Origin of the sequence: Hydrogenophaga sp. (assembly GCF_022844385.1) — a bacterium.
Lineage (GTDB): Bacteria > Pseudomonadota > Gammaproteobacteria > Burkholderiales > Burkholderiaceae_C > Hydrogenophaga.
In genome coordinates, this window is the sequence record NZ_JALHLX010000009.1 from 1 (window position 1) to 56,928 (window position 56,928).

Genomic DNA, 56,928 nt, shown 5'->3' on the forward strand with positions numbered 1-56,928 from the left:
CTTTGCATGCCAAGGCGATGTGCAGAAGCCCGGAAACGACGAAGCCCTTGCAGATCAAGGGCTTGGACGTTGTTGGTGCGGCTGGCGGGGATCGAACCCACGACCCTTGGCTTCGGAGGGCACTCCGATCGGTAGCGTTGCAAGGGTTTGGTGGATTTAGCACCCCAGCAGAAGTTGCTAATAGTCGTTGAATTTAATAGAAATTCAGCCACTTCAAGGATGCACCAGTTTGGTCAAGTGATTCATTTAACGACGATCACCTGACCAATGCTATGGATCTCAAGCGGGAGTTTGGGGGATGGCGAACAATCCGTCAAACGATGCCGTCCTGACCATCGGCCCGCTTTCGCGGAACAGATCGCAATGGGCAGCCTCCCTTGCATCACCCGATTGATCTTGGCCCCACGATCGGTGGCCCGGCTCGCTGTCGAAGATCAGTGACGCTGGTGAACGGGGTGCTTCACCAGCCGAAGGGCATTACCGGATATACCGCTGTTTGACATTTAGCCTTTATGCCGCTAAGCTACATTTACTGGAAAAAGCGGTAACCAATGACCCATCGAACACAACCTCTGGTCATGGCCTCCCAGTTGGGAGTCGTACTACAAGGCGCGCGCAAAAGCCTCAAGCTCACGCAGGCCCAGTTAGGCGAGCGACTCGGGCTGAGCCAGCGGCGCGTGTCTGAGCTCGAACGCGCTCCGGGGACGTTGAGCGTTGACCAGCTCATGGCCCTGTGTGCCCTGTTGGGCCTGCAGTTGACCGTGCAGCCTCGCGAGCGTGCTCCACAGACGCCTGACGCCAAGCCAGGCGAGTGGTAAGCCGTGGCCCGTCGCTCAAGTTCCCAGCCGCTGGCAGTCTGGACCAATGGGGAGTTGGTGGGTCACTGGACACCAACCACTCGACGCCCGATGGAACTGCGCTACGAGGACAGTTGGCTGACCTCGCGCTCCGCTCGACCGCTGTCCTTGTCCCTGCCGCATCCTCTAATAGGTAACGAGCCCCTGAAGGGTGACCGCGTCGAACACTTCTTTGAAAATTTGCTCCCTGACAGCGGGGTTATTCGTAAGCGCCTCGCGCAGCGCTATTCCTCAGGCTCAGAAGATACGTTTGACTTGTTGGCTGCCATCGGGCGCGATTGCGTGGGGGCTGTGCAGCTACTCACCGTGGATGAGCCGCCGACCGGCTTCGACCGCATTGAAGGAGAGGTCCTGAACGATGAGGCCGTGGCAGCCCTGCTGCGTTCCACCGTTTCGAATGGCCAATTCGCTCACCGTGAGAAGGACCAGGATTTCCGAATCTCAATTGCGGGCGCCCAGGAGAAGACTGCCTTGCTGCGCCATGGCGAAAAGTGGATGCGCCCGGTGGGCGCCACACCCACCACCCACATCATCAAGCTCCCCCTGGGCCTGGTAGGCAACATGCAGGCAGACATGCGAACGTCTGTCCACAACGAGTGGCTGTGCCTGAAGTTCATGGAAGCGCTGGGTTTCGACGTCGCAAAAGCCGACATCGTGACCTTTGCAGACCACACGCCGGTATTGGTGGTCGAACGCTTCGATCGCAAGATGCACTCCTCGGGCACATGGATTCTTCGCCTTCCCCAGGAAGACTTCTGTCAGGCGCTGGGCGTGGGTCCTGCTCAAAAATACGAAGCCGACGGTGGACCAGGCGTTGAACGTCTCGCCCAAGTTCTCAGTGGCTCCCAAAACGCACGTACCGACCTGCGCACGCTGCTGGCCAGCCAGGTGGCGTTCTGGCTGCTGGCTGCCACGGACGGCCATGCGAAGAACTTCAGTATTCGTTTGCAAGCGGGCGGCACCTACTCGCTGACCCCTTTGTACGATGTCCTTTCCGCTTGGCCCATCATCGGCAAGGGGAAGAACCAGCTTGCATGGCGAAACGCAAAACTCGCCATGGCGGTCAGCAGCAAGAATCGGCACTATGCGCTGGCCACCATCATGCGGCGCCATTTCAACGCCACTGCCATGAAGTGCGGCTGGGGCGAGAACGCCGAAGACATCATCAGCGAACTACTCAACAGGGTGGAGCTGGCCATCGCCGTCGTCACGCGGCAGATTCCCGTTGATTTCCCTATGGACGTTGCCGAGTCCATCTTCGAAGGTGTTCGCAGGCAAGCCCAACGGCTCAAGGCCCAGCCCATCACCTAGCCGGGCTCGGTTTAGTGGCCTCTTCCCAGTTGAGCCCTGGAACTGGTCACCCGCAATACGGCAGTTTAAATGGGTGCCCACGCTTGAACCTGAGAACGTGGTCGGATCGGCATGGTGCTAGCTGGCTTTGATCCTTGACGTTCCTTTTCCGGCGATATCGAGGTGAAGACCCATCGTTAGGACACCCTCGTGTGGGCAAAACGAGGTCGATGATCGTTCACATGACTTCGACGCCTACCAAGCCTACACCAGCCACCCCAGGACCGTCAGGCGCAACCTACGTTCCAGACGACGACCGCATCGCAGAGATTGCTCGGGAATGGTTGCTGCAAGCATGCGGCTGTCCACCGAAGTGTGGCGGGTCACTTCTCTACTTGAAAGCCGTCGAATCGATGCTCGCAACCAATGACGAGCCCTGGCTGGAGAGTCGAGAAAAGTGGCAAGACCTGACGAAACAGACGGCTTCGAATCTACGCACAGCAGGGATCGTGAATGGGGACATCGCGACCGATGAGGACCGCAAGCATGTCCTCTGGGCTGAACTGCTGGATTGTATTCACCAGCGAGCAAAACCAGGGTGGGACGCTGCTGCTCGCAAAGTGGTGGACGCCACCTTTTTGCGGTGCTTGTTGACCTGCGTGATGGAGAAGCGCTTGATCAACCCTGAGTTGCTCAGCGGTTTTCGCCAACTCTACAAAGTCAAAACTTACACAAAGACGAAGGCTCAATACTGGCATCCCCTGCTGGAGGGGATGTCGAAGAACGTCGACCTGCGCGAATGGTTGGAAGAGAAGCCACGAACTCCTGTGGTCGAGAACTTCTGCCGCAAGCTCATCCCACTTTCCACGCATCACATTGCACCGCCCCAGGATCGCGCAAACGCCTGCGCCTCGCAAGAGCAACGCGCTGATGTCAAAGATACAACTGTGGATGCAACGCATCCCGGCGCGAAATCAACGGATGAATCGCGCAATGGGACGTCGCAGGACAGTTTTCGCCTTGACGAGACCTCCGAAAAACAGGAGCGAAGCCCATTCAGGCAAGGGGACGCCATCCTCCCGAAACTGGCTCAACTGAGCTGGTTCGACGGCAAGGAATCGCGAAGAGCTCAAGAGAATTGGGACTGCGTAACCACCCAGCAAGCCACGCAGCTTGCAGCCTCTCTGGCCACAAGCCTGAGAGAGGCAGGTTCTGAAGACGAAATGGGTCCAATACTTCTGGCAATGACGCTGTTCAGCACCTCAATGCCGCTTAACGTGCTGCTCAACGTCCCGACTACGCGCTCCCGTGACCTCTACTTCGATCCACGGGGAGGCTACGTTGCCTTCTCGCGAGAATACTATCTGGCTATTCTCAGCCCGAGCACCTTCGCCGATGAATTCCGAGCCAGAGAGTGGCTCGAAACCGATACCGAAATCCGAATCCCGCTCAGCATCTGCGTTCACCAAGGCTGGTCCCGCCTCGCCAACTCAAGGCCAGATGCGAAGTACGTGATCGACCTGCTGTGCCCACCCGCACAGACGGGTGACGCAAAGGTGCTTCATCGAAGGGTCGGAGAACTGCTCAAGCAACTTAGTGTGGATGAGCTTGTCATTTTTCCTGGCAAGCTGGCTCGATCGATGGGGCCACTCGCCACGGAGATTCTTGGCGACACACAGTTCGTATCACTGATCACACGAAATCCAGGGCTGACCAGCACGGGTGCGCAGCACTACGTCCATTTTCCAGACCGCTTCGTACACAAGCTCTGTGATCGCCTGTACGCCAAGATCGGTTGGGGCGGCGCACAGCCGTTGCCCCTTCGACTTGCCGATGCCTTCGACCAGCTACCGTCAGTTGATCAAGTGAGGTACGGACTTCAAGCAATTGAGAACAAAGCCCATCAATGCGCGGTCGTCATCAAAAGCAGCACGGTGGAAGATGAGTTGATCGCTGCCTTCAACCAACTGTGTGAGCTGAGCGCTTTTCTGGTGAATTTTTGTTTGGCTGGTCGCGGATCAAAGATCGAAAGGTTGCGCAACGGTGATGTGATGGTCAGCGGGGAATATGTCCATCTCGCCGACAAGCATGTTGACGGCGGAGGCGGTTCGCGTCTGATCGGAAAAATTCCGTTCTTGGTGCACGTGATCATGCGACACCTGGGCGCGCAGCTGCTGGTCTGCAAGAAGCTCGCAGGACTTTTCACGAAAAACTCCGGTGACTCTTTTAAAGAACTCGCAAAGGGTGAGCTCCGATTCGACGCGACATTTTTTCAGAAGATTCAAAAACGTCAGTCTTCGCTTGAACGTACATACCTGTATGCGGACGCAATCGAGCGCGTTTCGCAAGCATTCTTGGGTGCCTCAAAGAACATCGGCCGTCATCTTGTCGTCACCCATTGGTCGCTACAAGGGCATGACGACCTGGTCCTGCGTGCGATCACGGGACACGGAAGCATCGGAAACGAAATCCCTGCCCGCTGCGGCATGTATTCCCCACTCACTCTCCTTCAAAAAACGGGCGAGAACCTTCGAAACCTGCATGCCCAGTGGCTACCGAAAGAGATCCCATGCCCATTCCCCACCGTTCAGTTCCAGCTGCAGCGGCTCCCCTTGGGATTGATCGCGAAAAACTACAGGGGCCACAGGACTTGGATTGAACGTCCGACGGTAGCGCCCGCCTTCAATCAATTGCATCTCGCCAGCAAGCTTGCAATAGAGGAAGTTCGGCAAAGGCTCCTAAACGGGATCGTGCCTTCCAACTCTGCAAGCGGGCTACTGCTGCATCTGATGGTTTTCGACGGATTTCATGAGCCAAACGACCACGCTCACATATTTCAAGTTGGCCCTGAAGGTGCCGGTCTTGAAAAAAACAACACGGCACTGGCATTCAAGCGTGCTGGGTCCATTCACCGAATCCGGGTCGCGTTGACCACCGTCACCGCCAGCTATCTCAAACGCTTCAGGTTCGAAGCAATACCTGCACTTGAGGACATCACCAAATTGCAGATGGACATCGCAGTTTGGCTGAACGCAGAAGTCGCGTGTTTTGCAGCTCAACCAAAGCGAGCTCAAAGTTCCACCGCACAAGAATATCTACAGCTGACTGCATGCGCATCGCTCACCTTTGATTTGGAGGTCCCGAGTGCACTTCAAATTGCGTATGAGCCACTGAATCAAACTGCAACTCTTGATGACTTCTCAAGCGGGTGTTTGTACGGAGTTGAAGGTCAGCCCTATGGTGAACCCTACAAGGCCTTCTTCCGCAGTGGATCAGGTCGCGAGGATCTGCGAATCATCTGCGCAGCCGTCAATCACTGCGCGGACTCATCAAAAAAACTGGGGGAAGAGAAGGCTCGCGCCAGCCTGCTTCGCCTCATGCTGAAAGAAAGCGGTTTTCAGGGATCCGACACAGTCGCAGGCATGTTGATTGATGCCATTCTGAAGAACCTCGAGCACATCCATGATGGTCGTTCCTCGAAGATCCAGATCAGCTCCACGGCAACGTATCTAAGTGCACTGCTGCCCACGCTGGAAGCTTGGTCTGACTTCCACCCACACTCGAGCTCGAATGAGGAGTGGACCGAGTTTTTAAAGGAGCTGGTAAGCGGCGTCCATGCAGAAGCTCGTGCTCAGTCTGACGTTCTGGTGTCAATGAGAGCCGAAAGGTACCGCAGTGCTGGCCTCTGGCTAACGTCCAGGCTGAAAGAGTGCGGGTATGAAGTACCGCTAAATCGACTGGCGGGGTGGCTTGGTGAGACCCAAAACTTCAAGTCCACAACTTGCATTGCATTGATCGAAAGCCATCAGCTTGAGAATGCTCGCGTGCAAGTGGTGAACAGTCACCCCATGGATCGCTTGCGCCAGAAGCAGGCAAATGCCATGTTTCATGTGCTCGAAGACGGCCCGTTTCGATGGATGGAGGCTGCAGCAGTAGGAGGTTCCGATCTGCTTTTAGAAGACTCCAAGATTGTCATCAGGACTCATGGCTTTAGCCATCTGAAGTCGGATGCATCTTTTCGCTTGGTCCCAATGACGAAGCAGACACTCGAAGCTTTGCAAGACCTTTTGGCTACCAATCGGGAGCTACACCTCCAGGCAGAAGTCGGTGATCTTCTCTTCGCATCCAAAAAGGACGGTGTGGTGTCCCTGGCAGGCATTGACTGGCTGCACGACGAGATCACCCGGGCGATGTTTCGCGTGACAGGAAACCCAAGGACTCGGATCCATTCAGCACGCGCCATGGCCGCCTGTGAGCTTGCATTCCAAGATTGGATCGAGAGCATCCGCCAAATAGCAAGCGGTTCAATGGATGCTGCTGACCTCCGTGAGCGGTTCGCATACGACCACAGCACCGCTTGGCAGTTGCATCGGGCTGCGACGATCTGCGGTCATTCCGCACCAGAGGTAACGATCGATCACTACTTTGGCTCAGCCCTGCAGGTGAGGAGCATGTACTTAGAAAGTCAAGTTACACAGCAAAAAGTACCAAACTGGGCATTTAAATCGATCAACCGGACGCGATGGGCATGGAGATCGCAAACACGCAGGGACTCCACCTTGCCAAGAACGCCGTGGCCGTTCATCAGGAGGGAGCTTTGTGCACTGCACCTTGGGTCATTGGGAAAGCGAACTGCACCAACCACAGCGACTTCCGTCGTCACGGGTCCACCGCCCCTAGCAGGGAAGGACGAGCGTCTATATCCGGAGCCTACTCCCACAGTTCTAACGAAACTTAATGGGCTGACGTCGAGTATTCCAGTCAGTCAGGCAGTTCGCTATGTCGCGTTGCGGCTTATGGAAGAGGAGCTTCCTACTTGTATGGCCTACACAGGACTGCCACACGCTGCTTGCCTACAGCTCGAGGAGCTTTTAGGAGGCGAGAAGACCACCCCTTTAAAGTGTTCGGATGTTGCATTCTTCCCTTTAACTTCGCTGACGGCGGTGACCCGCTCGCAGCTGCGGAAGAAATTGAAGATCGGCAGTTCGGATGAAATTGCTCATCTTATTTGCAAGCCGGATGGTCTTGCGCTGTGCAGAGATTTGCTAGACCTGCTTGAACGCAGGCAAGTTGGGTCCGACTGGGAGGCAAAGCTGTTCGCATCTGGACGCGCTCTCGTCGCCGCCGGTCTGGGCCTTCGTGTCGTACGGGATGGCCGAGAGCAAGACGCCTTTATGAATATGCGTCTGCATGGCAAACCAGGCGTTTTCAACGGGAATTACGCAGACGACGTTGGTCCCATTCCTCGGTTCTTTGTGGTTATGCAAAGTCAGCCCGAGAACAAACGGTCGATGGGTGTCCTTTCCCCTCTGACAAGTCTTCTTTGTTTAGCCAGAGTGTGGCTATCCACCAAAGGGGTTGGCTTGTCCCTCGACCTCGATCCAGGTGTTTTAAGCAGCTAAACCGAACAAAGCACAGTCACAACTATGAATGAAGATCCACTCAAATCAAACCCGCCGCAAGACATCAACGTCTTTCGTGTTTTGAACAACAAGGCTGCAGTGAATCCTTTACTTCAAGAAGGCAAATACTGCAGCGCGACTGAAGTCCTTTCTGCTCTGCGTGATCTGATTAACACTGCAAGTCAAGCATCGAGCACAGGATGCGAGCCATTCTTTCCGAAAGAGGTTGTCGATCAGCTATCTGTCGTAATGGTACCAATCAAAAAACAAGGTACCTATTCAAGTCAACCTTCTTTGATCGATCCAGACGATGAGGAAGGGGACGAGGATCCCTTAGAGAAGCTCGTGAATAAGCACAGCGTAGTCTCGTCCGTCGTGAACGCCTGGCAAGGCAAAAAGATCAAAACTATTCAAGATTTCTTCGAGCACCTGAAGGCAGCTAAAGCTCCACGACTCGCTGCATCTTGGGTAAAGCTCCTCGGGCCAAACAAAGTAGAGATCATCCGTGATGGCAAACCAACACTGGTCATACCTGCTTCCAGCGAGCTTCCGAAGTTCCTGCCTAGCGACAACATGCTGGGCATTGTTGCAAAGCCATCAGGAGGCTTCGATGACGAACGGCATCAGGGAACCATGATGGTCATTGGGGTTCCCTCAGGTCAGGAAGTCATCATTCCCCTCGGAACCCAGTTGTTGGTGAGCTGTACCGATGACAAATTCCGGCAGGAAATACTTCTTGCTCAGGCAACTCATTGCCACCTCAAGTTGGACTTGACGGTTCCCAAGGTGCCGCTGACGACAAAGCTTCGCTCGCTTGAATGTGGCTTGCTTGGTTTGAAACTGGTCAAGACGGAGCAGGCAGCTCGGTCTCTGCCGGATTTTCAACAGTTGACTCTAGATTTCGGGAAGCCGACAGACTTCACCTGATCAGTGTCAGATGGAAGACACCCTTCCGCGGTACCGTAGCGCTTCAACTGGGACCAAAGATCACCATGATGTGATTCGCACCCAAACTTCAACAGCGGCACGGCGTAACATATGCCATATGAGTACCTTTGCAGAATCCTTTAAACGCGAAATCGCCCGTGTCGCTCGAAAAGAGCTGCGCGAAGAGATCACCGCCCTTCGCAAGAGCGCTGCTGCTCAACGCACGGAAGTTTCCGCATTGAAGAAGCAGATCAGTGGCCTGCAGTCACAGGTCAAGAAGTTGTCGAAAGTACAGGGGGCGCAGCCCAAGAAGACACTGCCTCTGGAGGCTCTCGCAGTCAGGGCAGAACAAAAAGGAAAACCTGGGCGCAAGGCGGTCTTCACGGCCGAGCGCCTCAAAACCAACCGCGCTCGCCTGGGGTTCACTCAAGACCAAATGGCCAGATTGCTGGAGGTCTCTGCACTGTCGATCTGGAAGTGGGAATCCGGCGGTGCAGCGCCGCGGGCTTCACGGGTCCCTCAGATTCTCCAGCGGCTTGCCTTGGGCAAACGTGAAGCATTGACTCTCATCACCGAGGTCGAATGACGATGGGCTTTGTCTAACCCGAGATCTTTGAGTTTCATATGCAGTCAAGCTCAATGCCCTTGTGCCGCTGCAAGTTCAACGATGCGCTGTCGCGTCACGCCCTGCTCCAAGGCGATACGTGGTGCCAGTCCTCCTAGTGCCACGTGCGGGGTTTCCAGAAACGACAGCATCAGCCATCCGTCCGTAGTGGCCAAGGCCTCGGACACCGCCTGAAGCACTGGGAACACGTGTGGCTCAAACTGCCATTTCGGGATCTTGATGCTGCTGCGCAAATGCTTCACGCCAATGCAACGGCCGCTCTTGATCCAGGCATTGATCGTCACGCGGCTTATGCCGCTCAGCAGAACCGCTTCGCCGGTTGTGATCATGTCCGCGGCATTGATTCGGTGGAGCCTGTATTCGGAACCACGGCTCAACAGTGCACTGGTCTGCGCCTCACTGGCGTAGGGGTCTGCCTCGTTTGAGCGCCGTGGTTTGACAGAGTCAAAGGCGACAGGGAAACGGGAAGTCAAAGGGTTCATTGCGTTCAAGTGTTGAGCACCGGTTTACGCTTTCCAAAAGAAACCTAGTTGGCTGCCCAGCATCGACCGCAATACCCAGGCCGGCCGCTCAATGCCCACGCATGGAGTGTCCGACATGCAGCTTCTGGTCAAACGAGTACACGTGCTCCCTCGGCGAATTGTCACAACGTCCGACGATGCGGTCTTTGAACTCATCACCTCCGTCGTGCAGCAACACCAGCCCAGCGCACAACGGACATGAGGCGGTGTAGCGGACGAAGGCGAACTCACCTTTCTTGTCGACTTGTTTTGGGCGCAATTCCAAGGTCACGTGATCTGCCTTGAACGGCACGAGGAACTCCGGGGCCATGACGATCCCCAGATCGGCCAGTTGGCCCAGAAACGTAAACAAGCGCACAACCGTCCAAGCCGAGAAGCACCAAAGCGCCAAGATTGAGATGTGCGCCGTGGTGAGTGCCGCGTTCCAACGCAGGCCCAAGACGAACATCCACCAACCGCTGATCACGATCAAGACCAGGACCAGAAAAACCGAAACGCCCGCTGAGATCACCAGTGGAAGTGTGTTGCGCATGACGCCGTCACGCAAACCGGCCTTGAGCAGTGACCCCGGAGCCGCCACTGCCGCGGGCGTGTAGCGAACCCCGCCTTCAGGCGTGGAAGTCTGATGGAGCTCGTTCTCCTGTGCCCCAATGGGTTCTGCAACCAACTGGTATTTGACGGGAGATCCCTGCAGTTTCCTGAGCCTTGGCATGAAGGCAAACCCACGCTGAATTGCTGTGGCCTTCAGGCCTGGCTCCCACTCGCTCTGCAGTTTCTCCAGTTGTTTCCACAGGGGGCTCATCCATGCACTGGCGCCTTTCGCCGACGTGGGAGCCACCAAATCCTTCAGCGGCCCAGTCTCGTATTCGATGTAGGGCAGACGATCCCCCTTCTCGACAGCGAGTTCGGCCATGAGATGAAAGATCTGAGCCGCCTGGTTTCTGGATGACTGGCCGGTCTGTTCCAGGAATGTAAGCGCCACCTTACCTGCCTGAACAAGGTCCGGCTCTGCCGATTCGGACGGTACGAGGATGTTTGCGGACTGCACATCGGGCTTCATGCCTGTCAGCTTACCCGCACCAACACCGATTCAAGGAGTGCGACATGGGCAAGCAGGAAAAGGGCCGTTTCAGATCCAAACGCAATGCGCGAAGGCGGCACAACGTGCGGCAAAGACCGAGTGCGCGCAAAACGATCGGCATTCACCGCAGGGCGATCGGCCTGATTCAGCAGGAGCTCTTGACGGGGAAAGCGACCATCGGGCGATTCCACGGCGGGGTGGAATGGCGAGCGCTGCAGCCATTGTTTGCCGAAGGGCTGTCGGTCACTGTTCGGGCCGAGGAGCCCTTGAAGATGGCTGGGCGCCGGTATATCCCCGATTTGGTGGTGCGTTGCCGAACCACGGGTAGGCTCGTTTTGGCCGTTGAAGTCTGGCACACGCATGCGGTCTCTACCTCCAAGCGGCAGGCCTACCAGATTGCCTGCATCCCCTGGATTGAGGTGCGCGCCTGGAATGTCATTTGCCGGCGCCTTGGGCAGGCTTTGCCGATTCTGGATTGGGGCGGAATTGTGGCAGTCGAGAGTCCATGCCAGCTCGGCCTTTTCGACTCGGTTCCGACCCCTCTCAAGGTCCCAGAGAGGCCAACTGCGGTTTTCAGTGTGCGCAGTAGGCATTGGCAACTTCCAACGCGAAGCAATCCAATACCCTCCCTGAGTTTCTTGGAAACAGACACGCGTTCAGGGCAAAGCTCACCAATTTTGGGGACAGAGCGCGGCTCAATGAAGGCGGGGCCAGCTCAGTAGGGGAAAAGAGATTCAGATCTGCCGCGACTCACGCCATGTATCCGGGTGGCAGATTCATTCATACGCTCAAAAGCATTCATACGCTGTACAGCGTATGAATGGTCGGCCACATGGGCTACAGCAGTTTCAAGTCAGACGAGGGGCTGCCCCCTCTTGCCTTCTTGTGCTTCAGGGACAAACTCACTTCATCACATCGCCGGTACCAACGCGACGTCAAAGATCACCGTCGGCCCAGTCCCCTGTCACCTGTCATTTCTCACCCGCTTCGACAGCAATTCGCCGCTTCTCCCCGACGGTCCGGACACACACGACCAGGCGCTCATCGCACACCACATGTCGCCCGTTGCTCAGTGCAATCAAGGTCAGTGGCGCACCCTTCTCCAACATCAGCGCCTTGTCCACCGGGTAAAGACCACGGTCCGTCTCCAGCAGCCACGGGAAACTCCAGTCGCTCGACGAGTGGGCCGACACCAGAACGCCGATCGCCTCCCGTTTGGTGATCTCTGCCGGAATGAAGATCTTGAATGCGTCGTAGGCAAGGAACAGGACCCCTGCGGTGATCACGAAGAACCCCAAGCCGAACCGTCTCGATTTGGGGCGAGGGGTTTCAGCGTGGTCTGGCGCCGCGTCTTCTTCCTCCTCTTCAAACTCGTCCTCCTCGGCGCATGCCATCGCCTGTTCCTCGGCCTTCCAGGCCAGCATCCAATCGTGAAAGGCTTTGATCAGATCAATCTTTCTAGTCGACTCACCTTGCGCCGAGCGCAGCAGGATGTGAGAACCATCAGGGCTCGTCAGCATAGGGGGAGTAGTCAAAGGGACTGTTTGCTCCCAATGCTGTGTTTGCCAGTTGGGGAACGCTTCCCAGATGACCTTCTCAGGACGGACGCCGGATTTCAAGGCCAGCATGGCCGGCGTGACGTGCTCCAGCTTGTGCCCAACAAAGATGTTCAAGTGCCCGGTCAGCTCGATGCAGATGTTTCCTCGCCACAGTTCGTGGACGATCGTCTTGCGCTGCTCCGTCGCGCCTTCCGGGTTGGGTGGTGTCGCTTCAGTCATGTGATTTCCTTGCGATTTTTTCGTGATGCAGTTTTGATGGACTCGTGATATGCGAGGTCGCATATCCAAAATCTCACGAAAGAGCTCTGTGTCAAGGGCGCGGCGTGAGGATTTTTTGAGGTTCTTCAGGCCGGGCCCGGCCCTGCACTTCAGGGGCGCAGGTACTTCACCGACAGCGCCCGCTCCTGAACGGTGACGGGCCACAGGTTGTGCAACGGGGTGACGGCCAGCGCCACGATGCCGGTCAGGCGCGCCACCTGCTCGGGGTCCACCTCAAAGGCGGCGCGGTCCAGGTTCAGCACGGCGCTGATGGTGTCGGCCATGCCGGTGCTGCGGCGGGCGAGCTGGCGCAGAGCGTCGTGCAGGAGGTCGGCACGCAGGGTGTTCGGATCCGTCGGCAGCGCCACGGGACGTCCGCCCTCCCCGCCTTCATCGGTGCCTTCATCAGCGCCTTGGTGAATCCCCTGGTCGATGGCATGTTTAGCGCCGCCCTGAGCGCCCTGCTTCCCACCGCCCGGCTCCGCGACGGGGAGCAACACGGTGAAGCGCGAGATGGGCGCCACGAACGCAGCGGTGAATGCCATGTCTGCCTCACTCGGAGACAGCATCGGCGAGAGGTAAGCACGAATGCCAGCGTCCAGGGCGCCCTTCCACGGCGTGAGCAACTCCAGTTGGCTCGCATGCAGACGGGGCTGGAGGTAGGCACGACGAACCGTTGCGTCGCTGAGCGCGGTCTTGATGAATTCGATGAGCATCGGCGGCATGTGCAGGGGCAACTGCGCGTGCACCGAAGCGCACAGATCGGCGTTGGCCCAATTCGGGTCGAACAGGCGGCCCAAGCTCAGGCGCTGCGAGGTCACCTCCCTGGGGGAATTCTTCATGAAGGCGGCGAACTCGGCCTGGTTGAAGGAGGTGGTGACGATGCGGTTGCGGGTGGGTTTGTTCATTTGAAATCCTGCGTTGTGTGGGACTGCGATTCGGATCGGGAGAAGACGGGAGTTGCAAAGAGGCCTTGGTGTGCGGACGCAGCCTGCAGCACCAAGCGCCAAGCTGCTCAGGTGGCCGAGGCAACGCACAAAGGCCTCACGGTCTGCCTGTGGGGTCCTGTGGTTTGCCCGCAGATGGTTTCTGTTCGGTGTGTGCGTCCTTGCGGTCGATCAGGACGGTCGAGCGCAAGGTCACGTTGAAGTGGTGGCCCTTGTGGTCCATGACCACCTGGATGCGCTCCTTGCTGAACCAGTCCACCAGGGCGGCACGCTCCGCAGGTTTGAGGTTTTGCGTGGCGGCCTCGGGGAGCGCGACAAAGGCGAAGGTCGACACGTGGTGGACGCGGCCGGGAATCAGGCGGCGGGTCTTGGATGTGGGGTGCTTCCGCCAGATCAAACGAGGCTTGCCATTGACACGGCTCAGCGGTGGCTTGCTTGAGAAAATGAGGGGGCGAATCCGCATGGTGTGGTCCTTGAGGTGAATGCCCGCAGGCATCGCGAATGAGGGTGAATACGTCGACTTCTGAAAAGGTCTGGGCAAAGCTCCGCCTTTCCTGCTGACCCGAGCGAACGTTCAGGCTGCGGCAGGTGGGGGATCTGCGTGGTTGGGCTTGCTAGTCCTGCGGAGAACGTTCGGCGGATGTGGCCGAACGCAAGGAGGACAGCGGGCTCAGTGATTGCGCCTTGGTTGCGTGCTTTCGGCGCGCAGCTGACCGGGGGAAAAGGACCTCAACGGGTGGCTTATTGCTGTGCGCCTCACCCTTTGCCGTGTCAGCTGCGTGCTGATGCGACGCAGTACTGGCGTACAGTGCACTTGCTTGGTCCCCCCCCGCAGGCGCGTCACTCTCGTTGGGTTGAACCCCTGGCGTACGTTCGTGCTCCACCAATTCCACGGTCTGAGCTTCTTCGAGCAAGCGGATGACGCTACCCTGCACCGGCGCCACCGAGATGTGCTGCTTGAGCAAGCGCTCCATGGCCGAGCCGTCGCGCCGCGTCAGGTTGGGCACGTAGCGGCTGTAAACACGGAACAGCATCTCGGTGCTGGTGTGGCCGAGCTGGCGCGCGATCCACTCCGGCGCTTCGCCCGAGGCCAGCCACAAGGTAGCCGCGGTGTGGCGCATCTGGTAGGCCCGGCGGTGCGGGATATCGAGATGACGCAAGAGCGGTGACCACACCCGGTTCAGAAAATTCTGGTTGTCGATGGGCGTGCCGTTGCGGTTGCAGAAGACGAACTCGGAGGTCTTGCCCGTCACCTTGAACTGAGCCTGCAGCGCGTCAAACACCAGGTCGTTCATCTGGATGTCGCGCACACTGCCGTCCGTCTTGAGCTCGTCCTCTTCCTTGAGCACGATGGCCTCACGCACCAGGATCAGACGGCGCTCGAAGTCGATGTACTTCCATTTCAGGCCGTGGGCTTCACCCGTCCTCATGCCTGTGAAGAAGCGCACGGTGAAGTACTGGCGATAGTCTGCCCGCACCGTAGTTAGGATCTGCTGCACCTCGTCCAGGGTGAACGGCATGACATCACTGCGCTTCATCTTCAGCGGCTTGATGTTGCGAAACGCGGAAGTAAACTCAAGGCGGTCGGCTGCTTCGTTGAGGATCTGGCGCAACGGCTTCATCACGGAGTTGATGCGACGGTTGGACAATGTGCTCTGGGATTTTCGGGTGGTTACTTTGGCGAGTGTTGCCCGAAATGCCAGTACGTCTGCCTTGGTGATCTGGCCGACCTCCTTCTCCCCGAAGTACGGGATGAGGTACTGGTCGATCGACCCACGCTGCGTCACCTTGTAGCTGCGGCGCCAGGAGACTTCTGACTCCGAGAACCACATGTCGGCAAACTCCTTGAAGGTGGGCGTGCCGGTGCGGGACATGGGGTTACGTTGCAGTTCAGGTGTGTCTTCCTCTGCTGCGGCATCGGACACTGGCTGACTGGACGGAAGCGGCTTGCCAAATGTCTTCTGGTAGTCGAAGGTGCCGAGTGCGATTTCCGCCTCTACACGATCAAGCGCCTTCTGCAAGCGCTTCCGGTTGGCCGCATTGTCTGCAAGCGATGTGTACTCGCGCAGTCGCTGCCCCGCATGGCGAAAGTCAATGAAGAGCGTGCCTTTGCTCTCATGTCGGCGAATGCTACCCATGAAGCACACCCCCATTGGCCAAAGGAATCGCCTCGGAGCCCATGGCCGAGTGGTGCGCCATATCCGTCTCGATGTGCTCCCAGATGTAGAGAGTTTTACGGCCGCCAAATGGACGGATGTAGTGACGGCCCTCAAGTAGTACGCTGTCCTTAAGTCGATCGCGGATGGTTCTGCTGTCGTACTTGATGCGGGACGACAACTCATCAGTTGTCAGGTAGGTGCATGTGGACACTTCTCACTCCTTCAGGTTAATGGGACAATCAGAACAACAAAAGAGCATCCAAACGTCTTTTTTGTCATCCTGGGTGGCATTATGAAGGAATAAATGCTATCGTCAAGTGTTTTTTATCATCTTGAATGATATTTTTCTTCGGAGCATGTCTTGATCAAGTGCCACCTGTCCCGCCTGATGGGAGAGCGAAAGCTCAAGATCAGCGACGTGGCGCGCGACACCGGCCTCCACCGCAACACCGTTACGCTGCTGTACCAAGAGACTGCAACGCGAGTTGATCTCGACGCGATCAACTCACTGTGCAAGTTCTTCGCTGTCGACGTGGGGCAACTGTTTGAATTCGTAGATGATTCAACCGAGTCGTAATCGTCAGAGTGCGACTCCGCGCCAACACCCGGATGTTGGCTCCATATGACCAAAGCGCTTCCCCATCCGACTGGTGCGGAATGCCCGAAGAAAGTTAAGGACTGGGTGATCGACGCGCCAAGCCGTCACTCAGCACCCATCAACGGAACCAGAGTTTTGCCAGCTATTCGGAGACGGCCATAAGTGGCGACCTGTCGTAACGCTGCCTAGCCACTGTGAGGCCGTTGTGCAGCGACTGCGGACTGTGGGGATGAAGTGATGAGCCCCCAGTCATGGCTACGTTGAGGTCATTCAAGTTCCGGCAATCACAGGGATTGAGAGTCGGCTCTTGGTGGTGCTGCAGACGTTGCGGGCCCATGTGTGGCGCGGACATGGCGCATTGATGTACCTGCCGCAGATGTTTTTTCTCTAGGAAGCGCACCTCGCTAGCATGTCGATGCTCCGCCATGTGGAGCTAGTGGGGACTTTTGAGGCAGGCGTTCAACGATTGACCTGAGAGGCACGAACCGGCTTGCCGGGGCATGTGCTCTCGATGTAAGGGTTAGGCTGCGCTCTTACCGGCTAGAAAAAGTCGTTCGCCGAAGGAGGAAGCTTTGCAACTGACTGCTCAACCCAGGAAGCGCTTGTGCACCGCACTTGAACTGCCAAAGCGCTCCTTGGGCAGCGCCTTCCATTGGCAGCCAGTGCGCAGAAAGTACATGACGGCCTCGAACACTTGTCGCGCTGGCTTGGGCGGGCGTCCCGCACCCGCCTTGCGCACATATGCCATGTCCGTACTGCGCTCCCGCAACGGTATCAACGGTTCAACTCCGCGCCAGAACGCATCACTCACCGCCCACGATTCGACCCGCTTGCGTGACACCATGCATTCGCCCCTCGCCGCTTGAAGTATGGCTCAGGGCGGTAGTTTACTTATTTACGGGTAAGTTGTTAGTCGCCTGGCCTCAGCGCGCGAGCGCGGCCGCTTCGGTGGCGGCGAACTCGGCACGCAGCGCGCTGCCGTGCGCATCGAGCACCGGTGCCTCGCGGTAGCTGTCGTCGTCCCACTCAGTGATCCAGGGCAGGGCGGGCACGTCGGCGGCGTGGCCGTTCACGTTCATGCGGCGCGTGCGCAGCTGCGGGTGCGAGATCAGGTCCTGCACAGAGTTGACGCTGCCGAAGGCGGTCTTCGCGGTGGTAAGACGATCGATCGCCTCAGCCGAGGTGAGGGTGGCGAACACTTCGGACACGGTGCCGTCCACCAACGGGCGGTTGGCCACGCGCGCCGCGTTGTTGTGGAAGCGCGGATCGGCCGGCAGGTTGGGCCGGCGCAGCACCTCGCGGCAGAAGTCCACCCACTCGCGCTCGTTCTGGATAGACACCAAGATGTCGCGGCCATCGGCGCAGGTGAAGGCGCCGTAGGGTGCAATGGACGGGTGCTTAAGGCCCACGCGTTCTGGCGCCTTGCCGCCATGGCGTGTCTGCAGGAACGGCACACCCATGAGTTCAGTGGCCGAGTCGAACAGCGACACCTTGATACCCGAGCCCTGGCCGGTGCGCTCGCGCAGAAACAGCGCCTGCTGAATACCGATAAGTGCATTCATGCCGGCGGTGATGTCGCACAGCGACACGCCGATGCGGCCCCACTCCCCCGGCGCGCCGCTGATGGACACCAGCCCGCTTTCGGCCTGGATCAGCAGGTCGTAGGCCTTCATGAGCTGCAGGCTGCCGTGGTCGCCGTAGCCGGAGATGTCGCAGGTGATTAGGCGCGGGTGGCGCCGGCGCAGGGCCTCAGATCCGATGCCCAGCCGTGCCGTCGCGCCAGGCGCCAAGTTCTGGATGAACACATCGGCCCGGGTCAGCATGCGCTCCAGCAGCGCCATGTCGTCGGGCTGCTTGAGGTCTAGCGCGATCGATTCCTTGCCGCGGTTAATCCACACGAAGTAAGACGACTCCCCGTGCACCGCATGGTCGTAGCCGCGTGCAAAGTCGCCCTCGGGGCGCTCGATCTTGATGACCCGCGCGCCGGCATCGCCCAGGCGGCTGGTGCACCAGGGCGCGGCCACGGCCTGCTCCAGCGCCACCACGAGGATGCCGTCAAGCGGCTTGGCTTTTTGGTGTCCGCTCATGTGCGCTCCCCGGTGCACTTTAGCCGTGGTGGTGCACCACCGTCTTGACGGTGCTCATTTCTTCCAGGGCAATGAACCCCTTCTCGCGCCCGTGGCCGCTGCGCTTGGTGCCCCCGAACGGAAGCTCGATGCCGCCACCGGCACCATAGCAGTTGATGAACATCTGCCCGGTCTTGATGCGCTTGGCGATACGCGCCTGGCGGTCACCGTCGCGCGTCCACACGCTGGCCACCAGCCCGTATTCGGTGCCATTGGCAATGCGCACCGCGTCTTCCTCGTCGTCAAAAGGGATGGCCGCCAGCACCGGACCGAACACCTCTTCCTGCGCCAGGCGCGAGGCCGGGTCGACCGGGCCGAACACCGTCGGCGGAACGAAGTGGCCGCCTGCAGGCAGCGTGGCTGGCATCGGGGTCTGCACCATCACCGGCACGCCGGTGCCGGCGTTCTCCTCGATGTAGCGCAGCACACGCTCAGCCTGTCGCGCATTGATGACAGGGCCGAGGTCGGGGTCCTGCTCGGGGGTGCCGATGCGCAGGGCGCGGAACTTGTCGTTCACGCGCTGCATGAAGCTGTCGAAGATGCTGCGCTCGACCAGCACGCGACTGCCGGCCGAGCAGGTCTGGCCGGTGTTCTGGGTGATGGCCTTGACCACGGTCGTGGCGGCTTTCTCGAGGTCGGCATCCGCAAACACCACCTGTGGGGACTTGCCACCGAGCTCGAGTACTACCGGCACGTAGTTCTTTGCCGCAGCGGCCTGCACGAGTTCGCCGGCCTGGGGCGAACCGGTGAAGGTGATGAAATCGATACCGCGGTGGCCCGACAGTGCAGCACCCGCCTCGGGGCCTATGCCGGTGACGATATTGATGCTGCCAGGTGGGAAGCCCACCTCGTGCGCCAGTTGCGCCACCTCGAGGCAGCTGAGGCAGGCCTCCTCGGAGGGCTTGAGCACGGTGGCGTTTCCCATTGCCAGGGCCGGCGCGATGGTACGACCGAACATCTGGGCCGGGTAGTTCCACGGAATGATGTGGCCGGTAACGCCGTGCGGCTCGCGCACGAGCTTTACGTCGTAGCCCGCCAAGAATGGGATGGTGTGACCGTGGATCTTGTCGGCAGCGCCACCGTAGAACTCGAAGTAGCGCACGAGAGCCTGCAGGTCGTTGCGCGCCACTGTGATGGGCTTGCCCGTGTCGTTCGCCTCGATCCAGGACAGACGCTCGGCCTCGTCAGACACACGCTGCGCCAGTTTCATGAGCAGCCGGCCCCTCTCGGTGGGTGTCATGCGGCCCCATGGGCCGTCGAGCGCGGCGCGGGCGGCGGTCACGGCACGGTCGATCTCGGCGCTGCCGCCGCGCGCCAGGTGGCCCAGCAGCTCACCGGTGGCCGGCGCCTGCGTGGGCACGGTGCGACCGTCTGCCGAGGCGACCCACTGGCCGTCGATGAAGTGGCGGTGCGTCTGCGCCACGATGGGGCTGCCGGTAGGCATGCTGAGGCGGCCGGGCACGGCGGGGATGGCGGCGATGGTGGTCATAGGTCTGTCTCCGGTGGTGCGTGGAATGGGTGGATTGTGGAAAGCCGAGCCCCCGGCTGGAATTGCTTTTGTGCGAAGCGTGCATTGCCGAGGCCGCAACACGTCCGTTGCGTCGGGCTTAACTCTGCTTTGCCCACTTCGAAATGGTCCAACCCGGCCATCGGCCCGACACTGCGTCGGCACCGGCCCCCTACCTTCACGGTCATCACATCCAGGAGACAAACCATGCAACGTCCCACCGCCATCCTCTCGGCACTTGCCTGCGCTGCGGCGCTGGCTTCGTTCGCGCTGCCCGCACACGCACAAGAGCGCACCATCAAGATCTATGGCATGGGCGCCAAGAGTGGCGTCGTGCGCATCTTCGGCATCCAGAGCGAGGCCGCCATGCAGGCCGCGGCCGACCAGATCAACGCCGCCGGTGGCGTGACGCTGGGCGATGGTGCGAAGGCGAAGATCGTCATCGACTACCTCGACGACCGCTGCAGCGCTGAAGAAGGCATCAACGTGTTGCGCCGCATCGCTTCGCAGCCCGATGCCATCGTGGCCGTGGGCCCGACCTGCAGCAACGTGGCCGAGCCGGTGTTCGGCATCCTGCAGAAGAAAGCCGGCGACGCGAGCGACTCGGGTATCCAGTTCCCGCTGTACACCGACGTGGCAGCCAAAGGTGGTCTGGCCTCGATTTCCGAATGGTCGTTCCGCAACGTGCCCAGCGAAGCCGCCATGTACAAGTCGGTGTTCGAGTGGGTGGGTGCAACCCGCAAGGAGCTCAAGACCTTCTGGGGCGGTGTCGAGAAGGACTTCGCACACAGCAATGCAACCTACAACGTGATGAAGGACAACGCTGGCAAGGTGGGCTTGGAGGTGCTGGGCCAGAGCGAGTGGTTGTTGGCCGACACCACCTTCAGCACCCAGGTGCGCGAGATGAAGCGCGCCAACCCCGACGTGGTGGCTATCTCGGCCCACCCGTTCACCACCTGCGGCGTGCTCAAGGAGATGCAGCGCCAGGGTGTCAAGCCCAAGCTCGTCATCGGCCTGACCAGCTCGTCGAGCATGGAAACGCTGCAGGGCTGTGCGCAGCAGGCCGAAGGCATCATCATCCCGACCAGCTTCGCCCCCGTGACAGCCGAGGCCAAGGCCGCAGCAGAAGCGGTAGCGGCGAAGAAATCCAACATGGACCTGCACAACGCGGCTGCCTGGGAGAACATCTTCACGCTCAAGAAGATCATCGAAGAGCAGAAGATCATGGGCAAACCCGATACTGTGGCGGCCGACCGCCAGAAGATGCGCCAGGGCCTGGCTGCGCTCAAGCAGACGCAGGGCCTGCTCGGTCCGATTGAGCGCGCGGCCGACCGTGAGGCGATCAAGCCCTTCCTGTTCGTGCAGGCCAAGGGCGGCGCCTGGACCGTGGCCCACAAGCCTTGACCGGCTTGTCCGGTTCTGAGCCGGAGGCGCCCCGCGCGGGGCGCCTCCTTTGCACACCCAACGCTCCCGCTCCATGACCTACCTCGACCTGCTGGACCTGACGCAGTCGGTGATCGATGGCGTGCTGTTCGGCACCATCTACGCACTGATCGGCATCGGCTTTACGCTCATATTCGGCGTGATGCACAAGATCAACCTGTCGTACGCGGCCGCGTCGGTGGGGGCTGCCTACCTCAGTCTGCTCATCGTGCAGACCGCACCGCCGGCGCTAGTGTTTTTGGCCGCGGCGCTGGTTGGCGGTGTGCTGGGCGCGTTGGTGTACGTGGTGTGCTTCCGCTTCCTGCCCCTCAACAAGCCGCTGGCTACGCTGATGTCTACCGTGGGCATGCTGCTGCTCATTGAGGAAGCCATCGTGCATGCCACCGCCGGTATGCCGCAGAACTATCCTGCTATGTGGGTGGGCTCCAACATCGACATCGGGCCGCTCTCGCTGCGCGGCGACCTGCTGTTCGTGTTCGTGCTGGGCTGCGCCGCCATGGTCGGCCTGACGCTGCTGCTCAAACGCACCCGCCTGGGGCTGGCCACTCGCGCCGTGTCGCAGCAGGCCACGGCCGCCCGCCTGTGCGGCATGAACATCACCACCACCAACCTCAGCACCTTCGTCATCGCGGGGCTGCTGGGCGGCATCGCCGGGGCCATGGCCGGAGCCGCCATCGGCGTGCTGTCCCCGCTGCTCACGCTGCCGCTTACCGTCAAGGGTTTGGTGGTGACCGTGATTGGCGGGCTGGGCAGCATCCCGGGCGCCATCGTGGCCGGCCTGCTGGTGGGAGGGTTCGAGAACCTGTTCCAGTACTGGCGCGGCGTCACCGAGCGCGACATCTACGTGATGCTGCTGCTGTTCGCCTTTCTGGTGTTCCGTCCGGGCGGGCTGTTCAAACCGCCGGCTGGCCGCGACTGAAAGAGACACTCCATGGACTTCTATCTCGGACTCGCACAGGTCATCGGCGTGCACACCTTGCTGGGCCTGTCGGCCTGGTGCGTGCTGCAAACCGGTCAGGTGTCGCTGGCGCAGGGCGGCTTCTTCGCGGTGGGCGCTTATGCCGCCGGCATGCTCACGTCGATGGCCGGCTGGCCGCTGTGGCTGGCGCTGCCGGCGGCCGCCTTCATAGCGGCCGTAGTTGCCATCGCGGTGGGTTTTCCCGCGCTGCGGGTCAAGGGCCTGATGCTGGTAGTGGCCACCACCGCGTTCGCCGAAATCGTTCGCCTGTTCTTCTTCAACCTCACCTGGCGCGTGCCGGGCCCCGAAGGAACGCCGATTGGCCCCGACGGCAGTCTGGGCTTCGGCGGCATTCGCTACTTCCCAAGCAACGGCTGGACCTCGACCGAGATCGTGCTGCTGATCTGGGGTCTGGTGCTGATTGTGATGGCGGTGCTCGCCTGGCTGGACCGCTCGCGTGTCGGCACCCTCTGGCGTGCCGTGGGCGAGGACGAGGTGGCCGCCCAAAGCGTGGGCGTCAACCTGACTGCCGCCAAGGTGTCTGCCTTCGGCATCGGCGGCGCCATCGCGGGCGTGGCCGGCAGCGTGTTCGCGCACTACACCACGCATATCGAGCACTCCAACTTCACCATCCTGCTGGCCACCTTCGCCATTGCCTACCCCATTCTGGGCGGGCTCTCCAGCCTGTTCGGCACCGTGCTGGCCGTGGTTTTCATCCAGGGCATCCTGATTGAGGGCCTGCGTTTCCTGGGTGACTGGCGCAGCCTGCTGTTCGGGGCGCTCATCCTGTTGATGATGCTGGTGCGTCCCAGCGGCATGATCACCTCGCCACTGGGCCGGTTGCTGCGCGGTGGCCGTACGCCGGACGGCCAGAGCGATGCGGGCAACAAGGAGAAAGCCCATGCTTGAGTTGCAGCAGCTCAGCCGCCATTTCGGTGGCGTCAAGGCCCTGGACCAGCTCGACCTGACGGTACGGAAGGGGGAGATCCTGGGTCTGATCGGACCGAACGGCTCGGGCAAGAGCACCACCGTCAACTTGATTGCAGGCCTGTATGCGCCTACCACCGGGGCGCTGCGCTTCAAGGGGCAGGACATCGGCCAGTTGCCGGTGCACACACGCGCGGAGCTCGGGATCGCGCGCACCTTCCAGAACATCCGACTGTTCGGCAATCTGACGGTTTGGCAGAACGTCTGGGCAGCGCGCGTGGTGCGCGAGGGCGGCTGGTCGGGCCTGAAGGCGCGCTGGCTGGCCTCCGGCCATCAGGCGCGCGAGGAGGTGCAGCGCCTGCTGGCCTTCAGCAACCTGGCCGACAAGGCCGATGTGCTTGCGGGCAATCTCGCTTTCGGCGAACAGCGCCGCCTCGAACTGGCGCGCGCCGCTGCATCGGGCGCCGAGCTGCTGCTGCTGGACGAGCCTGCCGCCGGCATGAACGCCGAAGAGATCGAAGAACTCGACCGGCGCATCCGGGAGCTGCGAGATCGCGGCCACACGATCCTGCTAATCGAGCACCACATGGAGCTGGTGATGGAGGTCTGCGACCGCGTGGCGGTGCTCAACTTCGGTCGCAAGATCGCCGAAGGCACACCCACCCAGGTGCAGCAGGACCCGGCCGTGCGTGCGGCCTACCTGGGCGCCGACGACTCCGTGGCCCAGGCCGCCTGACCGAGGAAACAACCATGCTGATCATTGAAGGACTGGCCACGGCCTACGGCAAGATCGAAGCGCTCAAGGGGGTGGACCTGACGGCGCAGAGCGGGCAGGTGACCTGCCTGCTGGGCCCTAACGGCGCGGGAAAGACCACGCTCATGATGACCGTGGCGGGCATCCTCAGGCCAAAGACGGGGTCGATCCGTTTCGAGGGTGAAGAGCTGGTGGGCAAGTCCAGCGCCGACATCGTGGCGCGCGGTCTAGCCCTGGTGCCCGAGAACCGGCTGGTGTTCCCTGTGCTCAGCGTGCGCGAGAACCTCATGGCTGGAGCCTTCCGCCGGCGCGACCGCAACGCCATCCGCGACGACATCGACCGCATGTTCGTTCGCTTCCCGCGTCTGAAGGAACGGGTGGACCAGATGGCGGGCACCTTGTCGGGTGGCGAACAGCAGATGTTGGCGGTGGCACGGGCGCTGATGTCGCGGCCACGCCTGCTGTTGATGGATGAGCCGTCGGTGGGTCTGGCCCCGCTGGTGGTGGCCGAGATATTCCAGATCATCCGGCAGCTGCACGCAGAAGGGGTAAGCATCTTCCTGGTCGAGCAGAACGCCCACATGGCGCTTAAGGTGGCGCAGCACTTCTACCTGATGGAGCAGGGTCGCGTGACCTTCTCGGGCAATCCGGGCGAGATGAGCAGCGATGACGTGATCCAGCGCGCCTACCTCGGGCAGCGTCGGGCTGCCTGAGTCGCAGGTGCGTGTGGTGCAAGACCTGCTGCAACGCACGCTCGATGGCTGGCTTGAAGGATCGGCTTACGCACTCGTCGGCCTGGGCCTGACCCTGACGTTCGGCACTCTGCGCCGCCTCAATCTTGCCTACGGAGCCACCGCCATGCTGGCCGCTTACGTGGGCGCTTGGTTGTTCACCCGCCATGCCGTGCCGGCCTGGGGCGTGGCGCTGTGCGTGATCGGCGGAGCTGCGCTGATCGGTCTGTATGTCGAGCGCCTTTGCTTCGGCGCGCTGGGTCGGGCCGATGGTCACGAAGGGCGTGGCAGCGCGATGCGCTTGGGCAGCGGCTTCGACGGGCGCGAGGTGGTTGCGCTGGCGTCGAGCTTTGCGCTCTGGATGCAGCTTGAACAGCTCGCGGTCAACCTGTTACCGAGGCACCTCAATGCCTTTCCGCATCTGTCCTCGTCCACCGAGTGGGCCTGGCTCGGTCTGTACCTGAGGCCGGATCGGCTGGTGGTGGCCTTGCTCGCCATTGGGCTGACCCTGGCCCTGGGCATATGGCTGCAACGTACGCGCGGTGGCCTGGCCTGGCGGGCCACCGCCACCCAGCGCACGGCGGCCGGGCTAGTGGGCATCGCCGTCGGCCGCGTGCAGGCCACGGCCTTTCTGGTGGCCTGCGCGTTGTCCGGCGTGGCAGCTTTTGCAGTGCTGGCCATCGAAGGCCAGGTCACGCCCATGCTGGGCATGTGGATGCTCACCAAGGGCCTGGTGGCGGCCATGCTGGGAGGTCTGGGCAGCGTGCGCGGCGTGCTCTGGGGTGGCTGGCTGCTGGGTATCGTGGAAGCGCATGCGCAAGCGGCATTCGGCCCGGTGGGGCGGGAGTTCGCCAGCTGGGCCTTGTTGTTCGCCGTGCTGGTGCTGGGGCCGGCCGGGCTCCGTGGGCTGCAGGGGAGAGTGGTTCATGCCGGTTGATCAGGCCATCGGACTCGCGACCGACATCGCGATCCTCTCGCTGCTGGCGCTGTCGGCCTACCTCGTGCTGCTGGTGGGGCGCATCTCGTTCGGGCAGCAGGCCTATTTCGGAGTCGGTGCCTATGCGTCGGGGCTGGCGTCCACACTGGCCCAATGGCCCCTGGGCCTGGCGCTGCTGCTCGGCATGGTTGTGGGGGCCGTGCTGTCGGTGATGCTGGCGTTCCCGACGCTGCGTCTGTCCGGTCTTAACTATGCGGTGGCCACGCTGGCGCTGGCCGAGATGATGCGTATCGGCCTCCTGAGTTGGCACTTCACGCACGAGATCGACGGCCAACCGGTGGGGCCGCAGGGTGCGGACGGTTTCCGTGACATCCGCTGGCTGCTGGAGAACGATGTTTCCCCCGGCTTCTTTCTATTGATCTGCGCGGGCACGCTGCTGGGGGTGTTGCTGGCGCTAGCTTGGCTGCGCCCTCGCCGTCTTGGACTGGCGTTGCGGCAGGTGGGCCACGACGAAGCACTGGCCGCCAGCCAGGGGCTGCCAGTGCTGCGGCTACAGCTGTTTGCGGTGGGTCTGGCGGGCGCGCTGGCCGCACTGGGGGGTGGGCTGTACGCGCACCGCGCCACCTACATCGAGCCCGCGCTGTTCGATTCCATGTTGGGCGTGCACGCGGTGGGGTACGCGCTGATCGGCGGGTTGGGCACGGCGCTGGGGCCGCTGATCGGCGTGGCCTTCGACATCGGTCTGCTCGAAGCCACCAAGGTCTTTGCCGGCTGGCGCATGGTCGTCTTCGGCGGGCTGGTTGCGCTGTTCCTGCGATACCGGCCCCGGGGCCTGCTCGACGAAGTCACCGTGCACCGATTGTCCCGATTCCTGCGGAGGAAAACATGATGAAACGCCTGTGCATAGCTGCAGCCTTGCTGTCGTTGCTCCAGCCAGTGGCCGCACAGACCCGCCGACCGCAGGTGGACCTGCAGTGCGACGCCCACGGCCTGGGCCCGATTCTGGATTGCCGCGTAGGACTGCGCACCGCGCAGGGCGAGCCCATGAGCGGCGCCAGCGTCACGCTGGGCGCCACGATGCCGTCGATGCCCATGGCCCATTCGGTGCGGCCGGTGAAGGCGGTGCCGGGCGTGGCGCCGGGAGAATACCGCGGCGAACTCGCGCTCGAGATGGGTGGCTCCTGGGCGATCGAGATCGACATCGCCGGCCCGGTGCGCGAGCGAGTGGTGCGCGTGCTGCTCGCCGAGGAATGCGCCGACAACGGCCGTTGCTTGGCCCGGCCGGCGCGCCCGGGGACCGCACCCCACAAACATTGAACATCCACTCCCATTCACCAACCCAGGAGACCGCACTGTGTCATCAACCCCTTTGCTCGACGGCCGGACCGTCATCGTCACCGGTGCGGCCACCGGCATCGGCCAGGCGTTTTCGCTGGCTTGCAGCGCCCAGGGCGCGCGCATCGTGGTGGCCGACATGGGCCCGGCCGACGAGACCATGGACCTCATCGCCCGGGCCGGCGGACAGGCGCTGTACGTGCGCGCCGATGTGGCCGACGACGCGTCCACGCAGGCCATGGCCGCGGCCGCCCTGCAGCGATTCGGCCGCATAGACGGCCTGATCAACAACGCAGCCTACTTTCGCGAGGTCAAGCTGACCGATTTCGAGGAGATCGACCCGGCCCAGTGGGACCGCATCTTCGCAGTCAACGTGAAGGGCGTGTGGAACTGCTGCAAGGCCGTGATGCCCTCCATGCGTGCTCAAGGCAGCGGTGCCATCGTGAATATCGCGTCGGTGGTGGCTGTGGCGGGCCAACCCGGCTATCTGCACTACGTGGCCACCAAAGGCGCGGTGCTGTCCATGACCAAGGGTCTGGCCAAGGAGGTCGGCAAGCACGGCGTACGGGTGAACTGCATCGCGCCGGGCTTCGTCATCACCGACGCTACGAAGAACCGCCCCATCGAGTGGCAGCAGTCGTTCCTGAAGGCTCGCGCCATCGGGCGCGAGCAGCGGCCGGACGATCTCGTTGGCACCGCCGTGTACATGCTGTCCGACCTGTCGGGCTTCGTGTCGGGACAAACGCTGGTGGTCGACGGCGGCCACATCATGTACTGAAGACCGCCGGACAACCGCACAAGAACACACCTCACCGGAGACATTCCTTGACCGACATCGTTCTTCACAACTACGCGCTCTCGCCCTTCTCGGAAAAGATCCGCACTACCCTGGGCCTCAAGCGCATCTCCTGGCGATCGGTGGATGTGGCGCCACTGCCACCGCGTCCCCTGCTGGCCGCGCTCACCGGTGGCTATCGCCGAATCCCGGTGCTGCAGATCGGGGCCGACATCTTCTGCGACACCAATGCCATCCTGCCCGCGCTGGAGCGCCTGCAACCCGAACCGTCGCTGTACCCGAATGATTGCGAGGGCCTGGCGCGCGGCATGGCATTTGCATGGGAGCGGGCGGTCTGGATCCCCACCATCGGCGTGCTGGTGCACTACATTGGTGACGCATTGCCGCCGGAGTTCATCAAGGACCGCAAGGAGGGCTATCTGGGCATCGACATCAGCAAGCCGGCGATGGCGCCCGAACTGCCGCACCACCTGCAGGTGCTGCATGCCCAGTACAGCTGGCTCAAATCGGCGCTGGCGGCGGCGCGTGTCCGCGGCCACGATTTCCTGTTCGGTCCCACCCCCAGCGTGCTCGACCTAGCCTGCTGGCAGACGACCTTCCTGCTGCGTAAGAACTCGCCGCCCGAGGTGGATGTGCTGGCCGGCCTGCAAGGACTGGAGGCCTGGTACGACCGCCTGGCAGCCGTCGGTCACGGGCATGTTACGAAGATGATGCCCGAAGAAGCGCTGGCGGCCGCAGCGGCCGCGCGCCCCGCGCCCGTCACCCACCTGCGCCCCGACGGCGACCCAGGCGGTCTCAAGCCAGGCGCCGCCGTCGTGGTGACCCCCGACGACAACGCGCGCGTGCCGGTGCACGGCACGCTGGTGGCCGCCAGCGACGCCCAGGTGGTGATCCACCGCCACGACTCGCAGGCCGGTGACCTGCACTTGCACTTTCCCCGCCTGGGGTTCGACGTGCTGCCCGCCTGATTCCGCCGACCAAGGAGACCAGATCATGACAACGGAAGCCAACAAACAGCTCTGCCGCGACTACTTCACCGCCTTCCTCAAGAGAGACGTAGCCTGGATGCAGAAGCACATCGCACCGACCTTCGTGCGCCACGATCCGGGACTGCCCTTCGAGGTGCGTGGGCCGGCAGGTGTGGCACAGCTCCACGACGCCCTGATGCCGGCCTTTCCCGACATGAGGTTGCCGTTGGAGGATTTCGTGGCCGAAGGCGAGAAGGTGTTGGTGCGCCTGCGCGTCCAAGCCACGCACACCGGGCCGTTTGGCGACATGCCCGCGACCGGGCGCAAGATCGACATCGGTGTGCTCGATCTGTTCCAGATCCGCGATGGCGTGCTGATCGAACACTGGGCGCTGCTCGACAACCTGGGCATGCTCAAGCAACTCGGCGCGCTGCCGGCCTGACCCTCGCCCACAGGAGACACATATGCACTTGCTAGCCAACACCACCTCGCCCTACGTCCGACTCGCGCGTATGGCGCTGATCGAAAAAGGCGTCGAGGTCGAACCCACCATCGTCGATCCCTGGGCGGACGATCCCCGCCTGCGCGCAGCCAACGCGGCCACCCGCGTGCCCACGCTGGTGCTGGACGACGGAACGCCCATGACTGAAAGCCTGCTCATCGTGCAGTGGCTGGAAGCCACCCGACCCGGTACGCCCAGCCTGCTGGGCAGCGATCCTGCCGGTGTCCTGTCGCGAACCGGCATCGCGCTCGGTGTGATCGATGCAGCCGTGCACACCATCATCATCCGCAAGGTGACGGCGCCAGCCCTGTTCGACGAGACGCCAGTGGGGCTGCGGAGGCGCCGCTCGATGCTCGAGGGCATGCAGCGACTGGAGGCGATGGCTGCGGAGGGCCGCTTGCGTACCGGCGATGCGCCCACGCTGGACGCGCTGGCCGCGATTGACGCACTCGACTACCTTGATTTCCGCTTCACCGATGCGCCGTGGTTGCCCGCGATGCCGGCGCTGCGTGAGCTGGGCGCGGCGCTGGCGCAACGGCCGTCGGTGCAGCGCACCCGCCCGCACTGAGCGGCGTGCTGGCAGGTCAGCGCGCGGCGGCCAGCACGCGCTGCGCGCGCTGCAGCACCGGGCGATCGATCATCGCGCCGTCAAGCTGTGTGGCCGCGCCATCGCCCGCTGCCGCCACCACGCGCCGGGCCCACTCGATGTCGGCCGCGCTCGGGGCAAACACGGCGTTCACTGTGGCCACCTGTCTGGGGTGGATGCACAGCTTGGCACCGAACCCCAGCCGGCGCGCCTCGCCCGCATCTGCCAGAAGTGCTGCATCGTCGTCCAGCCGCGCAGTCACGCCGTCCACAGGCGCTGGCAGGCCGGCCACACGCGCGGCCCACACCAGGGTGGAGCGTGCGTGGCGCAATGCCTCGCGGTCGTCGGGATCGATGCCACCCAGGTCCAGTGCGTAGTCGATGCTGCCGAAGGCCAGGCTGACGACCGCCGGCACCTCGCCCAGCCGGGGCGCCATCGCCAGGCCCTGCGCGCTCTCGATCAGTGCCAGAACGGGGCAGCCAGGGGGCAGGGCGCGCAGTTCGTCCAGCCGTTGTGTCTTGGGCAGGACGATGCCTGGTGCCGGCAAGGCTTGCCATAGGTCTAGATCGGCGGAGGCTTCGCGTGTGTCCATGGCGTTGATGCGCAGCCAAAGGGTGCCAGGCGCTGCGCTGGCCATCGGCGCTGCGGCGTTGGCCAGTGCAGCGCGCGCGGCGGCCTTGTCCGCCGGTGCCACCGCGTCCTCCAGATCGATGATGACCGCGTCCGCGCCACTAGTCAGCGCCTTGTCCAGCCGCTCCAGACGGGTGGCGGGCAAGAACAGGAAGCTGCGCGGCGGGCGGGTGGCGATGTTCATGGCCGCGATGATGGCCAGGGTATCCGCTCAAGGCAATTGCCCGCTGGCGAAGCCAGCCTTGCAGCGGTTTAAACCCCGGCTTCCTCGCGGGCGGCGCAGCCTTGCAAATGCATCAGCAAGGCGCCCAGCGCAGAGGTCGGGTCTGCCGCGGTGCGTGTGCACAGCAACATGCGGCGGGATGCCCAAGGATCGGCGAGCGGCAGCACCTGGAGGTTCATCGACTGGGCGGTGCCTCGCGCGGCCTGCATGGGCAACACGCCGATGCCCAGGCCGGCCTCGACCGCGCGGCACACAGCCTCGAAGCTGCGCACCTGCACACGCAGCGCCATGGGCTTCATCAGACCTGTGGCGTGGGCTTCCAGCAGCCGAGTGAGGGAGCTCCCGCCCTCCAGACCGACCAGGTCGTGGTCCAGCAGGTCGCTGAAGGTGACGCGCTCGGGCAAGGCCAGCGTTGGCGGCGCAACCGCCGCGAGCTGATCGTGGCGATACGGCAGCGTGGCCAGACCCGCGGTGTCCACACCCTCGACGACCACTCCCAGGTCGATGTCGCCACTGCGTAGCTTGCGGATGGCATCGGCGCTCCAGCATTCCTCCAGCACCAGCCGAATGTCCGGACGCGTGGGATGGAAACTGGCGATGTCGGCCGGCAGGAATTGCGCCATCGCCGAGGTGTTGCCGTGGATGCGCAGCACCGCGGTGTGACCCGAGCCGTAGTTGGTCATCTCGGCGCGCATGTGGTGCACGGTGGCGATCACCTCGCGCGCAAGCACCAGCAGGCGCTCGCCCGCAGCCGTGAGATCCAGCCCGCGCGAGTGCCGCTCGAACAGCTGCGCCTTGAACTGATGTTCCAGAAGCGACAGGCGCCGGCTGGCCGCTGGCACGGTGATGAAGCTTGCCTCGGCCGCGCGCGTGAGGTTGCGGGTCTCGGCCGCGCGGATGAAAAGCACCAGGGAGTCGAGGTCGGGCAGCATAGGTGGTCACGCAGGAAGGACTCAAGTATCCCCCTGCCACCGGGCAATGGACCCGACCATGCCTCGGTGAAAACCCGGATCTGCAAGGCGTGCAAGCCTGCGTTTGCAGATCGGCAATGGCCTCGACCCCGGTCGCGCCGCACACTGCACGCGTACCTTGGAACACCACGACGGAGGAGACCATGCGACTCAAGGAAAAGACCATCATCGTTACCGGCGCGGCCAGCGGCTTCGGCGCCGGCATTGCGCTGGCCTGCGCGCGCGAGGGCGCGCACGTGGTGCTGGCCGACATCAACGAAGCCGGCGCGCGTGAGGTGGCCACACGCTGTGGCGGTCGCAGCGCTGGCGTTCGCTGCGACGTGACCTCGCGCCGCGACGTGGCCGACCTGGTGGCGGGTGCGCGCGAGCGTTTCGGCCGTATCGACGTGGTGGTGAACAACGCGGGTTGGACGCACCGCAACCAGCCGCTGCTTGACGTGGACGAGGCTACCTTCGACCGCGTGTTCGCGATCAACGTGAAGTCGATTTACCACATGACGCACGAGGTGGTGCCAGTGATGCGCGCTCAGGGCGGTGGAGTGATCCTCAACGTGGGCTCCACTGCCGGCATCCGACCGCGGCCGGGTCTTACCTGGTACAACGCCAGCAAGGGCGCGGTCAACCTGCTGTCCAAGTCAATGGCCGTGGAACTCGGCCCCGACCGCATTCGCGTCAACTCCATCTGTCCCGTCATCGGCGAGACTGCGCTGCTCGAGGCCTTCATGGGCGTGCCCGACACGCCCGAGAACCGCGCGCGCTTCATCGCTACCATCCCGCTCGGGAGGCTGTCGCGGCCCGACGACGTGGCCAACGCTGCGGTGTTCCTCGCCAGCGATGAAGCAGCCTTCATCTCGGGCGTCGAGTTCCCGGTGGACGGCGGCCGCACCGTCTGAGCCGCGAGTGATATTTGTCCTCATATCTCGTATCTGCTGAGGTCAGCTCTCGCAGGGCGCTTGACTTCGGCCGTGCCATGGGTGCGTTTACCAAGAGCGGTGTCGTGCACGCCAGGGGCTGCTGGCTGTCTTAGCGCGGGTATGGGCGATGAAAAGATGAAAGAAACACGGGAGCATGTCCATGCCTAATTTGTTTTCCCCCTACACGCTCAAGGGTGTCACGCTTCGCAATCGCATCGCGATGTCGCCGATGACGATGTATCGGTGCACAACGGACGGGAAGATGAATGATTTCCACGTGATGCTGATGGGCTCGCGTGCGGCCGGCGGATTCGGCTTGGTCTTCACCGAACAGATCGCCATCACGCCCGACGGCCGTACCAGCACCTCGTGCGCCGGGCTCTGGGAGGACGAGCAGATCGAAAGCCTGGCTCGCGTGGTCAGAATAATCAAGGGCATGGGCGCGGTACCAGCGATTCAGCTTGGCCATACCGGCCGCAAGGGAAGCGAGCAACTGCCTTGGGAGGGTAAGCGGCAGATTGCTCCAGACCACCCTGATGGCTGGCAAGTGCGCGGCCCCTCGCCCATTCCCTTTGGCGGGCGCTTCCCATACCCCGTGGATGAGCTCAGCGTAGCGGAGATTCATGATTTACATCGGGCCTATGCGGCCGCCGCAAAACGGGCGATCGCGGCTGGGTTCGAGTGGCTGGAGATGCACTTCGCGCATGGTTACCTCGGTGCGAGTTTTTTCTCTCCCTTGGCCAATCAACGCACGGATGCGTACGGCGGAACACTTGACAAGCGCCTGCGCTTTCATCGCGAGGCACTAGACGCGGTACGCGCCGTTTGGCCCGAGCGGCTGCCCTTGACGATGCGTCTGGGGACTGATGATTTCCACGAAGACGGCGTGAAGTTCGACGACGCGGTCTGGGCGATCGCTCAATTGAAGGTACACGGGCTGGATCTTGCAGACCTGAGCATCGGCATGAACACCGACGATATGCGCGAGCCACCGTTCTCCCGTGCTGCTTTCATGGTGGAGCGGGGAAGCCGCGTACGCAGAGATGTCGGTATTCCGGTGGCGGCTAGCTGGAACCTGGGCCAGCCAGCAGTGGCGGACCAAGTCATACGTGACGAACTCGTTGATCTGGTGTTCCTCGGACGGCCGGCACTGGCCAACCCGCACTGGCCGATCTGGGCGGCGCGGGAGCTTGCACACGCTGACCCCTTCTCCCTGCTCCCGCAGGACTGGTCGTGGTGGCTGAAGAATCGGCCGGGCTCGGAGAATTCGCATGGTTGGCCACCAATGGCAATCGCCAACTGAGTAAGATTGGATGCCATGGCGCGGGAGCCGCTCAGCGTCTTGGGAACGCTCGGCCCATCCACAAGTACAGTAGCGCATCGGTCACCAGTGCCGCCACCGCGATCGCCAGTGACCGCGTGAAACCGAGCTCGGCGTCGCCACTGCGGTAAAGGAGCATCGCCGCCAGCGGCGGGCCCACGATCTGGCCGAGTCCGTAAAACGCGATTGCCGCCTATGGCAAACGAACCGTGACATCATGGTCTCGAGTCAGCAGCGGTCATCTGAAAGAACGCGATCCTCGCGGACCCAACGGCCGGCTTCGGATATACAGCCGCCTTCGGCCGCTTGTCGCCGCGAGTTTCAAATTGAACGTGCGTTACCCATGACTTCGAACTGGAGCTCTTGATCCGACGTGGGCGCGAACATCTCGCTGACGGTCGCCAGCTGTGCCGTGTGTATGCACAGCTTGGCGCCAAAGCCGAAACGGCGGCTTCGGGCGGTATCGGTCTGCAAGCGCGCGGTGTCGGCGATCGCTACGGTTACACCGTCCACTGGGGATGCCAGACCCGCGCGGCGCGAAGCCGCCACCAGGGCAAAACGCGCCAGATGCAGCTCGGCTTCGTCCGCACCGCAGCGCTCGCCCATGTCGGCTTGCAAATCCAGGTGGCCCAACGCCAGGCGCAGCACGCCCGGGCTGTTGGCCAGCTCGTCCAGCGCGCCCAGCCCTTGTGCCGACTCCACCACCGGAAAGCGCACACAAGAGCCGGTGTTGCTGACCGTGTCGACGTGCGCCCACACATGCGCCAGCTGAGCTGATGACTCGGCCTTGGGAACGACCACCCCGGCCAGGCCCTGGACGGCGAGCTGATTCACCAGCGCCAGATCATCTTCATGCCAAGGTGTGCCCGCTGCATTGATGCGCACCAGCAGGCGCGAGAGCTCGGCCTCGTCCAGGTTCACAAGCGCCTGCGCCAGATAGACGCGCGCGGTAGACTTTCCGGCCGGCGCCACAGCATCTCCAGATCCACGATCACCGCGCCTGCACCACTGCCGAGGGCCTTGGCTAGGCGCTCCGGGCGGGTGGCTGGCACGAACAAAAAGGTGAAGACCGTGGCCAGCGGGGACAGGGTGGACGTGTTCATGGATTCAGCAAAACTCCGACACGGTCAGCGCTAGCGATTTGCCACAGGCCATCGATGGCGGTCTGCATTTGCGCGGGTGTGGCGCCGCCGCTGTAGGCCGCCAGCCGCAAAGCCTTGTCGGTGATTTCCGAGCGGGTCAGCGTATTGCCCGGGTCGCCCTTGGGTTCGTCCACCCGGCCGTTCAGAACGCGGCCATCGGTGGTGTATACCGTGACCTTGCCGATCCAGCGCTGCGGGTAGGCGGAATCGACTTCGTCGTCTAGTTGCATCTCGACCTTGTCGCAAAACGACACGGTATCGGCGCCCTTGAAGTGCTGATCAAAGGCGTTGAGATCGGCGTGCTCGAAGCGTGCCACCAGTGCCAATACCGTGCCCATGGAAAACTTGCTCTGGTGCACCGTGCGTGGGTTGACCACCGGGCCCAGCACGTCGATGGCGCCTTGGTGCACATGCGCGACCACGCGCGCCACATCGCCGGGACGCAGACTGTTGGCCTTTATCACCTGCAGCAGCGCGTCGGCGGCGGGGTGGGTGTGGCGGCACGATGCATGGAACTTGAACGAGGTTTCGACCGTGGCCCAGCGCTGGCCCAGCCCGTCCACCAGTTTTGCGGGGTCGGCGTCGCTGGACATGCCCGCGGCCATGCCTTGCGGCCCTTCAAAAATTTGGGCCGCACTGGTGAAACCATCCAGCGCCAGGTAGGCCGACATCAAGCCGGCAGCGGCAGCGTGCGCGGTATGCAGCTGTTTGCTGTCGGACGCGGTGCGCAAAAATTCCCACAACCCGGCCGACTGCGTTCCTGCTGAGCCTAAGGCATGCAGCATCTGCGCGCTGTTGAGACCGAGCAGATTGCCGACGGCTGCCGCAGCGGCCAAAGTGCCTGCGGTGCCGGTGGTGTGGAACACCTTGTAGTGCGAGCGCCCGAGGAATTCACCGACCCGAATACCCACTTCGTAACCCGCCACCGAGGCGGTCAAGAAGCGCGCGCCGCTGGCCCCGATGGCCTGCGCTACCGCCAACGCTGCAGGGAAGACAACAGCAGCCGGGTGGAACACCGAGCCGTTGTGCACATCGTCCTGCTCGGCCACGTGGGAAGCGGCGGCGTTAACCATCGCTGCGAGATAGGGGCTGGTGCGAAGCCGGTTCACGATGACTTCCGATGGGCCACCGGGCTCGCTCGCGCCACCCATGGCCAATGCAAAGCGCGCGATGCTGTCCACCGGGCGCGAGCCGTGCCCAGCCACGGCCGAACCGAACCAGTCAACCAGCAGGTCTTCTGTTTTTCGAACCACTGTCTCGGGAATCTGCTCGAACCGCAGTTCGGCAGAAAAAGTGGCGAGTTGGGCGCTCGGGGACGTCATATGGGTTCTTTCAAGCGGTGTGTGGGTTGCAGTGCAGGAGGTTCAGATAGCGCCCGAAGCGCGCATCGCAGCAATCGCGGCGGCGCTCAGGCCGGTTTCGGCCAGGATGGCTTCGCTGTGCTGGCCGACGGCAGGCACCGGGTCCATGCCGTAGTCGAAGGCGTTGCTGCGGCCCGGTGGCAACAGGGCAGGTATGTCGCCCTCGGGCGATCCCACGCTGCGCCAACGCTCACGCGCCTGGAGCTGGGGGTGGGCCCAGAGACCGGCCATGTCGTTCATGCGCGCGTTGGCGATCTGCGCCTGTTCCAGCAAAGCGCAGACTTGGCCGGCGTTCAGCGCGCCAAACGCGGCCAGCACAATGGCCTTGAGCGCATCGCGGTTCTGGTTGCGGCGCTCGTTGTTGTCAAAGCGCGGGTCGTTGGCCAACGCGGGGTTCTTCAACACCGTGTCGCAAAACGCTTTCCACTCGCGCTCGTTCTGCAGGCCCGGCATCACGGTGCCGCCATCGCCAGCGGCAAAAGCGCCGTAGGGGTAGATGCTAGCGTGGGCGGCGCCACTCCGCGGTGGCGGAGGCGCGCCCTCGAAGGCGTAGTACATCGGGAAGGACATCCATTCGCCTAGCGCTTCGAGCATGGACACGTCGATATGGCTGCCCACCCCGGTGGCCCCGCGCAGCAGCAGGGCCGACAGCACGCTGGTGTAAGCGTACATGCCGGCGGCAATGTCGGCCACCGAATTGCCCGACTTGCTGGGCACCTCGGGCGTGCCAGTGACGGAGAGGAACCCGGCCTCGCTCTGGATCAACAAGTCGTAGGCCTTTTTGTCGCGGTAGGGGCCGTCTTCGCCGTAACCCGAGATGTCGCACACGACGGTGCAGCAATGGCGTGCTCGAGCGAGACCACTGTGATGCCGTCGAGCGGCCGACGTTTCTGTGCGCGCTTCTCTGCTGTGAGAAGTGGCGTTCTCGTCATGCCCAGTACTCAGAACGAACGCGGCAAGTCGAGCAAGTGCTCGGCCACGTAGGAATAGATCAGGTTGGTTGAGATCGGGGCCACCTGATAGAGCCGCGTCTCGCGGAACTTGCGCTCCACGTCGTATTCGGTGGCGAAACCAAAACCACCGTGGAACTGGATGCAGGCGTTGGCCGCTTCCCAGCTCGCCTTGGCCGCCAGGTACTTGGCCATATTGGCCTGAGCGCCGCAGGGCAGGCCGGCGTCGAACAGTTCGCAAGCCTTGTAGCGCATCAAGTTGGCGGCTTCGACTTCGATGTAGGCGTCGGCGATGGGGAACTGCACGCCCTGGTTCTGCCCGATCGGGCGGCCGAACACCACGCGTTCGCGCACGTATCTCGTTACCCGGTCGAGAAACCAGTAGCCATCGCCAATGCATTCCGCCGCGATCAGCGTGCGCTCGGCGTTCAGGCCGTCGAGGATGTACCTGAACCCTTCGCCTTCTTTGCCGATGAGGTTGTCTTCGGGGATTTCCAGGTTCTCAAAGAATAGCTCGTTGGTCTCGTGGTTGACCATGTTCGGAATGGGTCGCACTGTCATACCGCTTTTTTCCGCCTCGCGCAAATCGACCATGAAGATGCTCATGCCCTGGGTCTTTTTCTTGACCTCGGCGAGCGGCGTAGTTCGCGCCAGCAGAATCATCCAGTCGGAATGCTGCACCCGGGAGATCCAGACCTTCTGGCCGTTAACCACGTATTTGTCGCCTTTTTTTACCGCCGTGGTCTTGAGCTGGGTGGTGTCGGTGCCGGTGGTGGGCTCGGTCACGCCCATGGACTGCAGCCGCCATTCGCCGGTGGCGATCTTGGGCAGGTACAAGGATTTTTGCTTAGCAGATCCGTGACGCAGCAAAGTGCCCATGTTGTACATCTGACCGTGGCAGGCGCCCGAATTTCCACCGCTACGGTTGATCTCCTCCATGATCACCGAAGCCTCTGCCAGGCCCAGGCCGGAGCCGCCATAGTCAGCCGGAATCATGGCGGCCAACCAGCCGGCCTTGGTCAGCGCGTTGACGAAGGCCTCGGGGTAGCCGCGCTGTTCGTCGATCTCTCGGTGGTAGGCATCTGGAAACTCGGCGCACAGCGCGCGCACGGCGTCGCGAATGTCCTGGTACTGGTCGGAGGTGGTCTTGATCATGAAGTTTGGGTTGTTGATGTGATTCGAAGTCCAGCGCTCAGGCCAGCGTGGCGCTGCCCTGCATGGTTAGCCAGCCTTCGTTATCCTGGGCCCAGAGGCGAACAGTCTTGCCGTCGGCCGACAGCTGGCCATTGAGCCGGAAGGCGTACAGGTCAAACGTGGGTCGCACCGCTCGAAATTCAAACGACTGGATGCGCGCCTCAGGCCGTTGTTGGCGCACCAGGTCTACCAGCAAAGTCGCGATCAGCGGCCCGTGAACGATCAGGCCCGGATAGCCCTCGACCTCGGTCGCGTAGCTTCGGTCGTAGTGGATGCGGTGACCATTGAAGGTGAGAGCTGAATAGCGGAAGAGCAGCATGGGGTCGGGCACCACCTCCCGCTGCCACGCGGCGGTGGCCTCGGCGGCAATGGGCTTGGGCACCGCGTCGTCTCGCCGGGCCGCTGCTCGGTAAACAATGTCGTGCTCCTCGGTGAGCGCCAGTCCCCGCTGGTTGTGCATCTCGTGCTCAACCAGCACAAATAGCAGGTCCCCACTGCGTCCTGCCTTGTGCTCGACGGACGCGATCCTGGAGATCCGGCTAACTGCATCGCCGACCAAAAGCGGGTTCTCCGCCTGCCACCGCAGTCGCCCACCTGCCCACATTCGCCGGGGCAGCGGCACGGGTGGCAGAAAGCCGCCGCGCTTGGCATGTCCATCGACGCCAAGCTCGCTTTGGCGTGGGTGCTGCAGAAAGTAGAGCCAGTGCCACAGGGGCGGCACCACGGCACCCAACGCTGGGTCGGAATCGCCGCGGTCGAGCACAGCTGACAAGGCACGCAGCGGCGCCGGGGTGATGTCGTCTTTGGAGGCTTCCGTGCAACCGACCCAGCTGCGCAAATCCGCCAGCGTAATGGCATCTAGGGCACGGATGTCTTCGCTCATGATCTGCAGGAAGGAGGTATAAGTTTGGGCATAGTCCCTATGGTTACTGTAGTGGCCTACCTGAGCAATCTTTGATTTCGAAAGCGGTGCTTTGGCATTTCCGAAGGGTATGCTTGAACGCTTCCCGGCGTTAGCGCTGCGTCCCAATCGCTTGCCCCGGCTGGGAAGCCAGTCCGGCTCAACCAAATCGCTTCTGCCCATGCACTTTGATCTGGTCGACTTGCGTCTAATTGTTCGGGTCGCCGAACTCAATAGCCTCACCCGTGGCGCTGAAAGCTCGCACATCTCCCTGGCGGCAGCCAGCACTCGCATCAAGAACCTTGAGGAAAGCGTCGGGGCCAAACTGCTGTACCGCAGCAGTCAAGGCATGACGCTGACCCAGCCTGGCAAGACCTTTTTGCAGCACGCCATTGCAGTGCTGGGGCAAATCGAGAACATGCGCGGCGACATGCAGGAGTACGCAAATGGCATCAAAGGCCAGCTTCGCATCTTCTCCAACACAACCGCCCTGTGCGAGTTTTTGCCACCGGTTCTAGGTAGTTACCTCAAGAACCATCCGGACATCAACATTCATCTGCGTGAGATGCTCAGCCACGACATCGTGCGTGCGGTGCTCGATGGTTTCGCCGATATTGGGGTCGTAGCGGGTTCCGTGAACACTGAGAACCTGGAAATCATTCCGTACCGATCGGATCAACTGGTACTGGTTGTGCCCACCAGCCATTCACTGGCCATTCGGTCCAGCATCGCTTTCAGCGAAACTCTGGACCTCGTGCATGTTGGTCTGCACGAGGCGAGTGCTCTGCACGCCTTTCTCAAGCAAATCTGCGACGGCATGCACAGCCAGCTTCAACTGCGTATTCAGGTGGGAAATTTCCAGGCAGCCTGTCGCATGATTGAAGCCCAAGCTGGCGTAGGAATCCTTCCCAAGTCTGCGGTGAATCTTCATGTCGGGTCCATGGACATAAAGATCATTCCATTGGACGACACATGGGCAGACCGTCACATGCATGTTTGTATGCGGAACCTTGAGACCCTGCCAGCATTTGCGCGTAACCTTGTGCCTATGCTGCAAGCTGATGCGGAGAATGCCAGCTACGCTTCTTAGATTTTATCCTTACTGGATATGAGGGAGACGTCAGGGCCTGCTAGGCAAGACGTTGAGTTGGGTGCAGAGAATTGGCTGAAGCCCACTTCGATTGAGTGACCGGTCACGAATCTCGCGAAGTTTCAGGAGTCAATGTTGACCGACAGCAACCAGTCTTGAACAGCCCCACAAGAGCTCAGGGTCCGCTTGGCTAGGCAGGCATCACGCCGGAGGGCCGTTCGCGACCTTGCAAGCTATGGTGCCGGGCGTGCAGAATAGTCTGCATGCGGTTCCAGCACTGTCCACCCGATGCCCTGCGCCGGTGCTGTTTGCTTGCGGTGTTGCCGTGGCTGTCGTGGCCAGTGCTGCCCGCCGACTCTTCCTTGCGTGAAGCGATGCGCCGTGCCGAAGCCCTGCGCGACGACGCTCTGCGCGCCGGCGACCAGCCCTTCGGTGCCGTTGTGCTGCGCGCCGAGGTGGTGGTCGGCGCCGCACCCAGCCGCGTGGTGACCGCCAGTGACCCCACCGCGCACGCCGAGATGGAAGCCATCCGCGATGCTGCGCGTCGACTACGCACGCGAGACCTGTCTGGCTGCGTTCTGGTGTCCACCTCGCGTCCCTGCCGCATGTGTGAGGCCGCTGCAGGATGGGCCGGGATGTCCCGCATGTTCTACGGCGAGGCCCTGACAGATGCAGGCGCGCCGCGATGAAGCGCCGCACGCTGCTTGCCGCGGGAGCGACTTGGTCGGGGTGGGTTGTTGCGCGAGTGCCTGCGCTGGTGAGCGCGGCCGAAGCTGGCGACATGGTCACGCTGCAGCGGCTGCTTGACGCCGGCGTGCCGGTGGACAGCCGCGACGCGCAAGGTCGCACCGCTTTGCTTGCCGCCACGCATGCTGACCGCGTCGACGCGGCACAGCTGCTGATCGAGCGCGGTGCCGACGTGAACGCCAGGGATGTGATGCAAGACTCGCCGTTTCTGTATGCCGGCGCACGGGGGCGGCTTGCGATTCTCCGATTGACGCTGGCGTCTGGTGCCGACCTAAAAAGCATCAACCGCTACGGAGGCACGGCACTGATCCCGGCGGCGCATTACGGTCATGTCGAGGCGGTGCGCGAGCTGCTGAAGACACGGATCGATGTGGACCATGTCAACCGCCTTGGCTGGACGGCACTGCTCGAGGCCATCATCTTGGGTGACGGTGGCCCTGCCCACACCGAGATCGTGCGCCTGCTGGTCGCACATGGCGCCAGCGTGCAACTGGCCGACGCGCAGGGTGTGAGACCGTTGGCGCACGCCGAGCAGCGCGGGCACCGCACGATCGTCGAGATCCTGCGGCGGGCCGGCGCGCGCCCCTGAAAGTACGTGATGGAACAGCCTGCGTTCATCGTCTCGATCGGCGGGCCCCAGCTCGTTACGGCCGTCGCCCCGCGCGTTCGACTCGCATGCGCTCGATCATGAAATCAGCCGCATCCAGAATGTGCTGGCGAGCCAGACGCTCGGCGACTTCGCCATCGCCCGAAGCCACGGCAGCTAGCAGAGCTTCGTGCTGGTCCCAGATGTCGCGTGGTTTGTCGTCGTGCATCAACACCTCTCCCATCACACGTTGGGTCTGTGTCCAGTGGGTCTGCATCGCGGGTGCCACCAACGGATTTTTCGACAACGCATAGATGAAGTCGTGAAAGGCCATGTCGGCCGAGATCATTTGGTGGAAGGAGCGGCTGGCCACGGCCTTGCGACCGGCGCGGATCAGGGCTGACCCCTTTGCCGCCGCCTGTGCCGTGTTGTTTTCAGCAGCCTTGCGGAACGCCAGGCCTTCGATGACCGCGCGCACGTCGTACATCTGGCGCACATGATCCAGGTCGAGCGGCGCCACCTGCAAGCCACGCCCCGGCGCGTCGATCAGAACACCTTCTTTCCGCAGCAGGGTCAGGGCATGCTGCACCGGCTGGCGTGAAATGCCGAGCTGCTGGGCCAGCTGCTCCTGGATGATCCGCACGCCGGGCCGCAGGTGGCCCGCGGCGATGTCCGCCAGGATGGACTGGTGAACCTGTTCAACCAAGCTGGGCGCGGCGTGCAGTGTTTTCATGATCGCAATGGTAGTGGGGCGTCACCCCGCCCTCCAGCGGCGCTCGGCATCGTCCCAGGCGCCCAGGGCCTGCAGGTCGGGCACCCAGGCCAGGCCCGATTTGGCATCCGACGACGCCGCCTCCGGGGTCACCACCACGTCCAGCAATGCCGGGCGGCCAGCTTCCAGTTCGGCCAGCGCGCGGGCAATGGCGCCGGGCAGTTCGCTGGCCTGTGTGACGCGTTCGGCGTGCATGCCAAAGGCGCGCGCCATGGCTGCGTGGTCAGCGAACTGCAGGTGCGTGCCCACCACCTTGCCATGGGTCTCCTGCTGGTCGCGCACCTCGATGGCCCACGAGCCGTTGTTGGCCACCACCACCAGCACCGGCGCCTTCTGCCGCACGGCAGTGTCGATCTCCATGGCGTTGAAGCCGAAGGCACCATCGCCGGTGGCCACCACCACGGTGCGGCCGGGGCAGGCCAGGCTGGCCGCGATGCCGAACGGCGTTCCGATGCCGATGCAGCCGAGCGAGCCGGGGTCGAGGTAGGTGGTGGCGGGCAGGCCCACGCGCGCAAAGCTCAGGAAGTCGCCGCCGTCGGCGACCACGATCGCGTCGGTGGGCAGGGCTTTGCGCAGCGCGGCCAGCACGCGGTTGGGATGCAGGCGGCCGTCGCTGCCGTTGGGTGCGTCCTGCATGGACTGGTGCAGTTTGGCCGAGCGCAGCAGGTGCTGTTCGCGCAGGCCGGCAAGCCAGGCGGCGTCGCTGGCGGGCGTGCGGTCGGGTGCCGCGTCCAGCAGGGCCTGCAGCGCCAGCGCCGGGTCGGCGAACAGCTCCACCGCACCGCGGCGGTTGTCGCGCAGCTCGGCTGCACAGTCGGCGATGCGCAGGAATGCGGCGTCGCCGAACACCGCAGGCGACCCGTAGGCGAGCTGGAAATCGAGCCGCCGCCCCACCGTGACGATCAGGTCGGCCTGGCCCATCACGCCGCCGCGCATGGCGGCCACCACGCTGGGGTGTTCGTCGTCGATCAGGCCCCGGCTCTCACCGGTGTCGAGGTAGGCCGCGCCCACGCGGTTGAGCAGCGCGGCCAGTGCCGGGCCGGCGCCGCGCGCACCGCGCCCCGAAATGAACAGAGGGCGCTTCGCCGCCCAGAGTTTCTGCACCGCGGCCTGCACGGCCTGCGGATTCGGCGGCTGGGGCAGTGCGGGTGGAGGCGTGAAGATCTCGGGCAACTGCACCGCGCGGGACACGTTGGCGCGCAAGGTGTCGATGGGGAAGTCCAGGTACACCGGGCCGGGTTCGCCCGCCTCGCCCAGGGCGCGGGCCGTGGCTTCGGCCAGTTCCTGCGGCACCAGATCCGGGTGGCGAACGGTGCGGGCGTAGCGCGTGAGGCTGCGCACCAGCTCGGTGTGCACGATGTCCTGCAGGGCGCCGCGGTTTTCCTGCGCGGTGGGCGGCAGGCCCGAAAGGACCAGCACCGGGGCCTTGGCCACGTGGGCGTTGGCAATACCCGTCATGGCGTTGGTGACCCCCGGCCCGGTGGTGACCAGCGCCACGCCCAGGCCGCCCGTGAGTTGCGCTTCGGCGTGCGCCATGTAGACCGCCGCGCGCTCGTCGCGCACATCCACGATGCGGATGCCCTCGGCGTCCAGCCGCATCCAGATTGGCATGATGTGCCCGCCACAAAGGGCGTAGACCCGTTTCACGCCCCGGGCCTTCAGAAAGCGGGCAATGACGGCGGCGGCGGACTGCTCGCCAATGGGCGGTGGGGCCATGGTGTCTCCTGGTGGATGCCGGGTTCGGGCTGTCGCCGAGCCAACAGCGTGGAAGGGAATCAACCGAGGCGGGGGTTGACGGAAACTGCATTCTGAATTCAGAATTCATAAAAATCAAGCCCCTCTCAACGCCACCCGCCAACCGCCCCCACAGGAGACCCACCATGAGCCACCTGCTCACCATGGCCGATGCCGTCGCCACCCACGCCCGCCTGACGCCGGACAAGCTTGCGGTGCGCGATTCGCGCCGGCGCCTGAGCTTTGCGCAATGGGACCGGCGCGCCTCGCAACTCGGCGCTGCCTTGCTGGGCCTGGGCCTGGTCCCGGGTGACCGGGTAGGTGTGATCGCCTACAACTGCCTGGAGTGGGTGGAGATCTACGCCGGCATGGCCCGCGCGGGGCTGGTGGTGGTGCCGCTGAACTTCCGGCTCACCGGCCCTGAGATGGCCTACATCCTTGGCCATGCCGATGTGGCTGCGGTGATCACCGGGCCGGAGTTTTGCGCCACGCTGGACGGCGTGCGCGGTGAACTGGCGTTGCCCCCCGGGCGCCACGTGGTGCTGGCCGACCACGCGCCCGCCGGCTGGCTGGGCTACGAGGCGCTGATGGCGGGCGCCCCCGCCGAGCCGGTGTTTGAGCGCGTGCCACCCGAGCGCATGTGCGCCCTCATGTACACCTCGGGCACCACGGGCCGGCCCAAAGGCGCCATCCGCAACCACGGCGGCAACACGCTGATTGCCCTGGCCACCGCTCTCGAGATGGGCTTCACCCGCGACGACACGGCGCTGCTGGTGATGCCGCTGTGCCACGCCAACTCGCTCTACTTCGGCTCCACCTTCATCCACTTGGGCGCGACGATTGTGATCGACGACCGCCGCAGCTTCGACCCAGAGGCACTGCTCAAGACCCTGGCCGAAGACCGCGTGACCTTCACATCGCTGGTGCCCACGCACTACATCATGTTGCTGGCCCTGCCCGACGAGGTGAAGGCCCGGTACGACCTGAGCGCGGTAGGCAAGCTGATGATCTCTTCAGCCCCCGCGCGGCAGGACACCAAGCGCGGGATCATGGAGCTGTTCCCCAACGGCCATCTGTACGAGCTCTACGGCTCCACCGAGGCCGGCTGGGTCACGCTGCTGCGGCCGCAGGAGCAGTTGCGCAAGCTCGGCTCGGTGGGCCGCGAGTGGGCCGGCAGCGGCGCCATCCGCCTGCTGGACGAAGAGCGCCGCGAGGTGCCCGACGGTGAAGTGGGTGAACTGTTTTCACGCACCGCCTATGTGTTCGACGGCTACTGGCACAACCCCGAAAAAACCGCGGAAGCCATGGACGGCGAATGGTGCTCGGTGGGCGACATGGCGCGCCGCGACGACGAAGGTTTCATCTGGCTGGTGGACCGCAAGAGCAACATGATCATCAGCGGCGGCGAGAACGTGTATCCCTCCGAGGTCGAGGGCGTGCTGGGGCAGCACCCAAAAGTGCGTGATGTTGCGGTGATCGGCGTGCCACATGAAAAATGGGGCGAGACCGCCAAGGCCGTGGTTGTGTTGCACCAGGGCGAGGTGGCCAGCGAAGCCGAACTGCGGGACTGGTGTCGTCAGCGCCTTGCGGGATTCAAGTGTCCGAGCGAAGTGGTCTTCATCAACGAAGGCGACATGCCCCGAACTGCGACGGGCAAGATTCTGCACCGGGTGCTGCGACAACGATACATCGAGACTCAATGACGCTCTTGACGGCAAAGAGTAGAAGGAAACCTGACGGTCTTGATTCGCTGCCGCAGGCCTCCGCATCACCGGCACCGTGTCCCTCAAGTATTCTGTCTTCCAACCCAACAATCATCTGCCGAGGCAAGCATGAACCTGTTCTCCAAACTTCAACAGCGCGCAGCTGAAGGCAAACCCCTTCGCGTCGGCATGATCGGTGCCGGTAAATTCGGGTCCATGTACCTCTCGCAGGTGCCGCGCACGCCGGGCATCCACTTGGTGGGAATTGCCGATTTGTCGCCCACACGGGCCAAAGCCGCGCTCAAGAACGTGGGCTGGAAAGAAGAGGCGTACAGCGCCCCGTCGCTGGAGCAAGCGGCCAAGCTGGGTAACACGGCCATCATTGATGACAACATGAAGCTCATCGCGTCGCCATTTGTTGACATCATCATCGACTCAACGGGCAACCCGGCGGTAGGCATTGCGCATGTGCTGGCGTGTTGCGAATTCAAGAAACACATCGTGATGGTGAACGTGGAGGCCGACGCCTTGGCTGGCCCGCTGCTCATGCGCAAGGCCGATGAGGCGGGCATTGTGTATTCGCTGGCCTATGGCGATCAGCCTGCTTTGATTTGTGAAATGGTCGACTGGGCGCGGGCCGCGGGGTTCGCGGTGGTGGCGGCTGGCAAAGGCACGAAGTACCTGCCCACCTACCATGAGAGCACGCCCGAAACGGTATGGAACCATTACGGTCTGACCGCCGAAGATGCCGCCCGAGGCGGCATGAACGCGCAGATGTTCAACAGCTTTCTGGATGGCACCAAGAGCGCCATCGAGATGGCAGCGGTGGCCAATTCCACCGGCTTGAATGCACCCCGCGGATTGAAATTTCCAGCCGTCGGGGTGGACGATCTGGCCCGCATCCTCAAGCCACGGGAGCACGGCGGCATTCTCGACCAGCGCGGCGAGGTGGAGGTAATTTCCAGCGTGGAGCGCGACACCCGCCCGGTGTTTCGCGATTTGCGCTGGGGCGTGTATGTGACCTTCGTGGCCGACAGCGACTACGTGGCTCGTTGCTTCAAGGAATACGGCCTGATCACGGACCCCAGTGGCCAGTACTCGAGCATGTACAAACCGTTCCACTTGATCGGTCTTGAACTCGGCATCACGGTAGCGTCCATCGGCGTGCGCGGTGAATCCACGGGCGCGCCTGTATGCTGGAACGGCGACGTGGTGGCCACGGCCAAACGCGATCTGCAGGCGGGTGAAATGCTCGATGGTGAGGGCGGCTTCACCGTGTACGGCAAGCTGCTCCCCGCACAGGAATCACTCGCCTTGGGCGGCCTGCCGTTAGGTCTGGCCCACGGAGTGAAGCTGCTAAACCCGGTGAAAGCCGGGCACGCCGTGAGCTGGAACGATGTGGCGTTCGATGCCAACGCCACGGCGGTGAAGTTTCGCCGCGAGATGGAAAGAGCGTTTGCGCAACCCTGAATGAAGTTTTCAGGCGGACTGCGCCTCCATTTGCGAGCGCAGCGCGGCCACCTCTTCGAGCAGCGCGGTTGTCGGCCTGCAGCTCCTTCACCTTGAGGCGGAGGGCCGCGCGTTCGCCAGCCAGTGAAGCAGCGTGCGCCTTGTCCCCCGGCTTCTGGCGGCTTGCGGCGCGACTCACGCGCGCGTTTGGCGGCCAGCTTGAGTTCGTCCTTGCCTGCCAGAGCGGCGGCAATCTGTTCGTTCTGCGGCAGGCCGGCCACGGGAGCGGCGGCGTTGAGCGAAATCGCGCCGGCTTTGAGCGCTTCCACAAGCTCGGGAGCGGCCAGTTTCTGGATCTTCTCGATCTGCACCACCTGGCTGCTGCTCAGCCGCGCGGCCTTGGCAATGTCTTCCCGTCTGTGCAGTGGTCTGGCCGCAGGCGCTACCGGTGCGTCCGTGTGCGGGGCCAGTTGGGCGTCATCGGGCTTCAGTTCTTGGGGTGACGGTGCCGCCGTCAGAAAGCGCGAGCGCTGCGCGGCCATGATCTCGCGCTTGCGCAAGGCCAGCACACCGCGCTGGAAGTCGGACACGCTGCGCCAGCCCAGGTGCTGGTCGATCATCCAAAAGTGCACATCATCCATGGACTGGAAGCGGGTGTTCTGCACCGTCTGAAACGGCAGGTTGTGCTGCTGAAAGATGACGTAGCGGTTGTGGTCGTCCACAAGCAGGTCGCCCCATTGCTTCAGCGCATCGCGGCAGCTCTCGGCCAGCAGGCTGCGTTCCAGTGCTTTGAATTCGTCTAGGGTCAGGAGATCGATGTAGGCTTTGAGTTCCCGATTGACCTGGATGTGCATGGGATCGGGATGGGAGAGAGGGCGAGGGGCGAGAGTTGTATTTGGGCTATGTGGCGCTCACCGCAGGGCCTCCAGAGCCCGCTGCACAATGCTCGCAGCATCGACCTGGAAGAAGGCGCGCAACGCGGCGCGCGTGTCGCTGCGGCCGAAGCCGTCGGTGCCAAGGGTGTGGAAGCACCGGCCCTCGGGCATGAAGGCGCGCACGCTCTCGGGCACGGTGCGCACGTAGTCGGTGGCGGCGATCACGGGCCCGGTGCTCTCAGTCAGCAATTGTGTGAGGTGTGAGTCCACCCCGTGGGCCACGCCGTCGCGCGCGAGTTCGCTCCAGCTCGTGATGCTGAAGACGTTCACGCCCAGCCCCTGAGCTGCCAGCTGTTCGGCCGCCTTCACCACCTCGGTGAAGATCGCACCCGAGCCGAGCAGCGTGACGCGCTGCTTCGCGCCCTCAGGCCCGAAGAGTCCGAATAGGTAACCACCTTTGAGCACACCCTCGGCTGCGCCCTCGGGCAGGTCGGGCTGGGCGTAGTTCTCGTTCATCAGCGTGACGTAATAAAACACGTCCTGCTGCTCGACCAGCATCTCGCGCATGCCGGCGTCCATGATCACCGCGAGTTCGCCCGCAAACGCCGGGTCATAAGCCTTGCAGTTAGGAATAGTCGCGGCTACGAGGTGGCTGCTGCCGTCCTGGTGCTGCAGGCCTTCGCCGCCCAGCGTGGTACGACCTGATGTGGCACCCAGCAGGAAGCCGCGAGAGCGCTGGTCAGCCGCGGCCCAGATCGCGTCGCCCACGCGCTGGAAGCCGAACATGGAGTAGTAGATGTAAAACGGCAGCATGGCCAGGCCATGCACGCTGTAGCTGGTGGCGGCCGCCGTCCAGCTCGCCAGGGCGCCAGCTTCGCTGATGCCTTCTTCCAGAATCTGGCCGTCGAGCGCCTCGCGGTAGCTGAGCACCGAGCCGATGTCTTCCGGCGCGTAGCGCTGGCCCACACTGCTGTAGATGCCGACCTGCTTGAACAGGTTGGCCATGCCGAAGGTGCGCGCCTCGTCGGCCACGATGGGCACGATGCGCGGGCCCAGCTGTGGGTCCTTGAGCAGGCCCCCGAGCATGCGCACAAAGGCCATGGTGGTGCTCATTTCCTTGCCGTCGGCCTTGAGCGCAAAGGTGGCGTACGTCTCGATGGCGGGCACGGGCACCACGGCGCACGCGGTCTCGCGCCGGGGCAGGGCACCGCCCAGGCGCTCGCGGTGTTCGCGCAGGTAGCGCATTTCGGCGCTGTCGTCGGCGGGTTTGAGGAAGGCCAGACCGGTGGCCTGTTCGTCGGTGAGCGGCAGGTTGAAACGGTTGCGGAATTCGATCAGGTCGGCGCCTTCGAACTTCTTCTGGCTGTGCGTGGTCATCTTGCCCTGGCCCGCGCTGCCCATGCCGTACCCCTTCTTGGTGTGGGCCAGGATCACGGTGGGGTGACCCGCATGCGCAGAGGCGGCGGCGTAGGCCGCGTGGATCTTCACCAGATCGTGGCCGCCGCGCTTCAAGCGGTCGATCTGCTCGTCGGTCATGCCCTGGGCCAGCGCCGCCAGCTCGGGGTTCTGACCGAAGAAGTTGTCGCGGTTGAAGCGCCCGTCTTTCGCGGCGAAGGTCTGCATCTGGCCGTCGACCGTGTGGGCGAAAGTGCGGGCGAGCGCGCCGGTGGTGTCGCGCGCGAACAGGCCGTCCCAGTCGCTGCCCCACACGAGCTTGATCACGTTCCAGCCGGCGCCTGCGAAGAGCTTTTCCAGCTCGTCGATGATGCGGCCGTTGCCGCGCACCGGGCCGTCCAGGCGCTGCAGGTTGCAGTTGACCACCCACACCAGGTTGTCGAGCTTCTCGCGCGCGGCCAGGGTGAGCGCGCACATGCTCTCGGGCTCGTCCATCTCGCCGTCGCCAAACACGCCCCATACCTTCCGGCCTTCGCAGTTCTGCAGTTGGCGGTGTGTGAGGTAACGCATGAAGCGCGCGTGGTAGATCGAGCTGATCGGACCAATGCCCATGGAGCCCGTGGGGAACTGCCAGAAATCGGGCATGAGCCAGGGGTGCGGGTAGCTGGAGAGGCCGCGCGCGCCGGCCGGCGGCGCGGTGAGTTCCTGGCGGTAGTGCAGCAGGTCGGCTTCGCTCAGGCGGCCTTCCAGAAACGCACGCGCGTACACACCGGGTGCGCTGTGCGGCTGGAAGAACACCAGGTCTCCGTCGCGTCCCGCGCGGAAGAAGTGGTTGAAGCCGGTCTCGAACAGGTCGGCCGCGCTGGCGTAGCTCGCGATGTGCCCGCCAAGTTCGCCGTACGCCTGGTTGGCGCGCACCACCATGGCCAGCGCGTTCCAGCGCATAAGCGAGGCCAGGCGCTCTTCGACCGCGAGATCGCCGGTGAAGGCGGGCTGGTCCTCCACCGCGATGGTGTTCACGTAGGGCGTATTGAGTTCGGGCTGCCAGCCGATGCGCTGGCCGCGGGCCACGCGCGCGAGTTCGTCGAGGATCTGCCGGACTCGCGCCGGACCCTGCCTGGCCGCCAGCGAAAGCAGGGCGTCGCGCCATTCCAGCGTTTCGCCAGGGTCGGGATCGGGGAGGGTCGGGGCGGCGGCATGCAGCGGCTTGGAAACGTGGTTCATTGGGATCTCCTTAGACGAATACTGTAGACGCCCGAGCTTGGTCTGGTCGTGAGCTGCAAGGCTGAGTCGTGTTCAAGCGAAGCCGACGTGCTCGCCTTTGCCGAGCTGCCCGGCAAGCAGTGCTTGCTGATCTGGGACTGAGCGCGATGAGCATCAGCATGTCCTTCACCACCGCTGCCGTACCAGCCATCGGCCCCCCGCTGTGGCTGCTCGCCGAGCTGACCTACCGCTGCCCACTGCACTGCGTGTTCTGCTACAACCCGGTCGACTTCGCGCGCTAGAAAACGGAGCTCAGCGCCGCCGACTGGCTGCGCGAGGGCCGCGAGTTGGGCGCCGTACAGCTTGGCCTATCCGGTGGCGAGTTGCTGGTGCGCGATGACCTGGAGATGATCGTCGCCGGAGCACGCCGGCTCGGCTGTTACACCAATCTGATGACCTCCGGCGTCGGTCTGAGCGCCGCGCGCGCCGCGGCGTTGAAGGCCGCCGGCCTCGAATATGTCCAGCTGTCGATCCTGGTCTGGCAGGCCCCCTCCTGATCGCCCGCTGAGCCAGCACTTGCGCGGCTTTGGGTTGTCGCGGGACATTCACCCGATGGGTGAAGCAAAACGCAAGGCGCTGGCGGCGCGCCAAGGCTCCGCCCCGCGTACACACACTTTGCCGGCAACGCCGAGGGCATCCGCAGGGGCTTCGCGGGCAGCAGCCTGGAGACCATCAAGTACCTAGAGGACTCAGGCATGGTCGTGACGGTGGGGCCGCAGCTCAGCGCGCGGGCAGAACAACAAACGCACATCCGTTACGGGCATTTTGCAGCGGCGTTGCCCACGCGTCGCGTGGTGCTGGCGTGGCACCGCACTTTTCCGCTCTACGAGGCCATCGCAGCGCTGCGCAATTGCATTTACGCCTGCACGCTGCCGGGTGTGACGCGCCTGACCTCTCAAGCCTTTGGGGGTGCTGCCCTAGGGTCTTCCCGCACTATCGGCGTCATAGGCGGCGCACCTATCGCTGTCTTAAAGGCCTTTGAGTTGACCCGCAGCAGCGCGATTCTTAAACTAATTTTCGTTCAATCCCGAACCTGCCCGGAGTTAAAGATGACCCAGCTTGCCGCTCTCGACACCCCCGACAACGATACCCGCAGCGCCAGCGCCGCAGGCTGCCCCTTTTCGGGCGGCAGCAGTGAGCGCCTTGTGGCCGGTCCCGGCACGCGCAACACCGATTGGTGGCCGAATGCGTTGAACCTGAACATGCTGCACCAGCAAGGCGGCACGCCTTCGCCGCTGAACCCGAGCTTCAATTACGCCGAGGCCTTCAAGACGCTGGACCTCGACGCCGCGGTGGCGGACCTGCGCGCCCTGATGACTGATTCACAAGAGTGGTGGCCGGCCGACTGGGGCCACTACGGCGGCCTCTTCGTGCGTATGACCTGGCACGCCGCAGGCACCTATCGTATCCATGACGGCCGCGGCGGCGCCGGCAGCGGCTCGCAGCGTTTCGCACCTTTGAACAGCTGGCCCGATAACGGCAACCTCGATAAGGCGCGCCGCCTGCTGTGGCCCATTAAGCAGAAGTACGGGCAGAAGCTCAGCTGGGCCGACCTGTTGGTGCTGGCCGGTAACGAGGCCATGGAAACCATGGGCTTTAAGACCTTCGGTTTTGCTGGTGGCCGCCCCGACATCTGGGAACCGGAACAAGACATCAACTGGGGCGTCGAGAAGGCGTGGCTGGCCACCAGCGACAAGCCCGGCAGCCGCTACAGCGGCGAACGCAACCTGGCCAACCCGCTGGGCGCGGTGCAGATGGGCCTGATCTACGTCAACCCGCAAGGCCCGGATGGCAACCCCGACCCCGTGGCCTCGGCCCACGACGTGCGCGAGACCTTCGCCCGCATGGCGATGAACGACGACGAAACGGTGGCGCTGGTGGCGGGCGGCCACACCTTCGGCAAGGCGCACGGCGCCGGCCTGGAAAGCAATGTCGGCACCGAGCCCGAGGGCGAGGCGGTTGAAGAACAAGGCTTCGGCTGGATCAACAAACTCGGCAGCGGCAAGGGCGAGCACACCATCACCAGCGGCATTGAAGGCGCGTGGAAACCCAACCCGACAACGTGGGATATGGGCTACTTCGACATGCTGTTCGGCTACGAGTGGGAGCTGAGCAAGAGTCCGGCCGGCGCGCACCAGTGGCACCCGAAGAACACCAAGCCCGAGCACATGATTCCCGATGCCCATGTGCCCGGCCTGAAGCACCGGCCGATGATGACCACGGCAGACCTGGCGCTGCGCATGGACCCGGCCTACGAGAAGATCTCGCGCCGGTACCACGCCAACCCGGCCGAGTTCGCCGACGCCTTCGCCCGCGCCTGGTACAAGCTGACGCACCGCGACATGGGCCCGCGCGCCCGCTACCTGGGCAAGCTGGTGCCGGCCGAAGTGATGATCTGGCAAGACCCAGTGCCCGCGGTCGACCACGCCCTTGTGAACGAGCGTGACGTGGCTGCGCTGAAGGCCAAAGTGCTGGCCTCGGGCCTGAGCACCGCGCAATTGGTCGGCACCGCCTGGGCCTCGGCCAGCACCTTCCGCGGCAGCGACAAGCGCGGCGGCAGCAACGGCGCCCGTATCCGCCTGGCACCGCAGAAAGATTGGGAGGTGAACCAGCCCACCGAACTGGCCAAGGTGCTGAAGACGCTGGAAGACCTCCAGGCCGAGTTCAACAACTCCCAGACCGACGGCAAGAAGATTTCGTTGGCCGACCTCATCGTGCTGGCCGGCGACGCTGCGGTGGAAGCCGCTGCGAAAGCCGGTGGCGTGGCCTTGAGCCTGCCCTTCATTCCCGGCCGCACCGACGCGACGCAGGACCAGACCGACATCGAGTCCTTCGCCGCGCTGGAGCCAGTGGCCGACGGGTTCCGCAACTACGCGCGCCCCGGGCTGGAAGCCGCGGCCGCCGAGTTGCTGGTGGACAAGGCGCAGCTGCTGACCTTGAACGCGCCGGAAATGACGGTGCTGGTGGGCGGCCTGCGGGTGCTGGACGCCAACGTCGGCCAGGCAGCGCATGGTGTGTTCACCACGCGCCCTGGCACGCTGAGCAACGACTTCTTCGTGAACCTGCTCGACATGAACACGAAGTGGACGAAGTCTTCGGGCCATGCGCTGGAAGGCCGCGACCGCAAGACCGGTGCTGTGAAGGCCACGGGCACGGTGGTCGATCTGGTCTTCGGCTCAAACTCGCAGCTGCGTTCGCTGGCGGAGGTTTATGCCTCCAGCGACGCGCAGGACAAGTTCGTCGCCGACTTCGGCGCCGCCTGGACCAAGGTGATGAACCTGGGCCGCTACGACCTGGCTTGAGCGCCAGGGCCGGCCCCGGCCCCGCCGTAACCCCCGCGCTTCGCTGGAGCGCGGGGGTCGTTTCAATTCTCAAAAGAAGGCGATGGCGAAGGCAGACACGGGCAAGAAGACGCCGGCGGTGGCTGCACGGCCCGGCAGACCACAGCATTGCTTTCAAGAGCGGAATCAGCGCCAAGGACCGTGCCGCAATTGCAGCGGCCTGAGGTAGCTGCTGGCCGCCCCCTCCACGCTCTACCTGACCACTCAAAACTTCCACTGGAACGTGACGGGGCGGATGTTCAACACTCTCCACACCATGTTCATGGCGCAGTGCACAAAGCTCGGGCCGCGGTGGACTCCAACCCAGAGCGCCTCCGCAGCCAGGGCCATCTCGCACCCGGCAGACACGCGCAGTTCGCCAGCCTGAGCTCGGTGCCCGACACGCCCACCACGCCGCCCAAGGCGCAAGCGAGATGAAGTTGCTGGTCGACGGTCACGAAGCCTTGGCGCGCATCGCGCGAGGCATCTTTCCGCTGGCCGAGAAGGCCAGCGACGAGCCCACCGCCGACCTGCTGACTCAAGCCCTGCGCTGCGCCTCAATCACTCTCAGTACCGCCCGCCGATAAGTGCCTTCAAGCACGGGGCCTCCAAACGGGGCCCTGTGTGCGTGTCCAACAAGCGGCTTCGGGGTAGCAAGATCTGGACGGCGAGTGTCCGTTCAGGGTCGCGAAGAGCCGGTCGCCTCGGCGTGTAGGAAACGTTAGGCACCTCGTGCGCCCATCCCTGTTGAGTGGCCGCTGCTGAAGGTGTAGCGGTCGGCCGCCTCGCAGGATGACGAACGGCAGGTTCCGCCGCCGGCTGTCATTGGGCTGCAAAATCTGGCCGGCTGCAGTCAGTCTTGACCTGCCCCTCAGGATCTCAAGACCCGTTTCGCAGCGATCTCGGCCATTAGGCGCGTGGCGTCGTGCGACCGGTCCTGCGCCGGTCCCGGTCGTCAAGGTTCCGGCCGGCGGAGGTACTAACCGGCTGGTTTGACGGAAAGGCGGCCGTACGATACCGCTGGCCGCGCTGACGACGTCCGAGGGACCGCTGCAGCGTTCTGCGACCGTTTCAGATCGACCCGTTGCTGTCAGTTATTCACACCACGCAGAACGGGTAGCTAGCTGAACTCAAGCTTTCGGGACAGCCGACGCCGGCCAGGGCGTCTCCGGCAGCTCCGTCAGCCGCTTGGCCATGGCCGCGGCACGCTCTTTAGCCTCTCCATCTAGCTCCTCCAGCCGGTCCAGAGAATCATCGGCAGGCGGCAGTTTGCCAATCCGCCGCAGGGACCTGGACAGCCTGGCCGCCTTGAGGCCAAGCTTGAGATACAGCTCCCGTCGCATCTCCAAGGTGCTTTCGGCGTCGGTCCAGGCATGGTTCCAGTGCTGGGTGATACGGCTTTCGGCAAGCGCCTGCTCGCCGGGAAGATTCAGGACGTCGTAGACCAACCGGATGTCGATCGACTTCCAGTCGACCGGAAGATCATGAGGAGCGAAGCTCGGGTCGCGCACCGTCGCCATCTCGGAAGTTTCGTCATCAGGCTCGGGGCCGAAATCCTGAGCTACGGCGGCGCAACCCGTCGCGAAACGGTCCAGTTCGCAGACGACCCGCACGCACAAGTAGGCCGCGTGGTTGCTCTTCTCGCTGTGCCGGGTGATGGCGTCAATCGCCCATTTGCCTAACAAAGCGATGGCAGCGCCGACGACCGCGTAGAGAAATCCGATCAGCTTGTCGTCCATGTCCATCATGGCGTTTGGATGGAGTCCGGACCTGCGACCGGCAGGACAGTCGGGACGACCGGATGGCTTGCCAGAACGGGCGCGATCACGACGTGCGCCGCGGCTTTGGCTGCAGGCGCTGCCGCCGCACCTACTTCCACGAATCCTTTGGCGATCAACGCCGGCCGAAGCTCTTTCAGGGCGTTGTGAGGTACAGCTATCCAGAGCAGGTCCCGGGCTCGCGTCGCCGCGACGTACCCAATGCGGCCCAACTCTGTCGTGACGCCGCCCAGCATTTCCTTCACGTGCTCCTTGGTAGTCACATACAGGACGGCGTCCAGGCTTTCTCCCTTGGCCTTATGCACAGTGTCGATCCGCAGTGCCGTTGCATCGTCATCAGCCAAGTCCTTGGCGCTGATCAGCGGCGTGCTCGGCAACGCCTTCTTAGAAATCTTGTTGCCGAGGTTGGCGACTTGCGTGAAGCCGAAGTCGTTTTCGAGGTCGGTCAGCAGCACTTTGATACGCGCCAGCAGCTGGGCATGCCACTCCTTGTCGCCCACCAGTGACGACGACGGCAGGCCGGTTGCAGGGTTGCGGGTGAAGGCCCAGATCGCCTTGCGCAGTTTCCAGTCATCGGGCTTGTTGGACGGTTGCGTGATCTGGCTCACCAGGCCGTGAGGTGCGTTGTCCAGCAGTGCGACCACCGCGACGGCTACGCGTTGGAACGCCCTGAGGAAGTCTTTGCGGCGATCACGCAGCACCGCGGCGGCGGCGAACAGCTTGACCAGGCCTTGACCAACCGGTGCCTCGTCGCCACGAAGTGTCCCAGCCAACTTTTTGGCTCGGCACAAGATGGCGGAACGCTTGATGTCCGC

Annotated in this window: 48 protein-coding genes and 5 pseudogenes (1 of these 53 only partly in view); 29 read left to right on the forward strand and 24 right to left on the reverse strand. The window is 63.1% G+C overall.

Translation table 11 applies throughout. The annotated features are described in order from the left end of the window. The first annotated feature begins 578 nt into the window (after positions 1–578). The 5 genes from Q0C59_RS03325 to Q0C59_RS03345 all read left to right on the forward strand — a co-directional run bounded on the left by Q0C59_RS03325 (position 579) and on the right by Q0C59_RS03345 (position 9,062). Entirely contained in the window at positions 579–818 is a 240-nt protein-coding gene (locus tag Q0C59_RS03325; RefSeq protein WP_366518799.1) for a helix-turn-helix domain-containing protein, read from the forward strand. A 3-nt stretch (positions 819–821) separates the two neighbouring features. Further along, on the forward strand, positions 822–2,168 hold the full coding sequence (locus Q0C59_RS03330) for a type II toxin-antitoxin system HipA family toxin (protein WP_291211694.1): 1,347 nt from the start codon (positions 822–824) through the stop codon (positions 2,166–2,168). A 221-nt stretch (positions 2,169–2,389) separates the two neighbouring features. After that, positions 2,390–7,549, forward strand: coding sequence for a hypothetical protein (locus tag Q0C59_RS03335; RefSeq protein ID WP_291211696.1), 5,160 nt, complete (start codon positions 2,390–2,392; stop codon positions 7,547–7,549). A gap of 24 nt (positions 7,550–7,573) precedes the next feature. Next, positions 7,574–8,476 carry a hypothetical protein gene (locus Q0C59_RS03340; RefSeq protein WP_291211699.1) on the forward strand — a complete coding sequence of 301 codons (903 nt, stop codon included), beginning with the start codon at positions 7,574–7,576 and terminating at the stop codon, positions 8,474–8,476. A gap of 118 nt (positions 8,477–8,594) precedes the next feature. Then, positions 8,595–9,062, forward strand: a complete 468-nt coding sequence (locus tag Q0C59_RS03345) for a helix-turn-helix domain-containing protein (protein ID WP_291211701.1) — start codon at positions 8,595–8,597, stop codon at positions 9,060–9,062. Between the two features lie 50 nt (positions 9,063–9,112). Here Q0C59_RS03345 and Q0C59_RS03350 read toward each other — a convergent pair whose 3' ends face one another. Both Q0C59_RS03350 and Q0C59_RS03355 read right to left on the reverse strand, forming a co-directional pair. Beyond that, a complete protein-coding gene (locus tag Q0C59_RS03350) occupies positions 9,113–9,583 on the reverse strand; it encodes a hypothetical protein (RefSeq protein ID WP_291211703.1) in 471 nt (156 codons plus the stop codon). A gap of 88 nt (positions 9,584–9,671) precedes the next feature. After that, complete coding sequence (locus Q0C59_RS03355; protein WP_291211706.1) at positions 9,672–10,682, reverse strand: hypothetical protein; 1,011 nt, start codon at positions 10,680–10,682, stop codon at positions 9,672–9,674. Positions 10,683–10,726: 44 nt separating this feature from the next. Here Q0C59_RS03355 and Q0C59_RS03360 point away from each other — a divergent pair, with 44 nt between their 5' ends. Beyond that, complete coding sequence (locus Q0C59_RS03360) at positions 10,727–11,425, forward strand: hypothetical protein (protein WP_291211709.1); 699 nt, start codon at positions 10,727–10,729, stop codon at positions 11,423–11,425. A 249-nt stretch (positions 11,426–11,674) separates the two neighbouring features. Here Q0C59_RS03360 and Q0C59_RS03365 read toward each other — a convergent pair whose 3' ends face one another. From Q0C59_RS03365 to Q0C59_RS03385, 5 genes are all read right to left on the reverse strand, one after another. After that, positions 11,675–12,481, reverse strand: a complete 807-nt coding sequence (locus tag Q0C59_RS03365) for a hypothetical protein (protein WP_291211712.1) — start codon at positions 12,479–12,481, stop codon at positions 11,675–11,677. Positions 12,482–12,630: 149 nt separating this feature from the next. Further along, a complete protein-coding gene (locus tag Q0C59_RS03370; RefSeq protein ID WP_291211715.1) occupies positions 12,631–13,428 on the reverse strand; it encodes a hypothetical protein in 798 nt (265 codons plus the stop codon). A 136-nt stretch (positions 13,429–13,564) separates the two neighbouring features. Further along, entirely contained in the window at positions 13,565–13,930 is a 366-nt protein-coding gene (locus Q0C59_RS03375; protein ID WP_291211717.1) for a hypothetical protein, read from the reverse strand. Positions 13,931–14,081: 151 nt separating this feature from the next. Then, a complete protein-coding gene (locus tag Q0C59_RS03380; RefSeq protein ID WP_291211721.1) occupies positions 14,082–15,605 on the reverse strand; it encodes an Arm DNA-binding domain-containing protein in 1,524 nt (507 codons plus the stop codon). Next, positions 15,598–15,837, reverse strand: a complete 240-nt coding sequence (locus Q0C59_RS03385; RefSeq protein ID WP_086125029.1) for a hypothetical protein — start codon at positions 15,835–15,837, stop codon at positions 15,598–15,600. Before Q0C59_RS03385 ends, Q0C59_RS03380 begins: the two co-directional genes overlap by 8 nt. A 150-nt stretch (positions 15,838–15,987) precedes the next feature. Here Q0C59_RS03385 and Q0C59_RS03390 point away from each other — a divergent pair, with 150 nt between their 5' ends. Further along, positions 15,988–16,203: a helix-turn-helix transcriptional regulator gene (locus Q0C59_RS03390; RefSeq protein WP_291211727.1), complete on the forward strand. Its 216-nt coding sequence runs from the start codon at positions 15,988–15,990 to the stop codon at positions 16,201–16,203. A gap of 613 nt (positions 16,204–16,816) precedes the next feature. Here Q0C59_RS03390 and Q0C59_RS03395 read toward each other — a convergent pair. The 3 genes and pseudogenes from Q0C59_RS03395 to Q0C59_RS03405 form a co-directional block, all read right to left on the reverse strand. After that, positions 16,817–17,068, reverse strand: a pseudogene (locus Q0C59_RS03395) (transposase); the annotation flags it as partial. Positions 17,069–17,147: 79 nt separating this feature from the next. Continuing rightward, positions 17,148–18,311, reverse strand: coding sequence for a CaiB/BaiF CoA-transferase family protein (locus Q0C59_RS03400; protein WP_291211729.1), 1,164 nt, complete (start codon positions 18,309–18,311; stop codon positions 17,148–17,150). Between the two features lie 19 nt (positions 18,312–18,330). Next, complete coding sequence (locus Q0C59_RS03405) at positions 18,331–19,794, reverse strand: aldehyde dehydrogenase family protein (RefSeq protein ID WP_291211813.1); 1,464 nt, start codon at positions 19,792–19,794, stop codon at positions 18,331–18,333. Between the two features lie 270 nt (positions 19,795–20,064). On the opposite strand from Q0C59_RS03405, the gene Q0C59_RS03410 reads away from it, so the two are divergent. The 12 genes from Q0C59_RS03410 to Q0C59_RS03465 all read left to right on the forward strand — a co-directional run bounded on the left by Q0C59_RS03410 (position 20,065) and on the right by Q0C59_RS03465 (position 29,776). Next, positions 20,065–21,261, forward strand: a complete 1,197-nt coding sequence (locus Q0C59_RS03410) for an ABC transporter substrate-binding protein (protein WP_291211732.1) — start codon at positions 20,065–20,067, stop codon at positions 21,259–21,261. A 73-nt stretch (positions 21,262–21,334) separates the two neighbouring features. Continuing rightward, entirely contained in the window at positions 21,335–22,219 is an 885-nt protein-coding gene (locus Q0C59_RS03415; protein ID WP_291211735.1) for a branched-chain amino acid ABC transporter permease, read from the forward strand. A gap of 12 nt (positions 22,220–22,231) precedes the next feature. Next, a complete protein-coding gene (locus tag Q0C59_RS03420; RefSeq protein ID WP_291211738.1) occupies positions 22,232–23,167 on the forward strand; it encodes a branched-chain amino acid ABC transporter permease in 936 nt (311 codons plus the stop codon). Then, positions 23,160–23,921, forward strand: coding sequence for an ABC transporter ATP-binding protein (locus Q0C59_RS03425; RefSeq protein ID WP_291211741.1), 762 nt, complete (start codon positions 23,160–23,162; stop codon positions 23,919–23,921). The genes Q0C59_RS03420 and Q0C59_RS03425 overlap by 8 nt, the downstream gene beginning before the upstream one ends. Positions 23,922–23,935: 14 nt before the next feature. Then, complete coding sequence (locus Q0C59_RS03430; protein WP_407066542.1) at positions 23,936–24,652, forward strand: ABC transporter ATP-binding protein; 717 nt, start codon at positions 23,936–23,938, stop codon at positions 24,650–24,652. A 16-nt stretch (positions 24,653–24,668) separates the two neighbouring features. After that, entirely contained in the window at positions 24,669–25,607 is a 939-nt protein-coding gene (locus Q0C59_RS03435) for a branched-chain amino acid ABC transporter permease (protein ID WP_291081683.1), read from the forward strand. Then, positions 25,597–26,496 carry a branched-chain amino acid ABC transporter permease gene (locus Q0C59_RS03440; RefSeq protein ID WP_291211744.1) on the forward strand — a complete coding sequence of 300 codons (900 nt, stop codon included), beginning with the start codon at positions 25,597–25,599 and terminating at the stop codon, positions 26,494–26,496. Before Q0C59_RS03435 ends, Q0C59_RS03440 begins: the two co-directional genes overlap by 11 nt. Next, on the forward strand, positions 26,493–26,924 hold the full coding sequence (locus Q0C59_RS03445; RefSeq protein ID WP_291081685.1) for a FixH family protein: 432 nt from the start codon (positions 26,493–26,495) through the stop codon (positions 26,922–26,924). The genes Q0C59_RS03440 and Q0C59_RS03445 overlap by 4 nt, the downstream gene beginning before the upstream one ends. 37 nt (positions 26,925–26,961) lie before the next feature. After that, positions 26,962–27,720, forward strand: coding sequence for an SDR family NAD(P)-dependent oxidoreductase (locus tag Q0C59_RS03450; protein WP_291211747.1), 759 nt, complete (start codon positions 26,962–26,964; stop codon positions 27,718–27,720). A gap of 47 nt (positions 27,721–27,767) precedes the next feature. Further along, positions 27,768–28,706, forward strand: a complete 939-nt coding sequence (locus Q0C59_RS03455; protein WP_291211750.1) for a glutathione S-transferase family protein — start codon at positions 27,768–27,770, stop codon at positions 28,704–28,706. Between the two features lie 25 nt (positions 28,707–28,731). Then, positions 28,732–29,148 carry an ester cyclase gene (locus tag Q0C59_RS03460; protein WP_291081688.1) on the forward strand — a complete coding sequence of 139 codons (417 nt, stop codon included), beginning with the start codon at positions 28,732–28,734 and terminating at the stop codon, positions 29,146–29,148. A gap of 22 nt (positions 29,149–29,170) precedes the next feature. Next, positions 29,171–29,776: a glutathione S-transferase N-terminal domain-containing protein gene (locus tag Q0C59_RS03465; RefSeq protein ID WP_291211753.1), complete on the forward strand. Its 606-nt coding sequence runs from the start codon at positions 29,171–29,173 to the stop codon at positions 29,774–29,776. Positions 29,777–29,792: 16 nt separating this feature from the next. Here the strand turns inward: Q0C59_RS03465 and Q0C59_RS03470 are convergent, their stop codons facing one another. Further along, entirely contained in the window at positions 29,793–30,608 is an 816-nt protein-coding gene (locus tag Q0C59_RS03470) for a CoA ester lyase (protein ID WP_291211755.1), read from the reverse strand. A gap of 68 nt (positions 30,609–30,676) precedes the next feature. Then, entirely contained in the window at positions 30,677–31,579 is a 903-nt protein-coding gene (locus Q0C59_RS03475; protein ID WP_291211758.1) for a LysR family transcriptional regulator, read from the reverse strand. A 182-nt stretch (positions 31,580–31,761) separates the two neighbouring features. Between Q0C59_RS03475 and Q0C59_RS03480 the strand changes: the two genes are divergently transcribed. Then, complete coding sequence (locus Q0C59_RS03480) at positions 31,762–32,511, forward strand: SDR family oxidoreductase (RefSeq protein ID WP_291211761.1); 750 nt, start codon at positions 31,762–31,764, stop codon at positions 32,509–32,511. A gap of 181 nt (positions 32,512–32,692) precedes the next feature. Then, positions 32,693–33,835 (forward strand): NADH:flavin oxidoreductase/NADH oxidase, encoded by a 1,143-nt coding sequence (locus Q0C59_RS03485; RefSeq protein ID WP_291211764.1) that lies wholly within the window; start codon positions 32,693–32,695, stop codon positions 33,833–33,835. 339 nt (positions 33,836–34,174) lie between these two features. On the opposite strand, the gene Q0C59_RS03490 is transcribed toward Q0C59_RS03485, so the two are convergent. The 6 genes and pseudogenes from Q0C59_RS03490 to Q0C59_RS03515 form a co-directional block, all read right to left on the reverse strand. Further along, positions 34,175–34,774 carry a CoA ester lyase gene (locus Q0C59_RS03490; RefSeq protein ID WP_291211767.1) on the reverse strand — a complete coding sequence of 200 codons (600 nt, stop codon included), beginning with the start codon at positions 34,772–34,774 and terminating at the stop codon, positions 34,175–34,177. After that, positions 34,771–34,956: a hypothetical protein gene (locus Q0C59_RS03495; RefSeq protein WP_291211769.1), complete on the reverse strand. Its 186-nt coding sequence runs from the start codon at positions 34,954–34,956 to the stop codon at positions 34,771–34,773. The genes Q0C59_RS03490 and Q0C59_RS03495 overlap by 4 nt, the downstream gene beginning before the upstream one ends. Further along, positions 34,953–36,317 carry an MmgE/PrpD family protein gene (locus tag Q0C59_RS03500; RefSeq protein WP_291211771.1) on the reverse strand — a complete coding sequence of 455 codons (1,365 nt, stop codon included), beginning with the start codon at positions 36,315–36,317 and terminating at the stop codon, positions 34,953–34,955. Before Q0C59_RS03500 ends, Q0C59_RS03495 begins: the two co-directional genes overlap by 4 nt. Before the next feature lie 42 nt (positions 36,318–36,359). Further along, positions 36,360–37,187, reverse strand: a pseudogene (locus Q0C59_RS03505) (CaiB/BaiF CoA transferase family protein); the annotation flags it as partial. Between the two features lie 110 nt (positions 37,188–37,297). Continuing rightward, positions 37,298–38,461, reverse strand: coding sequence for an acyl-CoA dehydrogenase family protein (locus Q0C59_RS03510; RefSeq protein ID WP_291211774.1), 1,164 nt, complete (start codon positions 38,459–38,461; stop codon positions 37,298–37,300). Positions 38,462–38,498: 37 nt separating this feature from the next. After that, positions 38,499–39,383, reverse strand: coding sequence for a MaoC family dehydratase N-terminal domain-containing protein (locus Q0C59_RS03515; RefSeq protein WP_291211777.1), 885 nt, complete (start codon positions 39,381–39,383; stop codon positions 38,499–38,501). A 199-nt stretch (positions 39,384–39,582) separates the two neighbouring features. On the opposite strand from Q0C59_RS03515, the gene Q0C59_RS03520 reads away from it, so the two are divergent. The 3 genes from Q0C59_RS03520 to Q0C59_RS03530 all read left to right on the forward strand — a co-directional run bounded on the left by Q0C59_RS03520 (position 39,583) and on the right by Q0C59_RS03530 (position 41,827). Then, entirely contained in the window at positions 39,583–40,491 is a 909-nt protein-coding gene (locus Q0C59_RS03520; protein WP_291211816.1) for a LysR substrate-binding domain-containing protein, read from the forward strand. Between the two features lie 263 nt (positions 40,492–40,754). Next, positions 40,755–41,180 (forward strand): nucleoside deaminase, encoded by a 426-nt coding sequence (locus tag Q0C59_RS03525; RefSeq protein ID WP_291211780.1) that lies wholly within the window; start codon positions 40,755–40,757, stop codon positions 41,178–41,180. Continuing rightward, on the forward strand, positions 41,177–41,827 hold the full coding sequence (locus Q0C59_RS03530) for an ankyrin repeat domain-containing protein (RefSeq protein WP_291211783.1): 651 nt from the start codon (positions 41,177–41,179) through the stop codon (positions 41,825–41,827). Before Q0C59_RS03525 ends, Q0C59_RS03530 begins: the two co-directional genes overlap by 4 nt. 55 nt (positions 41,828–41,882) lie before the next feature. Here the strand turns inward: Q0C59_RS03530 and Q0C59_RS03535 are convergent, their stop codons facing one another. Beyond that, entirely contained in the window at positions 41,883–42,557 is a 675-nt protein-coding gene (locus Q0C59_RS03535) for a GntR family transcriptional regulator (RefSeq protein WP_291211786.1), read from the reverse strand. 21 nt (positions 42,558–42,578) lie between these two features. Then, positions 42,579–44,312 (reverse strand): thiamine pyrophosphate-binding protein, encoded by a 1,734-nt coding sequence (locus tag Q0C59_RS03540; protein WP_291211789.1) that lies wholly within the window; start codon positions 44,310–44,312, stop codon positions 42,579–42,581. A gap of 164 nt (positions 44,313–44,476) precedes the next feature. Here Q0C59_RS03540 and Q0C59_RS03545 point away from each other — a divergent pair, with 164 nt between their 5' ends. Then, positions 44,477–46,033, forward strand: coding sequence for a class I adenylate-forming enzyme family protein (locus tag Q0C59_RS03545; protein WP_291211792.1), 1,557 nt, complete (start codon positions 44,477–44,479; stop codon positions 46,031–46,033). A 129-nt stretch (positions 46,034–46,162) separates the two neighbouring features. Next, entirely contained in the window at positions 46,163–47,503 is a 1,341-nt protein-coding gene (locus tag Q0C59_RS03550; protein WP_291211795.1) for an NAD(P)H-dependent oxidoreductase, read from the forward strand. Positions 47,504–47,555: 52 nt separating this feature from the next. On the opposite strand, the pseudogene Q0C59_RS19675 reads toward Q0C59_RS03550, so the two are convergent. Next, positions 47,556–48,336, reverse strand: a pseudogene (locus Q0C59_RS19675) (plasmid replication/partition related protein); the annotation flags it as partial. Between the two features lie 57 nt (positions 48,337–48,393). Further along, the gene (mdeB, locus tag Q0C59_RS03560; RefSeq protein WP_291211798.1) at positions 48,394–50,976 is read right to left on the reverse strand and encodes an alpha-ketoglutarate dehydrogenase; all 2,583 of its coding nucleotides are present in this window, start codon (positions 50,974–50,976) and stop codon (positions 48,394–48,396) included. Between the two features lie 158 nt (positions 50,977–51,134). On the opposite strand from mdeB, the pseudogene Q0C59_RS03565 reads away from it, so the two are divergent. From Q0C59_RS03565 to Q0C59_RS03575, 3 genes and pseudogenes are all read left to right on the forward strand, one after another. Next, a pseudogene (locus tag Q0C59_RS03565) lies at positions 51,135–51,485 on the forward strand (radical SAM protein); the annotation flags it as partial. A 579-nt stretch (positions 51,486–52,064) separates the two neighbouring features. Next, a complete protein-coding gene (gene katG / locus Q0C59_RS03570; protein ID WP_291211801.1) occupies positions 52,065–54,317 on the forward strand; it encodes a catalase/peroxidase HPI in 2,253 nt (750 codons plus the stop codon). A 122-nt stretch (positions 54,318–54,439) separates the two neighbouring features. Next, positions 54,440–54,922, forward strand: a pseudogene (locus Q0C59_RS03575) (Dps family protein). 543 nt (positions 54,923–55,465) lie between these two features. Here the strand turns inward: Q0C59_RS03575 and Q0C59_RS03580 are convergent. Together Q0C59_RS03580 and Q0C59_RS03585 are read right to left on the reverse strand one after the other, a co-directional pair. Beyond that, complete coding sequence (locus Q0C59_RS03580) at positions 55,466–56,083, reverse strand: hypothetical protein (RefSeq protein WP_291211804.1); 618 nt, start codon at positions 56,081–56,083, stop codon at positions 55,466–55,468. Beyond that, positions 56,080–56,928, reverse strand: partial view of a DEAD/DEAH box helicase gene (locus Q0C59_RS03585; protein ID WP_291211807.1) — the end only. The gene runs 990 nt beyond the window's last position; 849 of the gene's 1,839 nt are visible here — the last part of the coding sequence; the start codon falls outside the window, past its right edge; it ends in the stop codon at positions 56,080–56,082. Before Q0C59_RS03585 ends, Q0C59_RS03580 begins: the two co-directional genes overlap by 4 nt.

Bases quoted from the DNA above. Each gene is read 5' to 3' on its own strand.
- Q0C59_RS03325 (WP_366518799.1), top strand. From the start codon at position 579: ATGGCCTCCCAGTTGGGAGTCGTACTACAAGGCGCGCGCAAAAGCCTC.
- Q0C59_RS03335 (WP_291211696.1), top strand. From the start codon at position 2,390: ATGACTTCGACGCCTACCAAGCCTACACCAGCCACCCCAGGACCGTCA.
- Q0C59_RS03340 (WP_291211699.1), top strand. From the start codon at position 7,574: ATGAATGAAGATCCACTCAAATCAAACCCGCCGCAAGACATCAACGTC.
- Q0C59_RS03345 (WP_291211701.1), top strand. From the start codon at position 8,595: ATGAGTACCTTTGCAGAATCCTTTAAACGCGAAATCGCCCGTGTCGCT.
- Q0C59_RS03350 (WP_291211703.1), bottom strand. From the start codon at position 9,583: ATGAACCCTTTGACTTCCCGTTTCCCTGTCGCCTTTGACTCTGTCAAA.
- Q0C59_RS03355 (WP_291211706.1), bottom strand. From the start codon at position 10,682: ATGAAGCCCGATGTGCAGTCCGCAAACATCCTCGTACCGTCCGAATCG.
- Q0C59_RS03360 (WP_291211709.1), top strand. From the start codon at position 10,727: ATGGGCAAGCAGGAAAAGGGCCGTTTCAGATCCAAACGCAATGCGCGA.
- Q0C59_RS03365 (WP_291211712.1), bottom strand. From the start codon at position 12,481: ATGACTGAAGCGACACCACCCAACCCGGAAGGCGCGACGGAGCAGCGC.
- Q0C59_RS03370 (WP_291211715.1), bottom strand. From the start codon at position 13,428: ATGAACAAACCCACCCGCAACCGCATCGTCACCACCTCCTTCAACCAG.
- Q0C59_RS03375 (WP_291211717.1), bottom strand. From the start codon at position 13,930: ATGCGGATTCGCCCCCTCATTTTCTCAAGCAAGCCACCGCTGAGCCGT.
- Q0C59_RS03380 (WP_291211721.1), bottom strand. From the start codon at position 15,605: ATGGGTAGCATTCGCCGACATGAGAGCAAAGGCACGCTCTTCATTGAC.
- Q0C59_RS03400 (WP_291211729.1), bottom strand. From the start codon at position 18,311: ATGAGCGGACACCAAAAAGCCAAGCCGCTTGACGGCATCCTCGTGGTG.
- Q0C59_RS03405 (WP_291211813.1), bottom strand. From the start codon at position 19,794: ATGCCTACCGGCAGCCCCATCGTGGCGCAGACGCACCGCCACTTCATC.
- Q0C59_RS03410 (WP_291211732.1), top strand. From the start codon at position 20,065: ATGCAACGTCCCACCGCCATCCTCTCGGCACTTGCCTGCGCTGCGGCG.
- Q0C59_RS03415 (WP_291211735.1), top strand. From the start codon at position 21,335: ATGACCTACCTCGACCTGCTGGACCTGACGCAGTCGGTGATCGATGGC.
- Q0C59_RS03420 (WP_291211738.1), top strand. From the start codon at position 22,232: ATGGACTTCTATCTCGGACTCGCACAGGTCATCGGCGTGCACACCTTG.
- Q0C59_RS03425 (WP_291211741.1), top strand. From the start codon at position 23,160: ATGCTTGAGTTGCAGCAGCTCAGCCGCCATTTCGGTGGCGTCAAGGCC.
- Q0C59_RS03430 (WP_407066542.1), top strand. From the start codon at position 23,936: ATGCTGATCATTGAAGGACTGGCCACGGCCTACGGCAAGATCGAAGCG.
- Q0C59_RS03440 (WP_291211744.1), top strand. From the start codon at position 25,597: ATGCCGGTTGATCAGGCCATCGGACTCGCGACCGACATCGCGATCCTC.
- Q0C59_RS03445 (WP_291081685.1), top strand. From the start codon at position 26,493: ATGATGAAACGCCTGTGCATAGCTGCAGCCTTGCTGTCGTTGCTCCAG.
- Q0C59_RS03460 (WP_291081688.1), top strand. From the start codon at position 28,732: ATGACAACGGAAGCCAACAAACAGCTCTGCCGCGACTACTTCACCGCC.
- Q0C59_RS03465 (WP_291211753.1), top strand. From the start codon at position 29,171: ATGCACTTGCTAGCCAACACCACCTCGCCCTACGTCCGACTCGCGCGT.
- Q0C59_RS03470 (WP_291211755.1), bottom strand. From the start codon at position 30,608: ATGAACATCGCCACCCGCCCGCCGCGCAGCTTCCTGTTCTTGCCCGCC.
- Q0C59_RS03475 (WP_291211758.1), bottom strand. From the start codon at position 31,579: ATGCTGCCCGACCTCGACTCCCTGGTGCTTTTCATCCGCGCGGCCGAG.
- Q0C59_RS03480 (WP_291211761.1), top strand. From the start codon at position 31,762: ATGCGACTCAAGGAAAAGACCATCATCGTTACCGGCGCGGCCAGCGGC.
- Q0C59_RS03485 (WP_291211764.1), top strand. From the start codon at position 32,693: ATGCCTAATTTGTTTTCCCCCTACACGCTCAAGGGTGTCACGCTTCGC.
- Q0C59_RS03495 (WP_291211769.1), bottom strand. From the start codon at position 34,956: ATGAACACGTCCACCCTGTCCCCGCTGGCCACGGTCTTCACCTTTTTG.
- Q0C59_RS03500 (WP_291211771.1), bottom strand. From the start codon at position 36,317: ATGACGTCCCCGAGCGCCCAACTCGCCACTTTTTCTGCCGAACTGCGG.
- Q0C59_RS03510 (WP_291211774.1), bottom strand. From the start codon at position 38,461: ATGATCAAGACCACCTCCGACCAGTACCAGGACATTCGCGACGCCGTG.
- Q0C59_RS03515 (WP_291211777.1), bottom strand. From the start codon at position 39,383: ATGAGCGAAGACATCCGTGCCCTAGATGCCATTACGCTGGCGGATTTG.
- Q0C59_RS03520 (WP_291211816.1), top strand. From the start codon at position 39,583: ATGCACTTTGATCTGGTCGACTTGCGTCTAATTGTTCGGGTCGCCGAA.
- Q0C59_RS03525 (WP_291211780.1), top strand. From the start codon at position 40,755: ATGCGGTTCCAGCACTGTCCACCCGATGCCCTGCGCCGGTGCTGTTTG.
- Q0C59_RS03530 (WP_291211783.1), top strand. From the start codon at position 41,177: ATGAAGCGCCGCACGCTGCTTGCCGCGGGAGCGACTTGGTCGGGGTGG.
- Q0C59_RS03535 (WP_291211786.1), bottom strand. From the start codon at position 42,557: ATGAAAACACTGCACGCCGCGCCCAGCTTGGTTGAACAGGTTCACCAG.
- Q0C59_RS03540 (WP_291211789.1), bottom strand. From the start codon at position 44,312: ATGGCCCCACCGCCCATTGGCGAGCAGTCCGCCGCCGCCGTCATTGCC.
- Q0C59_RS03545 (WP_291211792.1), top strand. From the start codon at position 44,477: ATGAGCCACCTGCTCACCATGGCCGATGCCGTCGCCACCCACGCCCGC.
- Q0C59_RS03550 (WP_291211795.1), top strand. From the start codon at position 46,163: ATGAACCTGTTCTCCAAACTTCAACAGCGCGCAGCTGAAGGCAAACCC.
- mdeB (WP_291211798.1), bottom strand. From the start codon at position 50,976: ATGAACCACGTTTCCAAGCCGCTGCATGCCGCCGCCCCGACCCTCCCC.
- katG (WP_291211801.1), top strand. From the start codon at position 52,065: ATGACCCAGCTTGCCGCTCTCGACACCCCCGACAACGATACCCGCAGC.
- Q0C59_RS03580 (WP_291211804.1), bottom strand. From the start codon at position 56,083: ATGATGGACATGGACGACAAGCTGATCGGATTTCTCTACGCGGTCGTC.